A 50,282-nucleotide genomic window follows, 5' to 3' on the forward strand; every position below is an offset into this window, starting at 1 on the left:
CCGCTCCCCCCCTCTCCTCCTCCCCCTCCACCCCCCCGACGCCGCTGCCCGGCCCGCGCCGCCCCCCCCCCGCGGCCTGGTGCGCGGGGCCCCCCCCCCCCCCACGTCCGGCTCGGGCGCGGCCTCCAGCAGCCGGCCGATGCTCACCCCGAACGACTCGGCGATGCGGCACAGCGTGCCGATGCTCGGGTTGGTGCGGGCGCCCTCGATCTGCACGAGCATGCCCTTGCTCACACCCGAGCGGCTCGCGAGCTCGTCCAGCGACCAGCGGCGCCCCTGCCTGAGCAGCTTCACGTGGCGGGCGATGGCCGCCTGCGCCTCGTGCTCGGCGGTCATTATGTTTTCCTCCACGGTCAATATTGTGGTACCACTGGGGCATGTTCGCGATCGCCGACGACGTGCTGGACCTGTGCCGTTCCGTGGGCCATGAGGCTACCGTCCTCGCGGTCCTTGCCGACGGGCTGCGCAACGGGCCCGGCGACGGCTCGGTGCTGCGCGACGCCGTGGCCGCGGCCGGCGACCTGACCGCGCCGCACCCGCACCTCGAGGCCTGGCGGGACGTGTACCGCGCGTTCGGCGCGAAGCCCCAGCGCACCCCGTGCTCGGCCGAGGCGCTGCGCAAGCGGGCCGCCCGGGGCGACCTGCCGTCGGTGAACCGCCTGGTCGACGCCTACAACGCGGTGAGCATCCGGTTCGCCGTGCCGATCGGCGGCGAGGACCGCGCGGCCCTGGTGGGCACCGAGCGGCTGGTCCGCGCCTCCGGCCTGGAGCCGTTCGACACGGTGAAGGACGGCGCTGCCGTGGTCGAGTCCCCGGAGCCGGGCGAGGTCGTCTGGCGCGACGACCTCGGCGTGACCTGCCGGCGCTGGAACTGGCGCCAGGGCCGCCGCACGGCGCTCACCGACGCCACCACCAGCGCGGTGTTCCTGCTGGAGGGGCTGGACACCGACCTGGCCCCGGCGGCCTCGCTGCTGTGCGAGCTGCTGGACGCCGACTCGGTGCGGATCGAGCGGCTCGCATGAGCGGTCCGGAGCGGAGCGGAGGGGCCGCTCATCATCGGCTCGGTTTGACGGCACGCGGCCGGAGCGGAGCGGAGGCCGCATGATCGGGATCGTGCTCGCGGCACTGTCCGGACTGGTCTGGGGCGTCGGCGACTTCGCCGGCGGGAAGGCGAGCCAGCGGGCGGACGCGCTGGTGGTCGTGGTCCTGTCGAAGGCGGCGAGCCTGCCGCTGCTCCTGCTGTACCTCCTGCTCATGCCGGCCTCGGCGAGCCCTCCGGTGCTGGCCTGGGGCGCGGCCGCCGGCGTCTTCGGCGTGCTGGGGATGTTCGTGTTCTACCGCGCCCTGGCCGGCGGGGCGATGGCCGTGGTCGCGCCGGTCAGCGCGGTCACCACGGCGCTGCTGCCGGTCGTCGTCGGGCTGGTCTCGGGGGAGCGCCCGGGCGCGGTGGCCCTCTCCGGCGCCGGCTGCGCGATCGTGGCGATCGCCCTGGTCAGCCTCACCCCGTCCGCGGGCGCCCGGGTCACCCGCGGCCTGATCGGCCTGGCGCTGCTGTCCGGCCTGATGTTCGGCCTGTTCTTCACCTGCCTGGACCGGGCGGGCGGGTCGTCCGGCCTGTGGCCGATCGTCGGCGCCCAGCTGGCCGCGCTGGCCGTCGGCGGCTATCCGCTCGCGCGCCGGCTCCGTTCCCGGGGCGTTCCCGGTGTCGTGCTCCGGGGTGCCACGCTGCGCTGGCTGGTCGCGGCGGGCGCGCTGGACATGAGCGCCAACGCCCTCTACCTGCTCGCCGTCCACCGCGGGGACCTGAGCATCATCGCCCCGGTCGCGTCGCTGTACCCGGTGACGACGGTCCTGCTGGCCATGGCGGTCGACCGCGAGCGCATGCGCCCGGTGCAGCTGGCCGGCCTGGGCCTGGCCGCGACCGCGCTGGTCCTGGTCGCCTCGTGATATCCCTGGTAGTGGGTGGTGTTGCACACGCTGTGACGTCTCCGGCTGACCGGAGGCTCCACGCCGGTTAAAGTGTGCGGCGGCAACGTTCGGTTGAGCCTGGTGGAGGGCAGTTGTCCGCGCTCTATGCGATCGGCAAGATGACGGTCGCGCCGTTGACCCGCCTGTTCTGGCGACCCAGGATCAGCGGGCTCGACAACATCCCGAAGACCGGCCCGGCCATCCTGGCGAGCAACCACCAGTCGGTGATCGACTCGGTGATGATGGGCGCGATCACGCCCCGTAACGTCTACTTCCTCGCCAAGAACCAGTACTTCGAGGCCCCCGGCCTCAAGGGCACGATGATGCGCCACATCATGTACGGCCTGAACCAGATCCCGGTGGACCGCTCGGGCGGCCGGGCCAGCCTGATGGCCCTCGACGCCGCGCTGCCGGTGCTGCGTGACGGCCACGTGCTCGGCATCTTCCCGGAGGGCACCCGCTCGGTCGACGGCCGCCTGTACCGCGGCCGCCCCGGGGTGGCGAAGCTGGCGCTGGACGCCCCGGCCCCGATCATCCCGATCGGCCTGCTGGGCTTCGACAAGGTCCAGCCGGTCGGCGCGTCCCTGCCGAAGCTGGGTCCGTCGGTCGAGGTCCGCATCGGCGAGCCGCTGGACCTGAGCCAGTGGCAGGGCGGCGAGATCGACAGCCGCGGCCTGCGCGAGGTCACCCTGAAGCTGATGAACGCCATCCAGCAGCTGACCGGCCAGGAGTACGTGGGCCGCTACGCCCCGAAACGCCCCGACCAGCTCGCCGCCGCGGCGACCGCGGCCGGTTCGGCAGATTCCGCGCAGTAGGTTCGGCAGATCCACCACGGACCGGTCGGCAGATCCACCACGGCGGGGTAGGGTGGGCCCGTGCGGCGGGCCGGGGACTATCTTCCGAGGCGGGCCACCGGCCTCGTGCTGGAGGCGCTGGAGGACACCCGCGTCGTGGTGCTCAACGGGGCCCGGCAGGTCGGCAAGAGCACGCTCGCCGAAGTGGTGCTCAAGGAGCATCCCGGCGGGGTCGCGCGGTTCCTCGACAATCCCGGCACCCGCACCGCCGCGATCGAGGACCCCGTCCGGTTCGTCCAGCACGACGGGCTCATGCTCATCGACGAGGTGCAGCGGGTGCCCGACCTCTGGCTCGCCATCAAGCATCTCGTCGACCGCGACCCGCGGCCCGGGCGGCTGCTGCTCACCGGGTCGGCCCGGCTGCTCGCGCTGCGCAGCGTGCCCGACGCGCTGCCCGGGCGCACCGAGACGATCGAGCTGTGGCCGCTCTCGCAGGGGGAGATCGACGGCGCGCCCGACGGGTTCGTCGACGCGGCCTTCGCCGAAGGCGCCGACCTGCGGATCCCGCCGGTCGAGTTCTCGCGCCGGGAGTGCCTGGCCCGGGCCGCCCGCGGTGGCTACCCGGAGGCGGTGCGGCGGGAGACGCCCCGGCGACGTGCCAGGTTCTTCGAGGGCTACCTCGAGGACATCGTCACGCGCGACGTGAAGCAGGTCGCCGACATCGAGCGCGTCGGTGACCTGCGGCGGCTGGTGTCGCTGCTCGCGGCGCAGACGGCCGGCCTGCTCAACGTCAACCGCCTCGCCGCTGAGCTCGGACTGTCCGCGTCGACCGTCCGGCGGTACGTCGACATCCTGGAGACCATCTATCTGGTCCGGCTCCTGCCCGGGTGGTCGGCCAACGCCACCACCCGCACGGTCGCGGCTCCCAAGATCGTCTTCGTCGACCCGGGGCTCGCGGGGTTCCTCGCCACCGGCGCGGTCGGCGGGATGCCGGAGGGCGGCCTGGTGGAGAACTTCGTGCTCGGTGAGCTCGCCCGGCAGCTCACCTGGGCGCGCAGCTCGATCCGGCTGTACCACTACCGCGACCGCGACCAGTACGAGGTGGACGGCGTGCTGGAGGACAACGCCGGCAACGTCGTCGGGATCGAGGTCAAGGCCGCCGAGACCGTCCGGGCCGGCGACTTCCGCGGGCTCCGGCTGCTCCAGCGCCGCCTCGGCGACCGGTTCCGGGCCGGCTTCGTGCTCTACTGCGGCACCGAGTCACTGAGCTTCGGCGACGGCCTGACCTGCCTGCCCGTCCCCGCGCTGTGGAAGGCGGCACCCCCGGGGTCAGTCGCGCCGGACGATTGAGCCGCGCAGGTTCTGCGTCGCGGTCGCCGCCTGCTGGAGGTTCTTGCCGACGAAGACGGCGATCGCGATCACCCCGTGGTCGCTCCACCCGCACACCGTCGCCGAGCGGCCGTCCATGCGGGACGACGCGCAGCGCTGCTCGCCGCCGAAGGTGCCCGGGTCGACCTCCCGTACGTCCGAGATCTGGATCCGCGTGCCCAGCTTGCGCATGCTCGCGTCCAGGTCACGGGCCGGGTCCGTGATGAACCGGGTGGCGCCGAAGACGACGACGCGCTGCTGGCGGCTGGCGGCGTCCTGGTACACCACCGTGAAACCCTGCTCGTCGAGGTGATCGGAGGTGAGAGACTGCTGCAGCTCCTGCGCCTGCTTGTGGGCCGAGGCGTCGTCCACCCGGGTGAACCCGGGCACGGTGGCCTGCGTGTCGACCGACGCGGGGTACTGCACCCAGTACGGCCGGGCCCATGCGTACGAGCCGCCGCAGCAGCCCGCGCACAGCGCGAAGATGAACAGGAGCACCCAGGGCCACCTGCTGCGCCGCCGCCGGGGAGCCGGGGGAGGGCCGTAGCGCGGCGGGCCGTAGGGGCCGTAGCCGCCGCGCGGGTGGGTGGGCGTCGGCACGGGCACGTAGACCACGTGCGGCGCGGCCGGCTCCTGCCGGGTCTCCGGCTCGGCGGGTAGGTCGAGCGTGTCGTCCCACTGCCGCCGCCGGCGGGTCCCACCGGCGGGCACGGACGCGGAGCCCACCCACGTCGGGTTGCGCTGCGTCGGCGTCTCGTCCGGCGGGAGTGTCACACCCAGACGGTAACCACCATGTGCACGTGTTCGGCCAAGAGCCGAGGCCACGGCCCAAATGAAAGAAATGCCGAGTTCGGGTATCGGCGATACCGTGACTGATGTGCTGGGGCTACCGGAACACGTGACCACACTGCTGTTCGACCTCGACGGCGTCCTCACCCCCACCGCGGCCGTGCACAACAAGGCGTGGACCGCGACCTTCGACGAGTTCCTCCGCGACCGGCCCGGCCAGCGTCCGTTCGACCCGGACGCCGACTACAACGACTACGTCGACGGCAAGCCCCGCGAGGCGGGGGTGCGCGACTTCCTCGCCTCGCGCGGCATCACCCTGCCGGACGGCACGCCGGACGACCCGCCGGACGCGCAGACCGTCAACGGCCTCGGCAACCGCAAGAACGTGCTGCTCCTGAAGCTGCTGCAGGAGGGCGGCCTCGAGCCGTACCCCGGGTCGGTGCGATATCTCGAAGCGGCCATGACCCGGGGGCTGCGCCGCGCGGTTGTCAGCTCCAGCGCCAACACGCGGCAGGTGATCGCCGCGACCGGCCTGGAGCCCTACCTGGAGGCCCGGGTCGACGGCGTCACGATCCGCGAGCGCGGCCTCAAGGGCAAGCCCGCCCCCGACACCTTCCTCGCCGCCGCCGAGGAGCTCGGCGCCGACCCGGCGCACGCGGTGGTGTTCGAGGACGCCCTCGCCGGGGTAGCGGCGGGCAGGGCCGGCGGATTCGGGTACGTCGTCGGCGTCGACCGCGTCGGCGGCGGGCACGCCGACGACCTGCGCCGCGCCGGCGCCGACCGGGTCGTCTCCGACCTGTCCGACCTCCTGCCCGGGAAGGAGCGCTGATGGCCATGTTCCCGGTGGAGGCGTGGGCGCTGCGCGAGACCCGGCTCGACCTCGACCGGCTCGCCCAGACGGAGTCGCTGTTCGCCCTGTCCAACGGCCACATCGGCCTGCGGGGCAACCTCGACGAGGGCGAGCCGTTCGGGCTGCCCGGCACGTACCTCAACTCCTTCTACGAGCAGCGGCCGCTGCCCTACGCCGAGGCCGGGTACGGCTTCCCGGAGGAGGGCCAGTCGATCGTCAACGTCACCAACGGCAAGGTCTTCCGCCTGCTGGTCGACGACGAGCCGTTCGACGTGCGGTACGGCAACCTGCTGGCCCACGAGCGGGTGCTCGACCTGCGGGCCGGCACGCTGCAGCGCGACGTCGACTGGGTGTCGCCGGCCGAGCAGCGGATCAAGGTACGGACCACCCGGCTGGTGTCGCTGGAGCAGCGCTCGGTCGCCGCGTTCCTGTACGAGGTCGAGCCGGTCGACGGACCGGCCCGGGTCATCGTGCAGTCGGAGCTGGTCGCCAACGAGGACACGCCGGTGCCGAGCAAGGACCCCCGGGTCGCGGCGGCGCTCGGGCACGCCCTCGTCTCCGAGGAGCACTACGCCCACGACCTCGACGCCCAGCTGGTGCACCACACCAACGCGAGCCGGCTGCGCCTCGGCGCCGAGATGGACCACGAGATCGACGCGCCGGTGCCGGTCCGCGCGCAGACCGAGGCGACCGAGGACTGGGCGCGCACGACGTTCGCCTGCGAGCTGCAGCCCGGGCAGCGGTTGCGGATCGTGAAGTACCTCGCCTACGGCTGGTCCAGCCAGCGCTCCCGGCAGGCGATCCGCGACCAGGTGCACGGCGCGATCGCCGGCGCCAAGCTCGGCGGGTGGGACGGGCTGGTCAAGGCCCAGCGGGCGTACCTCGACGGCTTCTGGGCCCAGGCCGACGTCGAGGTCGACGGCGACGCCGAGATCCAGCAGGCCGTGCGGATCGCGCTGTTCCACCTCATGCAGGCCGGCGCGCGGGCCGAGGCCCGGCCGATCGCGGCCAAGGGCCTGACCGGGCGCGGCTACGACGGCCACGTCTTCTGGGACACCGAGAGCTTCGTGCTGCCGGTCCTGACGTACACCCATCCGCACACCGCCCGCGACGGGCTGCGGTGGCGCCACAGCACGCTCGACCTGGCCCGCGACCGGGCCCGCACGCTCGGCCTGAAGGGCGCCGCGTTCCCCTGGCGCACGATCCGGGGCCAGGAGTGCTCGGCCTACTGGCCGGCCGGCACGGCGGGCTTCCACGTCAACGCCGACATCGCCGCGGCGGTGGTCCGCTACATACAGGCGACCGGCGACGAGCGGTTCGAGGCCGAGGCCGGGCTGGAGCTGCTGGTCGAGACGGCCCGGCTGTGGCGCTCGCTCGGCCACCACGACCGGCACGGCGTGTTCCACATCGACGGCGTGACCGGCCCCGACGAGTACAGCGCGATCTCGGACGACAACATCTACACGAACCTCATGGCCCAGCACAATCTCAACCACGCCGCCGCGGCCGCCGAGCGCCACCCGGAGCTGGCCCACCACTTCGGCGTGGACGACGAGGAGATCTCGTCGTGGCGCGACGCCGCGGCGCGGGTGCACCTGCCGTACGACCGCGAGCTGGAGGTGCACCAGCAGTCGGCGGGCTTCACCGCGCACCAGGAGTGGGACTTCGCGAGCACCCCGCCGGACCACTATCCGCTGCTGCTGCACTTCCCCTATTTCGACCTGTACCGCCGGCAGGTCGTCAAGCAGGCCGACCTGATCCTGGCGATGCACTGGCGCGGCGACCGGTTCACGCCCGAGGAGAAGGCCCGCAACTTCTACTACTACGACCAGCGCACGGTCCGTGACTCCTCGCTGTCGGCCTCCACGCAGGCGGTCATGGCGGCCGAGGTCGGGCACGTCGACCTGGCCTTCGACTACCTCGGCGAGGCGGCCTTCGTCGACCTCTACGACCTGCAGCACAACGCCGGCGACGGCCTGCACATGGCCTCGCTCGCCGGCACCTGGGTGGCCCTCGTCGCCGGCCTCGGCGGCATGCGCGACTACGGCGGCGAGCTCTCGTTCATGCCGCGGCTGCCCGGCCGGCTCCACCGGCTGCGGTTCGCGATCACCTGCCACGGCACCGTGCTGCGGGTCACCGTCGGCCACCACGACGCCACGTACGAGATCAGCGACAGCGAGATGACCATCCGCCACCACGGTGAGCTGGTGACGGTCGTGCCGGGCAAGCCGGTGACGGTGCGCATCCCCGAGCCGAAGCCGCTCACTCCGCCGCCGGTGCCGCCACCCGGCCGGGCGCCGCGTCGGCGCCGGCGGCAAGGTTGAGTACGCTGGGGAGTCGTGAGCGTCACGAGCGTCTTCCCGCAACTCGAGCGACTGCTGCCGCGGATCAGCAAGCCGATCCAGTACGTCGGCGGTGAGCTCGGCGCGGTCGTCAAGGACTGGGACGCCGCGACCGTGCGGTGGGCGCTGTCGTATCCCGACGCCTATGAGGTCGGCCTGCCCAACCAGGGCGTGCAGATCCTCTACGAGGTGCTCAACGAGCAGCCTGACGTGCTCGCCGAGCGCACCTACACCGTGTGGCCCGACCTCGAGGCCCTCATGCGGGCCGAGGGCGTGCCGCAGTTCACCGTCGACGCTCACCGGCCGGTCCGGGCGTTCGACCTGTTCGGCGTGTCGTTCGCCACCGAGCTGGGGTACACCAACCTCCTCACGATGCTCGACCTCGCCGGGATCCCGCTCGACTCCCGCGACCGCGGCGACCGCGACCCGATCGTGGTGGCCGGTGGCCACGCCGCGTTCAACCCGGAGCCGATCGCCGACTTCATCGACGCCGCCGTGCTCGGCGACGGCGAGGAGGCGGTGCTGGAGATCACCGGCATCGTGCGCGAGTGGAAGTCCGAGGGCCGGCCGGGCGGCCGTGACGAGCTGCTCCTGCGGCTCGCGCGCACCGAGTCGGTGTACGTCCCGCGCTTCTACGACGTCGACTACCTGCCCGACGGCCGCATCCAGCGGGTCGTGCCGAACCGGGCCGACGTGCCGTTCCGGGTGCACAAGCGCACCACCATGGACCTCGACGCCTGGCCGTATCCCAAGCGGCCGCTCGTGCCGCTGGCCGAGACGGTGCACGAGCGCTACGCGGTGGAGATCTTCCGCGGATGCACCCGTGGCTGCCGGTTCTGCCAGGCCGGGATGATCACCCGGCCGGTGCGGGAGCGCAGCATCACGACCGTGGGGCAGATGGTCCGGCAGGGGCTGGAGTTCTCCGGCTTCCACGAGGTCGGGCTGCTGTCCCTGTCCTCGGCCGACCACTCCGAGATCGGTGACATGTGCTCGGGCCTGGCCCAGCAGTACGAGGGCACCAACGTCTCGCTGTCGCTCCCCTCGACGCGCGTGGACGCGTTCAACGTCACGCTCGCCCAGGAGCTCTCCCGCAACGGGCGGCGCACCGGCCTCACCTTCGCGCCGGAGGGCGGGTCGGAGCGGATCCGCCAGGTGATCAACAAGATGGTCACCGAGGAGGACCTGATCCGCACGGTCGTCACGGCGTACAGCAACGGCTGGCGGCAGGTGAAGCTCTACTTCATGTGCGGCCTGCCCACCGAGACCGACGACGACGTGCTCCAGATCGCCAAGCTGGCCCACGAGGTGATCCGGGCCGGCCGCTCGGCCACCGGCTCGCGCGACATCCGCTGCACCGTGTCCATCGGCGGGTTCGTGCCGAAGCCGCACACGCCGTTCCAATGGTCGGCGATGGCGGAGCCGGAGGTCATCGACCGGCGGCTCAAGCTGCTCAAGGACGCGATCAACGCCGACCGGTCGCTCGGCAAGGCGATCGGGTACCGCTACCACGACGGCGAGCCGTCGCTGGTCGAGGGCCTGCTCAGCCGCGGCGACCGCCGGGTCGGCGCGGTCATCCGCCGGGTCTGGGAAGAGGGCGGCCGCTTCGACGGCTGGTCCGAGCACTTCTCGTTCCGGCGCTGGGTGGACGCGGCCACCGCCGAGCTGCCGGCGTTCGGCGTCGACCTCGCCTGGTTCACCACGCGTGAGCGCGACCAGAACGAGGTCCTGCCCTGGGACCACCTCGACTCCGGGCTCGACAAGGACTGGCTCTGGCAGGACTGGCAGGACGCCCTCACCGGCTACGAGCAGGACGACTGCCGCTGGACGCCGTGCTTCGACTGCGGCGTCTGCCCGAGCCAGGACACCGAGATCCAGATCGGGCCCACGGGCAGGAAACTGCTGCCGCTCACTCCGGTGAGCACCGGGCTGCGGGTGCCGAATGCCTAAGCGTCAGCCCGAGAGCAACCAGGAGCCGGTCGTCCAGCGCGTCCGGCTGCGGTACGCGAAGCGCGGCCCCATGCGCTTCACGTCACACCGTGACTTCGCCCGCGCGTTCGAGCGGGCGCTGCTGCGGGCCAACGTCCCCATCGCCTACTCGCAGGGCTTCACCCCCCATCCGAAGGTCTCCTACGCCTCCGCTGCCCCGACCGGCGTGGCCAGCGAGGCGGAGTATCTCGAGATCGGCCTGCGGGCCGTCGTCGACCCGGCCGAGCTCCGGCTGGCCCTCGACGCGGCCCTCTCGCCCGGCCTCGACGTGCTGGAGGCCGTCGAGTCGCCGCTCAACGGCGGCGGCAGCCTGGCCGACCGGATCGACACGGCGGCCTGGTCGATCGAGCTGCCGGGGGTCGCCGTCCACGACGCCGAGGTCGCCGTGCGCGCGTTCCTCGACGCCGGGGAGGTGCTCGTCGAACGGCTCACCAAGCAGGGCCGCCGGACCTTCGACACGCGCGCGGCCGTGCTCCGGCTGGCCGTCGTGGAGCCGGATCCGACCCCCGCTGACCTACCTTCCGAGGTCACCGACATACCGTGTGCGATACTCGACCTTGTCGTGCGGCAGGGAACCCCGACCGTGCGACCCGACGATGTGCTGTCCGGCCTGCGCGTTGTGGCCGACCTGGAGCCGCCGGTCCCGCCTCGTGCGACCCGACTGGCTCAGGGCGTGCTGACTGAGCAGGGTGAACTCGTCGATCCGCTCGCCGCTCACGGCGAAGGGGACCGACCGGCGGCTGTCGTAGGAGCTTCGTCGCTGTAGTGGTCGACGATCCGCCAGGTGGCGGAGCGCCGGTCGCCGGCATCGAGGTTGGCAGACTTTCGGCGGATCGTCCGCGTCAGCGGAAACCTCCGCCGGCACAACATATATATGCGGTGCCGCCCGTGCGGCTGCGTGGCTGTGTTGCTACGCGCCCGGGAGCGCCAGAACTGGAGAACGTCCGCATGTTCGACAACGAGTCGGCAAGCGGCGAGGCCACCGGCGAGGAGCCGGTGGCAACTGCCGCAGCCAGCGAAGAAGAGACCGCCGCCCCGGTCCGCCGCACGCGTCGCCGGGCCACCAAGGCGACCGCGGCGGAGGCCGAGGCGCCCGCCGTGGCGGAGGCCGCAGCCGAGGAGGCTCCTGCCGAGGCTCCCGTCCGCGCCACGCGCCGCCGGCGCAAAGCCGTGGAACCGGTCGAAACGCCCGAAGAGGGCGAGTCCGGTCAGCAGGAGCTTCCCCTGGAGGAAGCGCCCGTGCCGGTGAAGGCCACCCGGACGCGGCGGCGCACCACGCGCGCCGTCGTCGAGGAGCCGGAGCCCGAGCCGGTGGCTGTCGTCGAGGAGCCCGTCGAGGAGGAGCCGGTCGAAGAGCCGGTCGCCGAGATCGCCGACCTCGTCGAGGCCGTCGAGGCCGTCGAGGAGGAGCCGCCGCCGGCCCGCCGGAGCCGCCGGGCCGCGCCCGTCCAGCTGCTGTTCATGCCCCCCGCCGAGCAGGTCGCGACGCCGGAGCCCGCCGCCGCCGCCGCGGAGCAGGAGGAGCTCGCCGCGGAGGAGGAGCCGGCCGGTCGCAGCCGCCGGCGCCGGGCCCGCCGGGTCACCGCCGAGGCTGAGCTCGCCGAGCCGGTGGAGGAGCCGGTCGAGGCCGAGGAGGCCGAGGCGGAGGCCGACGCCGACCTCGAGGACGAGGACGACGAGTTCGAGCCCGGCACCCGCCGGCGCCGCCGCCGTGGCCGCCGTGGCCGGGGCCGTGGCCGGGGCCCTGCCGGTGAGGGTGACGACGATCTCGACGCCGAAGCGGCCGAGGCCGACGAGGCGGCGGAGGCCGAGGCCGAGGCCACCGACGACGGTGAGGGTGACGAGGACGGCGAGGGCCTGACCCGCCGCCGCCGGCGGCGCCGCCGCAAGGGGGCCGCCGACGCCGACACCGGCGACGACCCGCACGTGGTCGTCAAGATCCGTGAGCCGCGCCCGGCCGCCCGCGAGCGCGACGAGGTCCAGGGCGTCTCCGGCTCGACCCGCCTGGAGGCCAAGCGCCAGCGCCGCCGCGACGGCCGCGAGCAGCGCCGCACCCGCCCGCCGATCCTGTCGGAGGCGGAGTTCCTGGCCCGCCGCGAGGCCGTCGACCGTCAGATGGTGATCCGGCAGAAGAACGACCGGACCCAGATCGCGGTGCTGGAGGACAAGGTGCTCGTCGAGCACTACGTCACCCGCGCGTCGTCGAGCTCGATGGTCGGCAACGTGTATCTCGGCCGGGTCCAGAACGTGCTGCCCAGCATGGAGGCCGCGTTCGTCGACATCGGCCGCGGCCGCAACGCCGTGCTCTACGCCGGCGAGGTCAACTGGGACGCGACCGGGCTCGAGGGCCGCACCCGCACCATCGAGCAGGCGCTGAAGTCCGGCGACTCGGTGCTCGTGCAGGTCACCAAGGACCCCATCGGCACCAAGGGTGCCCGGCTCACCAGCCACATCGCGCTGTCCGGCCGGCACCTCGTCTACGTGCCCAACGGCAACGCCTCCGGCATCAGCCGCAAGCTCTCCGACATCGAGCGCAAGCGCCTGCGCGACGTGCTGAAGAACCTCGTGCCCGACGGCGCCGGCGTCATCGTGCGCACCGCGGCCGAGGGCGCGTCCGAGGACGACCTCGCCCGCGACGTGAAGCGGCTGCAGGCGCAGTGGGAGGCGATCCAGGAGAAGTCGGGCAGCAGCAGCGCGCCCGCCCTGCTCTACGAGGAGCCCGAGCTCGTCGTCCGGGTCGTCCGCGACCTGTTCAACGAGGACTTCCGCGAGCTGGTGATCCAGGGCACCGACGCCTACGAGTCGGTCGAGCCATACCTGTCGCACGTGTCGCCCGACCTGGTCGACCGGGTCAGGCGCTACACCGGCACCAGCGACGTCTTCGCCGACCAGCGCATCGACGAGCAGCTGATCAAGGCGCTCGACCGGCGGGTCTTCCTGCCCTCCGGCGGCAGCCTGGTCATCGACCGCACCGAGGCGATGACCGTCATCGACGTCAACACCGGCAAGTACACCGGCGCCGGCGGCAACCTCGAGGAGACGGTCACCCGCAACAACCTCGAGGCGGCCGAGGAGATCGTGCACCAGCTCCGGCTGCGCGACCTGGGCGGCATCATCGTCATCGACTTCATCGACATGGTCCTGGAGTCCAACCGCGAGCTGGTCCTGCGCCGGCTGACCGAGTGCCTGGGCCGCGACCGGACCAAGCACCAGGTCACCGAGATCACCTCATTGGGCCTGGTCCAGATGACCCGCAAGCGGGTCGGTCAGGGCCTGCTGGAGGCGTTCAGCGAGACCTGCGAGGTGTGCAAGGGCCGCGGCCTGATCATCCACACCGAGCCGATCCCGGAGAAGCGCAGCGGCGGCGGTGGCGGTGGCAACGGTCACGGCCACGCGGTCGCGAAGGTGGCCTCCGCCACGGTGACCAGCGGCGTCGAGGAGGCCGACGCTCCGGCGCCGCGCAGCCGCCGGGGCCGCCGTCGCGGCGGCGCGGCCGTCGCGGAGGACGCCGTCGACACCATCGAGGCCGAGGAGGCCGAGGAGGCCGTCGACGCCGCGCACGTGGTCGAGGACGCCGCGGAGGAGGCGGAGTTCACGCCGATCGCCTCCGAGGACGACCCCGACAACGTCGACGAGGACGAGGACGAACCGGCGGGCAACGGTGCCCGGCGGCGCACTCGCCGGGGTGGCGTCCGCCGGCGGACCCGCCCCTGATTTGGGGAGTACGCCAGGGATGGCGTACTCTCACTAGAGCGCACTTTCGTGCGCAGGGTCTTTTGCGTGCCTGTAGCAAGCAGGCAACGCGTCCGACCAACCCGCCAGTAGCTACGACAGGAGTCCGCGTCCCATGTACGCGATCGTCAAGACCGGCGGCAAGCAGTACAAGGTCGCCGAGGGCGATGTGATCGAGGTCGAGAAGCTCGCGGGCGAGCCGGGTGACGCGTTGACGCTGTCCGCCGTCCTGCTTGTCGACGGTGAGGATCTCATCACCGACGCGGCCAAGCTTGCCAATGCTGCGGTGACAGCTGAGCTTGTTGCGCACACCAAGGGTCCGAAGATCCGGATCCACAAGTTCAAGAACAAGACCGGCTACCACAAGCGCCAGGGTCACCGTCAGCCGCTGACCCAGGTCAAGGTCACCGGCATCTCCACCGGGAAGTAGGGCAAGCGCGATGGCACACAAAAAGGGTGCGTCCAGCTCGCGGAACGGGCGCGACTCCGCCGCCCAGCGGCTCGGCGTGAAGCGGTTCGGCGGCCAGCTGGTCAACGCCGGCGAGATCATCATCCGCCAGCGCGGCACCAAGTTCCACCCGGGCGACCTGGTCGGCCGCGGCGGCGACGACACGCTCTTCGCGCTCGCCGCGGGGCACGTGACGTTCGGCCTCAAGCGGGGCCGCAAGACGGTCAGCATCACGCCCGCTGAGGGCTGAGTTTCTCTTCCGGGCGGCGGGCCGGGCGCACTGAGCGCCGGGCCCGCCGTTTCCGTTTGCACCTGAAGGAGCGTTCTTTCCGTGACCACGTTTGTTGACCGGGCCGTGCTGCACGTCAAGGCGGGCGACGGCGGTCACGGCTGCGTGTCCATCCACCGCGAGAAGTTCAAGCCCTTCGGCGGGCCCGACGGGGGTGACGGCGGACACGGCGGCAGCGTCAAGCTGATCGTCGACCCCGGCGTGCACACCCTGCTCGACTTCCACTTCCACCCGCACCAGAAGGCCCGCAACGGCCACGGCGGGGCCGGGAACGACCGCGACGGGGCCAACGGCGAGTCGCTGGAGCTGCGGGTGCCCGACGGCACCGTCGTGCAGAGCCTCGACGGCGAGATCATCGCCGACCTCGTCGGGGCCGGCACCGAGCTGGAGCTCGCCCGCGGCGGCCGCGGCGGGCGGGGCAACGCCTCGCTGGCCAGCACCCGCCGCAAGGCGCCGGGCTTCGCCGAGCTGGGCGAGCCGGGCGAGCAGATCGACGTCGTCCTGGAGCTCAAGAGCGTCGCGGACGTCGGGCTGGTGGGCTTCCCGTCGGCCGGCAAGTCGTCGCTCATCGCGTCCATGTCGGCGGCCCGGCCGAAGATCGCCGACTACCCGTTCACGACGCTCGTGCCCAACCTGGGCGTGGTGCAGGCCGGCGACAACACCTACACGGTCGCCGACGTGCCGGGGCTCATCCCGGGGGCGGCGACCGGCAAGGGGCTGGGGCTGGAGTTCCTCCGGCACATCGAGCGCACCGCGATCCTGGTCCACGTCGTCGACACGGCGGCGCTGGAGACCGACCGCGACCCGGTGTCGGACATCGCGGCGATCGAGGCGGAGCTGGCCGCGTACGGCGGGCTGGAGGACCGGCCGCGCATCGTCGCGCTGAACAAGGTCGACGTGCCCGACGGCCGCGACCTTGCCGACATCATCCGGCCCGAGCTCGAGCAGCAGGGCTACCCCGTGTACTACGTCAGCGCCGTGTCCCGGGAGGGCCTGCGCGAGCTGACGTTCGCCATGTCGGAGCTGGTCGAGCAGCAGCGCAAGGCGGCGCCCCCGCCGGAGCGCACCCGGATCGTCATCCGGCCGGTCGCGGTCGACGACAGCGGCTTCACGATCGGCCGGGACGGCGAGGGCGTCTTCGTGGTCAAGGGCGGCGCCCCGGAGCGGTGGGTGCGCCAGACCAACTTCGACAACGACGAGGCCGTCGGCTATCTTGCCGACCGCCTGGCCCGGCTGGGGGTCGAGGAGGCCCTGAGGAAGGCCGGCGCGAGTCCCGGCGACCCCGTTCGCATCGGCGCTCGTGAATTCGACTGGCAGCCGGAGCACTTCGCCGACGCCGAGTACGTCCCGGGCAACCGGGGCACCGACTACCGCATCGAGGAGCAGTCGAAGCGGGTCGGCGCGGCCGAGCGCAAGGCCCTGCGCAAGGCCCGCCGGGTGCCGTTCGAGCAGCAGGAAGGGCAGCCGGAGGTGCGGCTGGACGGGCGGCTGGAAGTTTCACCCGGAGATGGGCCGGACGGCGACGACTTTTAACCCTTCGTGCAACGGAAATCGCTGGTCAGGTGAAACCTCCGGGAAATCCGGGTTGCGTACCGTCGCTCCATGCTGATCGAGCAACGTCCATCGGGCGACTCGGAGGTGATCGCGCTCGTCGTCGACCAGCAGGTCGAACTACGCACGCGCGACGGTGGCCGGGACGGCCACGTGTACTCGGTCGACCCGGCCGCGCGCTATCTGGTCGCGGTCGTCGGCGGTGACGCGGTCGCCTGCGGGGCGATCCTGGCGGTCGACATCGACACCGCGGAGGTCACCCGGCTCTACGTGCGCCCGGCGTACCGTGGCCGCGGCCTCGCCCGGCGGATGCTGGCCGCGCTGGAGGACTTCGCCGCCTCCCGCGGGCACCGGGTGCTCCGCCTGGAGACGGGCGTCACCTCGCCCGACGCGATCTCGCTGTTCCTGGCCGCGGGCTATCGGCCGATCCCGCGCTTCGGTCCGTACGTCAAGCTGGAGGCGAGCCGCTGCTTCGAGAAGCGGTTCGACGACGGCAACCGCGAGGTGCGGGTGATCCGCCGCGCCGTGGCCGACGAGGAGGTCGCCGAGCTGATGGCCGCGGCCGAGAACGAGTCGGCCGGGCGGTACGGCGAGGCCGGCCGGCGCCGGTTCCCGCTCGGCCCGAACGCCCGGTTCGTGCTGGCCACCGTCGACGGCGTCCCGGCCGGCTGCGGCGCGCTCCAGCCGCTCGACGACCAGACCGCCGAGATCAAGCGCATGTACGTGCGGCCGGCCCACCGCGGTAACGGCATCGCCCGGCGCGTCCTGGCCGCCCTGGAGGACCTCGCGACGGGTTCGCACTACCGGGTGGTCCGCCTGGAGACGGGGCCACGCCAGCCCGAGGCCATCCGTTTGTACGAATCGGCCGGATACCAGCCGATTCCACCGTATGGACCGTACGTCCACAGCCCGCTCAGCCTGTGCTACGAAAAACTCGTCATCGCCCCCGAGCCCATCGCCTCTGAGCTCGCATGAGGCTATCGTCGGGCCGGTGGGCATCCTCGAACGGCTGACCCGACCGTCCCGGTCACCCCGGGAACGATTCGCCGACCAGGTGCTGGCCGAGCTCCGCCGGATCGGCGTCCACGACGCCGAGTTCCGTCCGACGCAGTTCGCGATCGTGTGCGAGTGCGGGCAGGACGTGCACAGCTGGCTCTTCCTGGCGAAGGCCTTCAGCCAGTACCAGCGAAGTCCGGGCGACAAGAAGCAGTTCGTGCGCGAGTTCGTGGCACACAGCCTGGCACCGCCGGCACAACCGGCGTCGTTCGCCGAGGCGCTGCCCCGGCTGCGCATCGCGCTGCGCCACGCCGCCCGGGGCACCCGCACGCTGCGCCGGCCCGCGCTGCCGGACCTCGACGAGGTCGTGCTCTGCGGCGACGTCCCGCTCGACGTCGACACGCCGGCCCGTTGGGGCGTCGGCGTGGAGGACATCTTCACGGCGGCGCACGACCGGACCCTCGCGCGGGCGGAGCTGCCCGCCTCGGCTGCCCTGTTCGGTCCGTCGGTACTGCACGTGCCGGACTACGACGAGGAGCAGCTGGTCTCCTGGGTCCTCCTGGACGGCTGGCTCGCGGAGCTGGACGAGCAGGTCGGGGGCCGGGCCGTCGCGTTCCTGCCGAGCACGGTGATGCTGCTGATCTGCGCCGACGAGCCGAGGCTCGTCGAACAGCTCTACGAGCTGGCCGCCGACGAGTACGCGCGCACCGCCCGGCCGCTGTCCCCGATGGCGTACACCACCGACGACGAGGGCCGCGTCGTGCCGTTCGCGCCGGCGTCCGGCCACCCGGCCTACCCGGCCGCGGCCCGGGCCCGGCGCCGCCTGGCCACCGACGTGGCCGAGCACCAGCGCCGCACGCTGGGCGACCCGCGGCTCGCCGAGTCGACCCTCGCGGCCCGGGCCGACGGCACGACGTTCACCGCGGCGGTGTGGCCGGTCGGCTCGCCGGCGCTGCTGCCCCGGGTCGACTTCGTGGGCGTGGCGGTCACCGGCGAGCGGACCTTCTACGTGCCGTGGGCGCTGCTGGTCGAGGCGGACCTGCTGGTCGAGGAGATCGACTTCCGGCCGGGCCGCTTCAGCGCGGTACCCCGGCCGTCGGCGGCGTCGCTGGGCTACCTGCGCGAGCGCGCCGTCCGGCTGTGAGGCCCAGCGCCGCCCGCAGCCGCAGGACCGTCGCGTCCGCCCGCTCGGCGGCCCGCTCGGCCCCGTCGCGCAGGACCTGCTCGACGTCGTGTTCGTCCAGTTCGCGGTACCGTCGCTGGATGGGCTCCAGGGTCGCGACGACCGCGTCGGCCACCGCGGCCTTGAGCTCGCCGTAGCCGCGGAAGTCGCGCCGGGGCTCGCCGGTGCACGCCTCCAGGATGTCGAGCAGGTTCGACACGCCCGGCTTGCGGTCCGGGTCGTGGACGACCTCGGTGCCGTCGTCGGTGACCGCTCGCATGATCTTGCGGCGCAGCGCGTCGGGCGGGTCCAGCAGGAAGAGCACGCCGGCCGTGGAGGCGTTGGTCTTGCCCATCTTGGCCGTCGGCGTCGCCAGGTCGGCCACGCGGGCGGCCACCGCGGGGTGGACGGCCTCGGGGACGGTGAAGATTGGGCCGTACCGCTCGTTGCAGCGGATCGCCAGGTCGCGGGTCAGCTCCACGTGCTGGCGCTGGTCGCGGCCCACGGGCACCTCCGCGATGTCGTGCAGCAGGATGTCGGCGGCCATGAGCACCGGATAGGTGAGCAGCGAGAGCCGTGAGCCGCTGCCGCCGCCCTTCTCCTTGAACTGGATCATCCGGTGTACCTCCCCGTAGCCCGCGACACACTCCAGCAGGTAGTGCAGCTCGGCGTGGGCGGGCAGGTCGGACTGGCGGTACAGGATCGTGCGGGCCGGGTCGACGCCGGCCGCGAGCAGCAGGCCGGCCACCTCCGTCGATCGCTCCCGCAACTCGGCGGGGTCGTGGCGGACGGTGAGCGCGTGCAGGTCGGCGATGAACGCCACGGTCGGCTCGTGCTGGCCGGCGACGACCGGGCGCACGGCGCCGACGTAGTTGCCGAGCTGGAGCCGGCCGGTGGGCTTGAAGCCGGAGATGCGCCGCTTGGACATGATGGCTTCCCTTCGGGGGAGTCAGGGGCCGCCGGGATCCACGCGGTGCACGACAAAATGACCGCCCGGACCGGGCGGCCTGTGTGCGTGGGGATTTCGTGCGTGCGAATGCGCGAGTGTGGCCGCCCCTAACGGGCGCGCCAGCTGTTCAGCGTCGTCGTACGCACGTCACCACGGTAGCACCGATGCTTCCGGAGGGTCCTGGTGAGGGTTATGTCGGCATATGTCGGAGCCGCGGCTGGCCCCCGCTCTGGCCCCTCCCAAGCCGCTGTTTCTGGTGTTGGCTGGCTGGAAGCGATGCCGATCGGCGGGGGAGGAACGACAGTGAGTGACAGGTCCTGGTTGCGGCTCGACTGTCCGGTGTGCGGGGGATGGCTCGGGCTGCCCGACGGGGTGCCGCGGGGGGCCGCCGCGCAGCGGGCGGCCCGGCGGATCGACGCGTTCGCGCACCGGCACCGCGCCTGCGGGCGGGTGACGCGATGAGGCTGCGGCAGTTCCGGCTGGTGGTGGCCGGGGACATCACGGAGGAGCGGGCCGACCGGCTGCTGTGGCGGGCGGTCGACGCCTGCGTGGAGGCGGGGCCGGACGGCGCCGGCTGGGTGGCGTTCGACCGCCCGGCGCCGACGCTCGTGGACGCGGTGGTCGCCGGCGTCCGCGACCTCGACGCCGCGGGGCTCGTGCCCGACCGCGCGACCGGCGACGACCCGCTGGTCACGGTCGAGACGGTCGCCGAGCGGGTGGGGCGGCCGGCCGAGGTGGTGCGCGGGTGGGCGCTCCCGCCGCCGGTCGGGCCGCACCCCCGGCGGCCGGTGTTCGACTGGCCCGCGGTGATGGGGTGGCTGGTGCGCCACGAGGATTACCTGGTGCCCGACGACGACGCCACGCTGGAGGCGGTCACGCTGGCCCTGCGCGTGCGCACCCTGGCGCCGCGCGTCGACCGGCTGGAGCCGATCCGGTCCCTGCTCTATCCCTGAGCCTGCACGTCGAACTCGCCGTCCTTGGCGCCGAGCACGAACGCGTCCCACTCGTCCTGGGTGAAGACCAGGACCGGGCTGTCGGGATCGGCGCCGTTGCGCAGGCCGATGAGGTCGTCGACGAAGGCGACCTCGACGCGACTGCCGTGGCTTCCGCCGGGCGCGGAACGCCACTGCGCGCGGGAGCTGTCGAACTCGCCCTTCGGGTGAGGCAGCGTCATGGCCGTAACGCTACACGCGGGAGGCCGGACCGGTGCCCCGGGCGCCGGTCCGCCGACCCCGTCCGGGTGACGTCCAGATGAACCGTACCGATCATTACGATGCGGTGATGCGCGTGGGCATCATGGGCGGGACGTTCGACCCGATCCACCACGGCCACCTGGTCGCGGCGAGCGAGGTGGCCGACCGGTTCGGGCTCGACGAGGTGGTCTTCGTGCCCACCGGGGAGCCGTGGCAGAAGGACGACCTCAGCGTCAGCCCGGCCGAGGACCGGTACCTCATGACGGTGATCGCCACCGCCTCCAACCCGCGCTTCACCGTGAGCCGCGTCGACATCGACCGCGGTGGTCCCACGTACACCGTGGACACGCTGCGGGACCTGCGGCGGGTCTACGGTACCGATGCGGAGATGTTCTTCATCACCGGCGCCGACGCGCTGGGCAAGATCCTGTCCTGGAAGGACGCCGACGACCTGTTCTCGCTGGCCCACTTCGTCGGCGTGACGCGGCCCGGCTTCGACCTCAGCGCCGAGCACCTGCCGGCCGACACGGTCAGCCTGATCCAGGTGCCGGCGATGGCGATCTCCTCGACGGACTGCCGGCGGCGGGTCGAGGCGGGTCAGCCGGTCTGGTATCTGGTGCCGGACGGTGTGGTGCAATACATCAATAAGCGGGGTTTGTACCGAAAAGTCGGCAACAACTGACGGGCGTTCTGTCGTACCTCCGTGAGAGGCTAGAAACAGCCCGGAGAGCCGGGACCGAACGACGAAGGGAGACCGGTGCCCGCCACCGAGCGTGCCCGCGAGCTGGCGCTCACCGCTGCCCAGGCGGCCGCCGACAAGAAGGCCGAAGACATCGTCATCCTCGACGTGGCCGACCAGCTGGTCATCACCGACGCGTTCCTGGTGGCCTCGGCGCCCAACGAGCGTCAGGTCCTGTCGATCGTCGACGCGATCGAGGAGCGCCTGCTGGAGCTGCCCGAGAAGGCCAAGCCCGTCCGCCGTGAGGGCGAGCGGGGCGGCCGCTGGGTCCTGCTGGACTACATCGACATCGTCGTGCACGTCCAGCACACCGAGGAGCGCGAGTTCTACGCCCTCGACCGGCTGTGGAAGGACTGCCCGGTCATCGAGTTCGTCGACCGCGACCTGCCCGCCACCGCATGACGCTGCTGATCCTGTGGCGGCACGGCCAGACCGCGTGGAACGCTGCCGGCCGTGTCCAGGGCCAGACCGACACACCGCTGTCCGACCTCGGCGCCCAGCAGGCGCGGGCGGCGGCGCCCCGGCTGGCCGCCCTCAAGCCGACCGTCCTCATCGCCAGCGACCTGCGGCGGGCCGCCGACACGCAGGCCGCCCTGGAGGCGCTGGTCGGGCTGCCGGTGCGGCACGACGCGCGGCTGCGTGAGCGCAGCTTCGGCCGCTGGGAGGGCCTGACCCACGCCGAGATGATCGCCGGGTGGCCGGAGGCGTTCGAGCGCTGGAGACGCAGCGAGCCGGTCGGCGACGCGGACGTCGAGGAGGTCGACGCCCTCGGCAAACGCACCGCGACCGCGCTGCAGGAGGCCGTCGACGAGGCCCCCGGCGACGCCGTGATCGTGGCCGCCACGCACGGCGCCGCGGCCCGCTACGCGACGTGTGCGCTGCTCGGCTGGCCGGCCGAGTTCGCCCCGACGCTCGGCGCGCTGCACAACTGTCACTCCACGCACCTGCTGTTCGACGACGTGCGGGGTTGGCAGCTGCTCGCGCACAACGTGCCGTAGCCTCGGAGGAACCCCCCGGTGCACCGTGACGTCAGAGGGACCATGAAGCTTCGGTTCGCCGTACTGCCCGTCCTCGCCGCGCTGGCGCTGGCCGGTTGCGCCTCGCCCGACGCCACGGACTCCGCCGGGGCGCCGTCGTCGTCATCTCCCGCGTCGTCTCCCGCGGCCGCCTCGCCGTCGGTGGTGCCCGCGGAGTCGCTCAGCGGCACGATCACCGTCACCGGCGAGGTCAAGGACGGCGTCGAGGCCGGGTGCGTGCTGCTCTCGACCGCCGACAAGACGTATCTGCTGCTCGGGGGCGATCGCTCGAAGTACCGCGGCGGCACCAGGCTCACCGTGACGGGGGTCCTGCAGCCGGGCATGGCCAGCACCTGCCAGCAGGGCACGCCGCTCCAGGTGGTGTCGATCAAGGAAGGCTGAGCCGCGCGCTCAGGTCGATCCGCTACGGTGCCGTCATGACCGGCCCACACCCCGCCGTCGCCGTGGTCACCGACTCGACCGCCTACCTGCCGCCCGACCTGGCCGGCAACCTGACCGTCGTCCCGCTCGCCGTGGTCGTCAACGGCGTGACCGGGCTCGACACCGTGGACATCGACGCGGCCACGGTCGCCGACGCCCTCAACGCGCGGCGCGTGGCCGTGACGACGTCCCGCCCGTCCCCCGAGGCCTTCTCCGAGGTGTACCGCGACCTGCTCGACGGCGGCGCCTCGTCGGTGCTGTCCGTGCACCTCTCCGCGCGGCTGTCGGGCACGTTCGACGCGGCGGTCCTGGCCGCGTCCGCCTTCGACGGGCGCGTCGAGGTCATCGACACCCAGTCCACCGGCATGGGCCTGGGCTTCCCGGCCGTCGCCGCCGCGTCCGCCGCGGCCGCGGGCGGGACGCTCGCCGAGGTCCGCGAGGCCGCGCTGGCCGCGGTGGGCCGCACCACGACGCTCTTCTACGTCGACACCCTCGAGTTCCTGCGCCGCGGCGGCCGCATCGGCGCGGCGGCGGCCCTGCTCGGCACGGCCCTGTCGGTGAAGCCGATCCTGCACACGACCGACCAGGGCGTGGTCGTGCGCGAGAAGGTCCGCACGGCGAGCCGGGCGCTGGCCCGGCTGGTGGACATCGCGGCCGAGTCGGCCGGACCGTCCGAGGTGGACGTGGCGGTGCATCACCTGGCCGCGCCGGACCGGGCGGACGCGCTGCTCACGACGCTGAAGGAGCGCCTGGGCGGGCAACTGCGCGCCGCGTACCTCACGGAGGTCGGCGCGGTCGTCGGCGCGCACGTGGGGCCGGGCATGGTGGCCGTGGTGGTGTACCGGACGGCGTAATCCACAAGGGCCTCGTTATCCACAGATCCGGGGTTCGGGGCGGGCGGGTGGTACGCGTGGGCGCCTACGGTGCCGGGCATGAGGCGCTCTGGCGAGACTGACGACGCTGCCGCCCGGGTGGTCGGCCTGCCCCCGGACCCGGACGACGACCTGGCGTATCCGTGGGACGCCACGTTCCGCCCTCCGCCGCACGGCGCGTATCCGGCCGCGTCGCAGGCCTTTCCCGCCACGTCGCGCGCCTCTCCGGCCGCCGACTTCGGGTTGGGCGCCTTTCCCGACGAGCGGCGTGGCGGGGATGGGCCGCGCGGCATCCCCGGTGACGCCGATGACGGCTTTCCTGTCGGGGGGCTGGGCGCTGTTTCCGCCGACGGCTTTCCGGTCGCGGCGCGCGGGGGTGGCGGGCTGGCCGCGTTCGATCCGCGGCGGCCCGGGGTGCGGGTGCTGGCCGTCATCGCCGCCGCGGTGGTCGCGGCGGCCGCGTTCTATGCCTGGCACTCCCGGCCGCGGGTGACGCCGGCGCCGGAGGTGGCCGCCTCGACCGTGGCCCCGGCCCAGCCCTCGTCCTCCCCGGCGCTGCTGGTCGTCTCCGTCACCGGCAAGGTCAACCGGCCCGGCCTGGTCCGCCTCCCGGCCGGCGCCCGGGTCGCCGACGCCATCGAGGCCGCGGGCGGCGCGCTGCCGGGCACCGACCTGACCGGCCTCAACCTGGCCCGCAAGCTCATCGACGGCGAGATGGTCGCGGTCGGCGTCCCGCAACCCCCGGGCGCCGCCGCCCCGACCGGCGCCACGGCCGGCGGCCTCGTCAACCTCAACACGGCCACGGCGGCCGAGCTCCAGACCCTGCCGGGCATCGGCGAAGTGCTGGCCCAGCGCATCATCGAGTTCCGCGAGGCCCACGGCGGCTTCCGCGCGGTCGCCGACCTGCGCAAGGTGGAGGGGATCGGCGACGCGAAGTACCAGCAGTTGAAGGACCGGGTCACCGTATGACCCACGACTTCCGCCTGGCCGGCGCCGCCCTCGGCGCCTGGTCGTCCGCCCTGGCCGCCCTGTTCCTCCCCGCATCCGCGTCCTGGTGCAGCGCGATCGCGGCCCTGCTGCTGGCCGCCGCCTGCCCGCACCTCCTCCGCCCACGCCACGCGCCCGCCGGGACGGCTCCCCGCGCCGCTCCGGACCCGGCCTCCGACCATCGCGGCGAGGCCTCCCACCAAGCTCCCGGCTCGGCCCTTCATCGCGGTTCGGCCTCCCGCCAAGCCCCGGGCTCCGCCCCCCATCGCGGCTTGGCTTCTCATTCCCATCCCGGCGCGGCCTCCCGCCACGTCCCCAACCCGCCTTCCCGCCCGTCTTCTCCCCACCAGCCTCGCAAGCCGGCGGGGCGCGCCGCTTTCCTCCGCGGCCGGCTTGAGCGGGCGCGGTGGATCATCGCGGCCGCGCTGCTCGGGGTCGCGTGCGGGGCCGCCGCGACCGCGGCCCGGGTGGGGGAGCGGGACGCGCAGCCGCTCGCCGGGCTGGTCGCGGCGCGGGCGAACGTCCACTTCGGACTGGCGATCGCCGACGATCCGCGGCTCGGGCGGGCGACCGTCGGGCGGGACGCGACCGTGGTCGTGCCGGCGCGGCTGGCCTGGGTGGCGACCGACGACGGTGCCCGGGTCGATGTCGGCGCCCGGGTGCTGGTGCTCGCCAGCGACCGGGCCTGGCTCGGGCTGCTGCCCGGGCAGTCCGTCGACGGGGTGGGGCGGCTCGGGCCGGCCGGCGGCGGGGACCTTGCCGCGGCGATCCTCTCGGCGAACGGGGCACCCGCACGGGTCGCCCGGGCGCCGTGGGTGCAGCGGGCCGCCGGGCTGCTGCGCGACGGGCTGCAGCGGGCCTGCGCGCCGTTGCCGGACGAGCCCGGCGGGCTGCTGCCGGGGCTCGTCGTCGGCGACACCAGCCGGCTCGACCCGGCGCTCGCCGACGACTTCCGGGCCACCGGGCTCACGCACCTGACCGCGGTGTCCGGGGCGAACCTCGCGATCGTCGCCGGGCTGATGCTCATGGTCGTGCGGTGGTGCCGGGCCGGGCCGCGGGTGGCGGCGGTCGTGTGCGTGCTGGCGCTGGCCGGGTTCGTGATCCTGGTGCGGCCCTCGCCGAGCGTGCTGCGGGCCGCGGCGATGGGCGGGCTGGCGCTCGTCGCGCTCGCGCTCGGGCGGCCGCGGGCGGCGCTGCCGGCGCTGGCGGCCGGCGTGCTGGTGCTCGTCGTGGCCGATCCCGCGCTGGCGGTCGACGCCGGGTTCGCGCTGTCGGTGCTCGCCACCGGCGGGCTGGTGCTCGTCGCGCCGCGCTGGGCGGCGGCGCTGACCGCGCGAGGGGTGCCGGCGGTCGCGGCGGAGGCGCTCGCGGTGCCGGCCGCCGCGCAGGCCGCCTGCGCGCCGGTCATCGCGGCCATCTCGGCGTCGGTCAGCCTGACCACGATCCCGGCGAACCTGCTGGCGGCGCCCGCCGTCGCGCCGGCCACGGTGCTGGGGGTCTGCACCGCGGTACTGTCGCCGCTCCTTCCGACCCTGGCGGCCTTCACCGCGTGGGTGGCGTCCTGGCCGGCGCGGTGGCTGGTGGCCATCGCACACCTGGGGGCCGACGTGCCGGCCGGCGTGGTGCCGTGGCCCGGCGGCGTGTTCGGCGGGGTGCTGCTGGGGGTGCTGCTCGGGGTACTGCTGCTGGCGGCGCGGCGGCCGGCGGCCCGGCGGCTCGTGGCGGTCGTCGCGGCCGCCGCGGTGCTCGGCGCGGCACCCGTGCGGCTGCTCGCCGGCGGGTGGCCGCCGCCGGGCTGGCTGGTGGTGGCGTGCGACGTCGGGCAGGGCGACGCGCTGGTCGTGGCGGCCGGGGAGGGCTCCGCGATCGTCGTCGACACCGGACCCGAGCCGGAGGCCGTCGACGGCTGCCTGCGCCGGCTCGGCGTGCGGCACGTGCCGCTGCTGGTGCTCAGCCACTTCCACGTCGACCACATCGGCGGGCTGGACGGCGCGCTGCGGGGGCGTACCGTCGACCGGCTGCTGCTGCCGCCGTTCCCGGAGCCGGCGGCGGGGCGCTCGGCCGTGCTCAAGCGGCGGCTGCCGGCGGCCGAGGCGAGCGCTGGGCTGGTGGTCACCGCGGGCGCGGCCCGGCTGGCCGTGCTCGGGCCGGTGCACGCGGTGACCGGCACCCGCTCCGACGCCAACAACAACTCGCTGGTGCTGATGGTGACGACTGCCGGGGTACGGGTGCTGCTCACCGGGGACGCGGAGACCGAGGAGCAGGCGGGCCTGGTGGAGGCGGGCGGGGCCGGTGCGTTGCGGGCCGACGTGCTCAAGGTCGCGCACCACGGCAGCGCCTATCAGGATCAGCGGTTCCTGGACGCCGTCGGGGCGCGGATCGCGCTGGTGAGCGTCGGGAAGGACAACGACTACGGGCATCCGTCGGCGGTCGTGCTGGCCCGGCTGACGCGCGGCGGCGCGCGGATCGTGCGTACCGACGAGGTCGGCGACGTCGCCGTCGTCGGCGCGGCCGGGCGGCTCGGGATCGTGACACGATGAGTGCCGTGACCGCCTCGAACCTTCCCCACCTGCGCCTGGTGATCGGCGACGAAGAGCTGCTCGTCTCGCGGGCCGTCAGCGACACGATCGACGCCGCCCGGGCCGAGGACCCGGACACCGAGGTGCGGCGGCGGGCCGGCGGTGAGCTGGTCGCCGGTGAGCTCGCCGAGATGCTGAGCCCGTCCTTGTTCGGCGGCCGGCGGGTGATCGTGATCGAGGACGGGCAGGACACGAAGAAGGACGTGATCGCGGCCCTCGTCGGGTACGCGGGGTCGCCCGAGGACGACGTCGTGCTCGTCGTCACCCATGCCGGCGGGGCCAAGGGCAAGGCGCTCGCCGACGGGTTCAAGGCCGCCGGGGCCGACGTCGTGACCGCGATGAAGATCTCCAAGCACCGCGAGCGGGTCGACTTCGTCCGCAACGAGATCCGCCGGCAGGGCGGCAAGATCGGCGAGGACGCCGCCGAAGCGCTGCTCGCGGCCGTCGGCAACGACCTGCGGGACCTGGTCGCGGCCTGTTCGCAGCTCGTCGCCGACACCGGCGGGCGGATCGACACCGCGACGGTCTCGCGGTACTACAAGGGCCGCGCCGAGGTGTCCGGCTTCACCGTCGCCGACGCCGTGATGGTGGGCGACGCGGCCGGTGCGCTGGAGGCCCTCCGGTGGGCGCTGCACGTCGGCGTCGACCCGGTGCCGATCGCCGACGCGATCGCGGACGGTGTTCGCACCGTCGCGCGGGTGGCCGCCGCCGGCAAGGGGAGCGCATATCAACTCGCCGGAAGTCTGGGAATGCCTCCGTGGAAGGTGGAACGCGCGCAGCGCCAGGCCCGTGGCTGGACGGCCGAGGCGCTCGTTGATGCCATGCGGGCGGCGGCTGAGTGCAACGCCGCCGTGAAGGGCGGATCCGACGACCGCGGCTACGCGCTCGAGCGGGCGGTGTTCGCCGTGGTCACAGCGCGCGGCGGCGGAACGGGACGATGACGACGAGCAGCGTGACGGCCGCCCGGTAGCCGCCGGCCAGGCCGACTCGGCGAACGTTGGTGGACGCCGCGCCAGCTGACCGGCGTCCGGTTGGCCGGACGCCGGTCGGCGTCGGTGCAACCCGCCGTTGAGGGCTTGCCCATGATCAAGGGAAACATCTGGTCGCTATGACAGCCAGATGTTTCCCTTGATCTTGGGCGAGCGGCCGCGGTGGCGGCGCGGCGCATGCGAAAGCGCCGCCACTCGAATGGGAGGGCGGCGCTTTTCGCGGGCAAGAAGCGTCAGGCGGAGGTCAGGGCGCTGAGCTTCTTGGTGATGGCCGACTTGCGGTTGGCGGCCTGGTTCTTGTGGATCACGCCCTTGCTGGCGGCCTTGTCCAGCTTGCGGGAAGCGTCACGAAGCAGCGCGTTGGCCGTGTCGGTGTCACCGGCGGCGGTCGCCTCGTGGAACTTGCGGATGGCCGTCTTCAGCGACGACTTGACCGACTTGTTGCGCAGGCGGCGCTTCTCGTTCTGCCGGTTGCGCTTGATCTGGGACTTGATGTTCGCCACGCGACAGCCTCGTCTGATAGCTCGTAATCGGGTTTTCTCGGCGCAAGCAACAGGGACGCGTCACCTTGCGCGATGAATCAGGCTACCAGGTCCCACCCCGGCCAGCCAAAACGGGCCCTACAGGGCGCTGCCCTTCTTGTACTGGTCCCAGGGGAGCTCCCAGTCGGTCCAGCCGTCGCCGTACTTCACCCGGGCCTCGGTGTTCTTCACGATCACCGGGTCGCCGATGTGGGTGATGCCGTACAACCACTGGGCGAGCTCCAGCGAGATGTTCACGCAGCCGTGGGAGACGTTGCGCTTGCCCTGGTCCTTGACCGACCACGGGGCGGCGTGGATGTACTGGCCGCTCCACGTGATGCGCTGCGGGAACTGGACCTTGGTGCGGTAGCCCTCGCCGGAGTCCACCGGGACGCCGTAGGTCGACGAGTCGAACCACTCCCACTCGTTCTTGACCATCACGATGAAGCTGCCGCTGTCCGACGGGCTGCTCGCCTTGCCCAGGGAGACGGGCATCGTCTTGAGCAGGACGCCGTCCTCGGTCACCGTCATCTGCTTGGTCGCGTTGTCGACCTCCATGATGAGCTTCTTGCCCACGGAGGCGTCGACGGTCAGGTCCTTCTCGCCGTACCACTTGCCGCCGAAGGACACGCCGCCCAGGGCCGCGCGCAGGGACAGCTTCGTGCCGGGCTGCCAGTACTCCTTCGGGCGGTAGTGGATCTCCTTGGCGCTGAACCAGTTCCAGGTGCCCTCCTGCGGCGGGTCGGAGGACATGAAGAGCCGCTGCTGTACCTCGGCCCGCTTGTCCTTCGGGATGTCCACGCCGAAGGACAGGATCATCATCATGCCGACGCCGACGACCTGGTTGTCGCCGACCTGGCTGGTGACCCGCGAGAGGCTGGCGGGCTTCGCCATCGTGGTGAACTTCACCTCGGTGGTGGCGCCGCCGGCCGTGACGGAGGCCGTGTACTCCGTGGAGTACTTGAGCTGCTTCGCCGGCAGCCACGACGAGGACGGCGACGAAGAGGGCGCGGCGGAGGACGACGCGGGCGCCGGGGCGCCCTCGATGGTCGCGCCCGAGGCGTCCTTCAGGGTGACCGTCGCGTCGGACTGTGCCGAGTAGACGATCTCGGTCGCCGTCGACACGTCCTTGGCGCCGTCGGCCGGGGCCGACACGACCGGCTTGGGCGCCGCGGGGGAGGCCGCCGACCCGCCGGGGCCCTTCCAGGTGCTGCCGTTGCCGCTGCACGCGGTGAGCAGCAGCGCGCTCACCACGATCAGCGGGGTCCATCGCCGTCCACGCATGCACCCAGTCTGCCCGCGGATTCCGCGAACCGCAGCTCATGGACGGTAGGTGATAAACGCTCGAAGAGGGGCAAAATCGGGCTAAAGCCGCAGCTGCGTGGCGCGGGCCAGCGTCGACTCGGGCGACTCGCCCGCGGTCAGGTCGAGGTCGTCGGTGACCCGCCCGTCGGCCAGCCGCAGCAGCCGGTCGCACCGGGCGGCGATCTGCTGCTCGTGCGTGGCCAGCAGTACCGTCATCCCCCGCTCCTCCCGCAGGTCGAGCAGCAGGTCGAGAATCTGCGCGCCGGTCGCCGAGTCGAGGTTGCCGGTCGGCTCGTCGGCGAGCAGCAGCCGCGGCGCCCCGATGAGGGCGCGCGCGATCGCCACCCGCTGCTGCTGGCCGCCGGACAGCTGGGACGGCAGCGCCCGCTCCCGGTCCGCCAGGCCGACCGCGTCGAGCAGCTCCCGCGCCCGCTGCCGCTTGTCGAAGCCGACCCGGAACGGCAGCACGGGCGCGACGACGTTGTCGAGGGCGGTCAGGGCCGGGAGGAGGTGGTACCGCTGGAAGACGAACCCGACCGTCCGCCGGTACTCGCTGAGGCGCCGCCGCCGCAGCGCCGTCACCTCGACGCCGTCCACCACGACCGTGCCGCCGTCGGCGGCCTCGATCGCGCCGACAAGGTGCAGCAGGGTCGACTTGCCCGAGCCGCTCGGCCCGGTGACGGCGGTCAGGCTGCCGGGGGCGATCTCCAGCGTGACGTCGTCGGCCGCCGCGATGCTGCCGAAGCGCTTGGTGAGCCCGGTGATGCTGACGGCGCCGGTGGTCATGTGCGGTCACTCCTCCGAGAGGGAACGGGCGGTGGGCAGCAGCAGGGCGGGCACCAGGGCGGCGCCGGTGGCGAGCAGCGCGCCGGCCGCGACGGCGCCGGCCGCGGTGAGGAGCAGGCCGGTGGTGACCGTGCCGACCAGCCAGGCGGCGCCGCCGAGCCCCAGTCCGGCGCCGAGCAGCCCGCCGAGCACGCCGATGCCGAGGCCCTCCGCGGCGACGAGCCGGCCGAGCGCACCGGTGGTCCAGCCGGTCGCGCGCAGGGTCGCCAGCTCCGCGGCCCGGTCCCGGATGTTGAGGTAGAGGACGTCGGCGACCGCGACGGCACCCAGCAGTACCGTGGCCGCCACCGCGATCGTGTCAACCGTCCGGACCTGCAGTGACACTGCGTCGCCGAGCACCGTGCCGACGATCGCGCCGTGGAACGCGAACGTGATCGCGCCGAGCAGCGTGGCCGCGCCGAGCCCGGCGGCCAGGGCCACGGCGCCCAGCAGCGTCCGCCCGGGCACCCGGGCCAGGTTGGACAGCCCGAGCGAGACCGGCCCGGACGCGCGCGCGGCGAACCGGGCGCGCACGGCACGGAAGCGCAGCCAGGCGGCGGGGAACCGGGACCGGGCCGCCCCCGTCGCCGGCCCGGCCCCGGCCAGCGCGGCGAGCAGCACCGCGATCGGCACCGCCAGCAGCGCCTGGCCCCATGACACCCGCACGTCCAGCAGCCGGCCCAGCGGCGCGGCCAGCAGCAGCGTGCCCGCCCCGGCGACGAGGCCGATGAGCGTCACCTCGCCCAGCACCGCGCCGAAGATCCGCCGGGCGGGCCAGCCGAGCGCGCTCAGCGTCGCGAGCTCGGTGCGCCGGTCCCGGACCGCGGCGGCGACGGCGTTGCCGAGGAACAGCGCGCACACGATCAGGACCAGCCCGAACAGCAGCGCGCTCTTGCGGTCGACCGCGCTGACGATGGCCGCGGCCACGCCCTTGCGGGTCCACAGCTCGCCGAGCCGCAGCGCGGGCCGCTCGTACCGGCCGGCCGCCAGGTTGACGTCCTGCGGCGCGCCCGACGAGCCGTACGTGATGTCGACGTCGAGCCCGGTCGTCGCCGCGATGCGCTCGGCGACGACCCGGACCCGCTCCCGGGAGACGGCCGTGAACTGCTCGACCCCGGCGACCCGCACCCGGATCGCGCTGATCGGCGCGTCGCGGTTCGGCGCGGTGGTCTGGGCGAGCAGTTCGGTCAGCGCCGGCAGCGTGGTGAGCAGGGCCGGCGGCGAGGCGAGGTACGCCGCCGGGTTGCCGCCCGGCTTCAGCGGCTGGCCGCCGAGCAGCGACCGGGTGGCCGGGTCGGCGCCGGCCGCCTCCGGCGCCTGGTACGTGTCCAGGCGCGTGGGGTCGAACGTGCCGACGACGGTCGTGGTGTGCAGCCGGCTCGGGCCGTCGAGCCAGCCGACCTGCCGGATCGTGCGGAACGCGGTGTCGTCGATCTGCCACGGCACCGCGAGGCCCTGCATCTCGATGCGCCACGCCTCGGGGTCGGCCTCGGTCGTCTCGGGCGTCAGCGAGCCGTCGGTCCCGCTCGCATACCGCACCCCGCCGACCTGCATGAACTGGTCGAGTGCCGGCCCGCCGCCGAGCCGCAGCTGCAGCGCGAGGGTGTCCCGGTAGGCGTCCTCGGCCGCGAACGTGCGGGTCTCGACCAGCGGCTGCTTGAGGGCGTCGAGCGCGTCGAGCGCGTCGAGCGCGTCCTGCACCGACGAGCCGGGCGGCGGGGCGGCGACCGGGACGCGGGAGATGGCGACCTGCGCCGCGTTGTCCGGGTACGCCCGGTCGGCGGCGATCACCGGCAGCCGCCCGCTGAACTGGTCCGTCGTGTAGTGCTCCGCCGGGCCGAGGTACCGCCCGGCGGTGAGCGCGTCGCCCAGCCCGACCAGCCGCTGCTCGGCCTCCGGGTCGACGGCCGCGACCAGCAGCGGGACGTGCCAGACGAGCCGGACGACCACACGGTCGATGCGGGCGCTGCCGCTGACCGGGTGGGCCGCCTCGAACGAGCCGTCGGGCGCCAGCCGCACGATCTGCAGGTCGGTGTACTGCCGGTCGGTGAGCAGGTCGGACATGACCGCGCCGGTGATCCAGGAGCAGACCGGCCGCCCGTCCTCCAGCACGCTCTCCTCGCCGCCGCACAGGTCCTTCCCGCGCAGCCGTTCGCCGCCGGTGAACGGGACCTCGCCCGGGCCGAACCCGCCGACGGGCCAGGAGACGGCGTGCTTGGTGACGTAGACGTACAGCGGGCGCCCGGTCGCGCTGCTCAGCCCCCGGTCGGCCAGGAAGGTCCGGTCGAGCCGGATCACCTGCCGGTCCAGCGAGCGGTCGACGAGGCCGGTGACGTCGACGTCGACCGCCATCGGGGCGTTGGCCCAGCCGGCGATCGCGATCGGCGCGGCCACGTCGATGCCCGGCACGGCCCGGACCTTCGCCAGGTCGGCGGCGGTCAGCCCGCCGTAGATCCCGGACAGCGCGTTGGGCTGCACCAGCGCCCGCTCGTCCTCGGTCGCGGTCCGCGCGCCGTGCGGGCGGACCAGGATCTCGTACGTCGTGCGGGCGTTGCGGTCGACCTCGCCGGTGACCTCCAGGCGGGCCGTCGCGGTCGCCCCGGTGAGCACGGTGAAGCCGGTGGTCGCGGTGAGCACGCCCAGCAGCAGCGCCACCGACCTCGCCGCACGCCCCCGGAGCTGTGCCCAGATGAACGGGATCACGCGCATACTCTGTCGCAATGCATTGCGACAATGCAAGGGGCGGGTAGGCTCCACGCATGCCGATCCATCACGCGGTGCTGTCGCTGCTGTCGGACGGGCCCAGCTACGGCTACGAGCTCAAGGGCGCCTTCGAGTCCGCGGTCGGCCCCCAGTGGGGCCCGCTGAACATCGGCCACCTCTACCAGATCCTCGACCGGCTCTCCCGCGACGGCCTGGTGCAGTCGCAGCGCCAGGCGCAGGCGGTGAAGCCGGACCGGGTGATGTACGAGATCACCGGCGAGGGCCGGGCGGAGCTGGGTCGCTGGCTGGCCGAGGCGAGCCCGCGCAGCGGCGGGTTCCGGGACGACTTCTTCCTCAAGCTGACCGCGGCCGCACGATCCGCGGATGCAGATGTGGTACTGCAGGTGCTCGGCCGCCAGCGCGCCCACCTGCTGCGGGAGCTGCGCAACCTCGACGGGCTGCGGCGCCGGGCCGAGGACCCGGTCGTCCGGCTGCTGCTGTCGGCGGCCGTCCGGCACGTCGAGGCCGACCTGGCCTTCCTCGACGACGCCGACCGGGCGCTGCTGCAGACCGAGGGCGCGCTGACCCGCCCGCAGGCCGCACGCGGGGGCGGGCTGTCCGCGACCGCCTGACGCCGGCGCCCGCCACGACTCCGCGTTCGATGCCGAAATTGTCGCGGGCATGATTCGTCCGGGGCGGGGTACGCGCCGCCGGTGAGATCCCCGAGCAACTTCGCAACACTGGCCGCCAACTGGCGCGGCGCCTCCGTTCTCGTCATCGGCGACGCCCTGCTGGACGGCTGGCTGGCCGGCAACCCGACCCGGCTGAGCCGGGAGGCCCCGGTGCCGGTGATCGCCCTCGACGCCACGCGCGAGTGCTGCGGCGGCGCCGCCAACACCGCCGCGAACTTCGCCGCCCTCGGCGCCCGCACCACGCTCGTCGGCGCGGTCGGCGACGACGACGACGGCGCGCGCCTGCGCACCTGCGTCTGGGACAGCGGCGTCGCCGACCGCCTGGTCACCGCCATCGGCCGGCGGACCGTGACGAAACGGCGCGTGGTCGCCGAGGAGCACGTCCTGGTCCGCTTCGACGACGGCGACACCGGCCCGCTGGCGCCGGCCGCCGCCGAGTCGGTCGTGCACCGCCTCGACGAGGCGCTCGCCGAGCGCCCCGATGCCGTCGTCGTCTGCGACTACGGCATCGGGACGCTCGGCGCCGCGGTGCGCGCCGTGTTCGCCGCCCGCCGGGTGGACCTGCCGCTGCTCGCCGTCGACGCGCACGACCTCGCCCCGTGGGCGCCGCTCGGCCCCGACCTGGTGACCCCGAGCTGGGCCGAGGCCTGCCGGGTGCTCGGCGAGGCGGCCCCCGTGGCGGCCCCCGAGGACCGCGTCGGCGCGATCGGCGCCGCCCGCGGCCTGCTGCTGCGGCACACCGGGGCGGCGACCGTGGCCGTGACGCTCGACGCCGAGGGCTCGGTCGTGATGACCCAGGACGGCGTCTCGGTGCAGACGTCGGCCGCCCCGGCGCGGCGCAGCCACGCGGCCGGGGCCGGCGGCGCCTACGCGGCCGGGTTCGTGCTGGCCCGGCTGGCCGGCGCCGACGTGACCGAGTCGGCGGCCGTCGCCCAGCGCTGCGCCTCGATGGCGATCCGCGGCATCGGCACGGCCGTGTGCCCCCCGTTGCTGGTGCGTCCCCCGGCGGCCGAGGCCCCGGATGGGAAAATTGGTGTACCGGACGGAGATCCCGTCCGATCCTGATAGGCATGCGTCCCGTCGAGCCGACCGCCGCGGTCCCTGTCACCTCCTGGGTCGACGACAGCGACAGCGTGATCGACGTGCTCGACATGCTGGCCCTGTCCGCCTTCGTCTCCGGGCAGCAGCCGCACGCCCGCACCAGGCGCCTGTCCAACCTGCGCCAGGACGCCACGCTGCTGCCCGAGGGCTACACCATGCTGCGCGACGCCGTCGACGACGACGATCGCAGCACGCTCGCCGCCGGCGACGGCTGGACGCTGCGCGCGACCCGCTGGCACAACAGCCGCAACGGGGTCGTGACGGTGACCGCCGTCGACGCCGACCTCGCCGACCGCGTGCTCTCGGAGGCGGTCGACGGCGCCGAGGAGCCGCCGCCGCCCGGCGACGAGTCGGTCGAGATCGGCTTCTGGCACTTCGGCCAGCACGGTCCGCGCCGCCGGCCGCGCCAGATCACGACCGAACCGTGGTCCGCGATCCGCGGCAACTACGCGGCCAAGACCGCCGAGGCCCTCGACCGGCTGGTGGCGGTGACGGCCGAGCAGGTCAGCGGCCGGCTCATCCTGCTGCACGGCCCGCCGGGCACCGGCAAGACCACGCTGCTGCGGACCATCGCCCGGCAGTGGCAGGACTGGTGCCAGGTGGACTGCGTGCTGGATCCCGAGCGGCTGTTCAGCGACCCGGCGTACCTCATGGACACCGCCCTCGGCGCCGACGCCGACGGCGACGCACCGCGCAAGTGGCGGCTGCTGCTCCTGGAGGACTGCGACGAGCTGATCCGCGGCGAGGCCAAGCAGGCGGCCGGCCAGGCGCTGTCCCGGCTGCTGAACCTCACCGACGGCCTGCTCGGGCAGGGCCGCGACGTGCTGGTCGCGATCACCACCAACGAGGACCTGTCCCGGCTGCACCCGGCGGTCGTGCGCCCCGGCCGCTGCCTGGCCCAGCTGCACGTCAGCCCGCTGCCGTTCGACGAGGCCGCGGCCTGGCTGGGGACGGCGACGGGCATCGGCCCGGACGGCGCCACGCTGGCCGAGCTGTACGAGCTGCGCGCGGGCACGTCCCGCGTCACGGTCGAGGAGGACAACCCGCCCCGCGTCGGCCTGTACCTGTAGCGGCGGGGTCAGCCGAGGGTCACGTCCACGGCGGGGCCGGTGTCGGTGCAGTGCACCACGAGGCGTACCTCACGTCCGTCAGTCTTGAAGGTGACGCGTGACTCCTTCGCCGGCCCCTGGGTGGCACCCTGCACCCGGAAACCGTCGGCCGGCCTGAGCCACTCGACCCACACCATCCCGCGGTCGCAGCTCGCGACCACGTTGCCGCCGGGGGACGTGAGCACCCGCGGGACGGGTCCGGACGCCGACGGGGACGGGGAGGCGGACGGGGAGTCCGCGGCCGGCCGGCGGGCGGTCGACTCCAGCAGCGCCGACCGCAGGTCCTCGATCTTGCCGATGCCCACCGCGCTGATCGCCGCCATGCACGCCGTCCAGGCGCCGATCGCGACGATCCACCGTCCACCCCGCATGGCGCCCGGCCTGCCCACGGGAAGGTGGCGCACACCGTCCGCCCGGGGGAGAAGCAGGGCGAATCCAGCGGGCCGGGCGCACCGGCCGAGCGGTGCGAGCAGCGCGGCGGGCGGTGGAGGTGCGGTGGCCGAACGGGGGAGTCGGGGCAGGGTGGCGCCGCCCACCGGACCGGCAGCGCAGGCCCGGTTTGGGACGGGCAGCACCTTGTTGATGACTTCCCGGCCCGCCTGTCCGTATCATGCCCCGGGAGCAACCCCCGTGCGCCACCCAGTCCGTCCGCTCGACTTCCCCCATCGAGGACCGACCGCATGAAGAGCAGCTCGTGGAGAATCCGCACGTGGTCGATCCGCGCGAAGATCATCACCCTCCTGGTGCCGCCGTTGGCGTCCCTCGTCGTGATGTGGGTCTTCGCGACCACCCTCACCGCGGGAGCCGCGTTCGAGCTGTTCGACAGCCAGACGTATTACGAGCTCACCGGGAAGCCGTCCGAGTCCGTCATCGTCGAGCTCCAGCGTGAGCGCAAGCTGTCGGTGGTGGCCATCGCCGCCGGGCGGACCGAGGGGTCGCCGGCCGTCTCCGCGCTGACCGAGCAGCGGGCCAAGACCAACCAGGCGATCGCCGACTTCCGCGCCCGGGCCGAGGACGACAACCTCCAGGACGCGCTGCCGGAGATCGCCCGCGGCCGGCTCCAGGAGGTGCTCAAGGCGCTTGACCAGGTCGAGCCCGGCCGGACCGCGGTCACGCTCGGCCAGGTCGACCGGGCCGGCGCCATGGACGCGTACGCGGCGCCGATCGACGCCTTCTACCGCTGGTACAACTCGCTGCCCGGCATCAGTGACGCCGCGCTGACCCGCAACGCCCGCACGGTCATCGCGACGAGCCGCGCGCGGGAGCTGTTCGCCCGCGAGGACGCGCTGGTCAACGGCGCGGCGGCGGCCGGGAAGTTCCTGAAGACCGAGAGCGCCGACCTGATCGCCGCGATCGGGGCGAAGCGGACCGCGTACGCCGACGCCGTGGTCGAACTGCCGGAGGACGCGCGGGCGCAGTTCTGGACGCCGATCGTGGACAGCGACCCGTACAAGCGGGTGCAGGACCTGGAGAACAAGCTCCTTGCCGAGGCCCGGGTCAACGGCCCGCTGCCGATCGACGTGACGGTCTGGCGCGACGCCTACGACAAGGTGGTCGAGCAGCTGCGCAACCTCGACCTGGAGTTCGGCTCGCAGATCTCGGCCAACGCCCAGCCGGTCGCTGTGCGCATCATGCTGCGGCTGGTCGCCGCGGCCGTCCTGGGCCTGCTCGCGGTCGCGGTGTCGATCGCGCTGTCGATCCGCATCGGCCGGTCGCTCATCCGGCGGCTCACCGGCCTGCGCCACGACGCCCAGCACCTCGCCGACGTGCGCCTGCCCGAGCTGGTCGGGCGGCTGCGGCACGGCGAGGAGGTCGACGTGGTGCTCGCCGCGCCACCCCTGGAGTACGGCTCGGACGAGATCGGCAAGGTGGGCAACGCGTTCAGCGCCGTCCAGCGCACCGCCGTCCAGTCGGCCGCGCACGAGGCCCAGCTGCGGCGCGGCCTCAACGAGGTCTTCCTCAACATCGCCCGGCGCAGCCAGACGCTGCTGCACCGGCAGCTCGCGCTGCTCGACCGCATGGAGCGGCGCACGACCGACCCGGACGAGCTCGAGGACCTGTTCCGGGTCGACCACCTGGCCACCCGCATGCGCCGGCACGCCGAGGACCTGGTCATCCTGGCCGGCGCGGCGCCCGGCCGGGGCTGGCGCAACCCGGTGCCGATGATCGACGTGATCCGCGGCGCCGTCTCCGAGGTCGAGGACTACGCGCGGGTCGGGTTCCTGGCCCTGCCGGAGGCGTCGCTGGTCGGCCGGGCCGTCGCCGACGTCATCCACCTCCTCGCCGAGGTCATCGAGAACGCCACGTCGTACTCGCCGCCGCACACCCGCGTGCAGATCAGCGGCCAGCTGGTGCCCAACGGCTACGCGATCGAGATCGAGGACCGGGGCCTCGGCATGGCGCCCGAGGCGATCGACGAGGCCAACCAGCGGCTGCTGCACCCGCCGGACTTCGACCCGGCCAACAGCGCCCGGCTGGGCCTGTTCGTGGTGGCGCTGCTCGCCGCCCGGCACGGGGTGCGGGTCACGCTGCGCCACTCGCCGTACGGCGGCGTCACCGCCGTGGTGCTCGTGCCGCCGCACCTGATCACCGGGGCCACGGCGGAGCTCACCGCGCCGACCGCGGCCGAGCAGCAGCTGGCCGTCGCCGAGGAGGTGCTCGAGCTGGACGCGGCGGACGTCGTGCGGCCGACGCTGGAGGACGTCGGCCCGGCCCCGCAGATCGACGTGATCGCCGAGCGGGTGGAGACGGCGCCGGCGCCGCCACCATCGATGGAGCTGCCGCCGCGGACCGCGGCCGCGCCGGAGCTCACCGACGACGGGCTGCCCAGGCGGCGCCGGCAGGCGAGCATCGTCCCGCAGCTGCGCGAGCGACCGGAGGACGAGCGGACGGTCGACGGCGTTCCGGCCGCCGAGTTCGCGGCCACCGGCGTCGGCGGCCGCTCGCCCGAGCAGACCCGGGACATGATGTCGTCGCTGCAGGCCGGGTTCACGCGCGGGCGTCGCGACGCCGCGCAGCTCGGCGATGAAACCACTCCGGAAAGGGACGCATAGGTGACGACGCACTCGACGAGCCGCACCGGCAAGCTCGACTGGCTCCTCGACGACCTGGTCGAGCGGGTCGAGTCGGCACAGCATGCCGTGGTGCTCTCCGCCGACGGGCTGCTCATGGGCGCGTCCAGCGACCTGGGCCGGGACGACGCCGAGCACCTCGCGGCCGTCGCGTCCGGGTTCCAGAGCCTGGCCCGCAGCGCCGGTCGGCAGTTCAACGGCGGCGGCGTCCGCCAGACCATCGTGGAGATGGACAACTCGTTCCTGTTCGTCACCGCCGCCGGCCAGGGGGCGTGTCTAGCGGTGCTGAGCGCGTCCGACTCCGACATCGGCGTCATCGCCTACGAGATGGCGATGCTCGTGACGCGGGTCGGGCAGTACCTCACCGCGCCGTCGCGGACAGGCATACCCAACGATGTCGGGTGACCACGACTGGATGGACTCCGACGCCGGCCCGGTGGTGCGCCCGTACGCGGTCACCGGGGGCCGGGCCAAGCCGGCGGTGGGGGCCTTCGACCTCGTCGCGTTCGTGGTGAGCCGGGCCGACGGAACCGGCGAAGTGGGCCTGCTGCCCGAGCAGCGGGCGATCCTCTCCCGTACCCGTGAGCCGGTTTCGGTGGCCGAGCTCGCGTCGCATCTCGATCTCGCGCTCGGCGTCGTGCGCGTGCTCCTGGGTGACCTGCTCCAGCAGGGCCTCATCGAGATGCACGAACCGGAGTACGACCAGTCCGTCGGGCCGCAGCGGCCCGACGATCGCATCCTCAAGGCGGTTGTCAATGGTCTCCGAGCGCTCTGACGGCCACATCCCCCTCGCGGTGAAGATCCTCATCGCGGGCGGGTTCGGGGTCGGCAAGACCACGCTGGTCAGCGCGGTGAGCGAGATCCGTCCCCTGCAGACGGAGGAGGTGCTCACCAACGCCGGTGTCGGCATCGACGACGTCGGCGGCGTGGAGGGCAAGAAGACCACGACGGTCGCGATGGACTTCGGCCGGATCAGCATCAGCGACGACATCGTGCTGTATCTCTTCGGTACCCCCGGGCAGGACCGCTTCTGGTTCCTGTGGGACGAGCTGGCGCTCGGCGCGCTCGGGGCCGTCGTGCTGGCCGACACCCGGCGGCTGACCGACTGCTTCCCGTCGGTCGACTACTTCGAGGGCCGCGGCACCCCGTTCCTGGTCGCGGTGAACTGCTTCGACGGCGTGCAGAAGCACAGCGCCGAGGCGATCGCGAAGGCGCTGGACCTCGACCCGGACGTGCCCGTCGTGCTGTGCGACGCCCGGGACCGCCGCTCGGTGAAGGACGTGCTCATCGCGCTAGTGGAGCACGTGATGACGCTCAAGCACGTGCCGGCCTAGCGCCGCCGCCTGCGCCCGGATCTCCGGTACCGCGGTCGTCTCCCACCAGGCGCCGCGGCGCGCCGGCCCGATCGCGAGCAGGTGCTCGATGGGCTCGCCGGCCCGGTCGATGAGCCGGCCGAGCCCGTCGACGTCGAGCCCGACGCCGGTCGGGTCGCGGCGGGCCAGCCCGTCGTCGAGCAGCGCCCGGCCGAGCGTGGAGGTCGCGGCGCCGCCCGGCCCGGTGCAGTTCACGATCGCGCCGACCGGGACGCTCTCTTGGACGCTCCCGGCCCGCAGCAGGGTGACCACGAAGCCCCGCTCGCCGCGCCGGATGGACTGGATCGCGGCGGCGCGCGTCCGCAGGGCGCCGGTCTCCCGCAGTGCCGCCACCCGGGCCGCGACCTCGGGAGCCATCCGGTGCCGGTGCACCTCCCAGTACGCGGAGACGTGGCGCAGGAAGCGCTTGCGCGCGTCGACGGAGAGCTGCCACCACAGCTCGTCGATCCGCGGGCGGATGGCGTCGACGGCGGCGCGCCAGTCGGGCTGGCTCGCCGCGTACGCCCGGATTGCCCGGACCAGGCCGGCGGCGTCGCTGCCGTGGAACTCGAACCCGCTCGTGGCGGCCGGCTGCCGGGCCAGGTGCGGCTGGGGGAGCAGCCCGCGGCGGGAGACGGCCAGCAGCGGGGCGCGCCGGCCGCGGTCGCTGAGCGTCAGGGCGACGTCGAGCGCGGTCAGCCCGGTGCCGATGAGCAGCACCGGCTCGTCGCCCGGCACCCGGTCGAGCGCGCCCGGGCTCCACGGGTTTCCCACATAGTAGGGATGCGTCCGCACGGCCGAGGTGATCGCGAGCGGGCCGGCCGGGGCGCCGTGGCCGAGGGCCAGCACGACCCGGTCGGCGGCGAGCCGGTCACCGCCGCGCAGCAGCACCTCGCCGGCCCGGGTGACCCGCACGGCGACGCCCTTCACGTGGGTGAACTCGACCCGATCGAGGCGGTCCTGCAGGTAGTCGCCGTACACCCGGCGCGGGGCGAAATCGGCCGGTCCGGCGGTTTCGTCCTGCTCACGCCACCAGTCGGCGAAGTCGCCGGGAACGTCCGCCAGGGCGCTCATCGCCGCCGCGCGCGAGTTGAGCAGATGCCCCGGGTCCGTGGTGCGGTAGGCCGCGCCGCGTCCGAGCGCGCCGCGGGCCGCGGGATCGACGATGATGAGGCGCTGCCCGGGATCCCGGCTCAGGTGGATCGCGGTCAGCGCCCCGCTACACCCGCCACCCACCACCACGGTCGTCTGCATGAGGCCTCAATTCCTATCTAGCCGGTAGACTTAATCGTACTAGCCGAGTGGCTCGACGTGTAGTCGCGTGATCCTGCGGGCATGTCGGCAGCATGTCGAAGTTGTTCCGGACCAAGTCGATCGAGCAGTCGATGCGCGACACGGACGAGCCCGGCCACCGGCTGCGCAAGAACCTGTCCGCCTTCGACCTGACGGTGTTCGGCGTCGGTGTGATCATCGGCACCGGCATCTTCGTGCTCACCGGCCAGCAGGCCGCCCGCAACGCGGGACCCGCCATCGTGCTGTCCTTCGCCCTGGCGGGTGTCGTGTGCGCACTGGCCGCGCTGTGCTACGCCGAGTTCGCCTCCACCGTCCCCGTGGCCGGCTCGGCGTACACCTTCTCCTACGCCACGCTCGGGCAGTTCATCGCGTGGATCATCGGCTGGGACCTGTGCCTGGAGCTCGCGCTCGGCGCCGCCGTCGTGTCCCGTGGCTGGTCCGCCTACCTCCAGGACCTGCTGAACCTGCCGGCCTGGCTGGCCGGCGACAAGGCCGAGCCCGACCTGGGAGCCGCCTTCATCGTCGCCGCGCTGACCCTGGTCACGGTGCTCGGCGCCAAGCTGTCCGGGCGGGTCACCGGCGTGCTGGTCGTGATCAAGGTGGCGGTCGTGCTGTTCGTCATCGGCCTGGGGCTGTTCTTCATCAAGGCGGTCAACTACGCACCGTTCATCCCGCCGGCCACCCCCGCCGGGAAGGAGTCCGGCGGCGCCGCACCCCTGCTCCAGGTCCTGGCCGGGATCACCCCGCAGCACTTCGGCTGGTTCGGGATCGTGGCCGCCGCCTCGATCGTCTTCTTCGCCTACATCGGCTTCGACGTCGTCGCGACCACCGCCGAGGAGACCCGCCGGCCGCAGCGGGACGTGCCGCTCGGCGTCATCGGCTCGCTGGTCATCTGCGCGGTGCTGTACATGGCCACCTCGTTCGTGGTGACCGGCATGGTCCCCTACCGCGACCTCGACACCGCCGCGCCGCTGGCCAGGGCGTTCAACGTGGTCGGGCAGCAGTGGGCCGCCGACCTGATCTCCCTCGGCGCCGTCTGCGGGATCACCTCGGTGATCCTGGTGCTGCTCCTGGGCCAGTCGCGGGTGTCGTTCGCGATGGCCCGCGACGGCCTGCTGCCGCCGGCCCTGGCCCGGGTGCACCCGCGGTTCGGCACGCCGTGGCTGATGTCCACGATCACCGGCGTGGTGGTCATGGTGCTGGCCGCCTTCGTGCCGCTGTCCGAGCTGTCCGAGCTGACCTCGATCGGCACACTCTTCGCGTTCGTCGTCGTGTCGCTCGGCGTGATCGTGCTCCGCCGGACCCGGCCCGACCTGCCCCGGGCGTTCCGGGTACCGCTCGTGCCGTGGCTGCCGCTGCTGAGCGTGCTGGCCAGCGTGTGGCTGATGCTCAACCTGCCGGTCGTGACCTGGGTCCGGTTCCTCGTCTGGATGGGGCTGGGGCTGATCCTGTACTTCGTGTACGGCATCCGGCGGGCCACGGTCGACGACCGGGTGGCGCCGCGTTCCTGACTGCTGGAAAGCTGACAGTATGAGCGACTTCGATCTCGACTTCGACCCGGACGACCTGGCCGACCCCTCCGCCGGCTACGGCGAGGGCGTGTCGGCGGGCTTCGGCGAGGCGGAGCACGCCGAGGTGGCCGAGGACCCGATGGCGGGCGACGTGCAGACGGCCGGCTACGACAGCGACGGCGACGGCGACGCGGACGTGCTGCTCGCCGACGCGAACGGCGACGGCCGGACGGACATCGCCATGTGGGACACCAACGACGACGGCCTGATCGACAAGGTCGCCTACGACCGCGACTACGACGGCCGGATCGACCTGATCTACCACGACGACGACTTCGACGGGGAGGTCGACCGCGTCGAGTCGAGCGGCGACGACCTCCCCGGCTACGCGTCGAACTAGCCAGGCGTCAGGGAGTCAGGGAGTACGGATGGCGCGCATCTGCTTGGCGTAGGCGCGCTTGCCCACGAGGTGCCACAGCAGCCGGGCCGGGACCGGGATCATGCTCATGAAGCGGGCCGTCTCCTCCGGGGTCGCCTCCTCCAGCAGGGCACCCATCAGGAACAGCAGCTTGTTCTTCGGGGTCTTCTCCCGGGCGTGCTCGCCCAGCTCGGCCCACTCGGCCGGGGTGATGTGCTCGGCGACCAGCGGCAGGACCGACGTCTCCTCCTCGTCGAGGTGCAGGAGCAGGTCGGCGCGGTGCTGCCGCAGGGCCGCGACCAGGGCGTCGCGCGCGGCGGCGTCCGCGGTGCGCTCCCACGACGCGAGCAGCGCCTCGATGTCGTCCAGGCCATGCGACACCACCTCGTGCTGCTGCTCCATCCGCAGCACGAGCTCGGCGTCCAGGTCGACGCGGGCCAGCAGCTTCGGCCACAGGAGAGCGTCCTCGCTGGTGTGGTGGCTGTGGAGGCCCTCGACGTACTCCCGGGCCAGGGCGGCCAGCGCCGTGGCCCGGGGCACGTCGCCGGGGGCCACGCGGCCGACCAGCTCGGGCAGCCAGCGGGACTCGCGCCGGAAGACGCGGTGGACGACGACCATCTCCTGGACCCAGGGGCGTTCGACGGTGGCGGTCATATCTGGTGACTCCTTCAGATACCGAAGTGGATGACCTACCGTCGCCGTACTGTCTTGTAGCGGTCTTGGAAGCGGCTTGGCGGGCGTTAGCATGGCCCGCGTCATGCTGATGCGCGTGCTGGGGCCCTTCGAGGTCGAGGTCGACAGAGGCGGTGCGGTCGACCTGGGCGGCCCCCGCCAGCGGGCCGTGCTCGCTCTCCTGCTGTCGGCGCGCGGCGACGTCGTCTCGGTCGACCGGATGATCGACGACCTCTGGCGCGGCGAGGCGCCGCCGCGGGCCATCGCCTCCCTCCAGGCGTACGTGTCGAACCTGCGGCGGCTGCTGGAGCCCACCCGCGAGCGCCGTGCGCCCGCCCGGCTGCTGGTCAGCGCGCCGCCGGGGTACGCGATCCGGCTGCCCGCCGACGCCGTCGACGCCTGGCGGTTCGAGCAGCTGCTCGCCGAGGCGCGGGCCGTGCACGCCGCCGAGCCGGGGCGGGCGCGGCTGCTGCTGCGCGCCGGGCTGGAGCTGTGGCGCGGCAACGCGTACGGCGAGTTCGCCGAGGAGGCCTGGGCGCAGGCCGAGGCGGCCCGGCTGGAGGAGCTGCGGCTGGTCGCCCGGGAGCTGCTCCTCGACGCCGGCCTGCGCACGGGCGGGGCCGCCGAGGTGGTGGCGGAGGCCGAGGTGCTGACCCGGCAGGCGCCCCTGCGCGAGGAGAACTGGCGGCTGCTCGCCCTGGCGCTGTGGAGCACCGGCCGCCAGGCCGACGCGCTGGCCGCACTGCGCCGCGCCCGCACGCTCCTGGCCGACGAGCTGGGCCTCGATCCCGGCCCGGCGCTGGTCGACGTGGAGCAGGCGATCCTCGCCCAGCGCACCGAGGTACTGCCACAGGTCGTCCTGTCGCAGGTCGTCGTGTCGCCGGTCGCGCCGGTCGCGGAGCCCCCACCCGAGGAGCTGTTCGTCGGGCGGGACGCGGAGCTCGCGGCGCTGCGGGCAGCCGCCGCCGAACGCCCGCGGATCGCGCTGGTCACCGGCGAGGCCGGGGTCGGCAAGAGCAGCCTGCTCGCCCGCTTCCGCCAGGAGCTCGCCGGCGACGGCTGGCTGGTCCTGACCGGCCGCTGCCCCGAGGTCGAGGGTGCCCCGCCCGCCTGGGCCTGGGTCGAGGCGCTGCGACGCCTGGAGCAGCACACACCTCCGGGGGAGCTGGCGCCGGCCTTGGCGCCGCTGCTCGACGACGCCGACGGGGTGCCGGACGCCGACGTGGCGGCGGGGCGGTTCCGGCTGCACCGGGCGGTGGTCGCCTGGCTGCGGTCGGCGGCGGCGGTACGGCCGGTGGCGATCGTGCTCGACGACCTGCACGCGGCGGACGCCGAGACGTTGCTGCTGCTGACCAGCGTCGCCGAGATGCCGGAGTTGTTCCTGGTGGCCGCCCTGCGGCCGGCCGACAACCGGGAGCGCCTCGCCGAGACGATGGCCGCGCTCGCCCGCCGCTCACCGCACCGGGTGCAGCTCGACGGCCTGGGCACGGCGGACGTCGAGCGCCTGGTGGGCGCGTTCGCCCGCACGGCGGTCGACGCCGAGACGGTGGCGGCGCTGACCGAGCGGACCGGCGGCAACCCGTTCTACCTGCGTGAGTCCGCCCAGCTGCTGGCGTCGGAGGGCGCGCTCGTGGCCACCTCCGAGGTGCCCGAGGGCGTCCGCGACGTGCTGCGCCGCCGGTTGTCGCGGCTGCCCCAACCGGCGGTCGCGGTGCTGCGCCTGGCCGCGGTCGTCGGGCGGGAGGCCGACGTCGAGACGCTGGTCGAGGCGGCCGACGCCGACGAGGGGACCGTGCTCGACGCGCTGGAGGCCGGGCTGATCGCGGGCCTGCTCACCGAGCCGGCGCCCGGGCGGGTCCGGTTCGTGCACGGCCTGGTGCGCGACACGATGTACACCGACCTGTCCCAGCTGCGCCGGGCCCGGATGCACGCCCGGGTGGCCACCAGCGCCCGCCGGCTGCGCCCCGACGACTACCCGGCCCTCGCCCACCACTACGCGCGGGCCGCGTCGACGGAGACCGCCCCGCTGGCCGTCGACTACGCGGTACGGGCGGCCGAGCTGGCCGAGCGCCGCTACGCCTACGACACCGCGATCGAGCTGCTCACCACCGCCCTTGACGCGGCCGGCAGCGACGCGGTGCGGGTCGACCTGTTCGGCCGGCTGCTGCGCGCCCAGGCCCGGGCCGGCGCGATCGGCGCCGCCCGCGAGACCCGCGCCCGCGCCGTCGACGTCGCCGTCGCCTCCGGCCGCGACGAGCTGCTGGTCGCCGCCCTGACGGCGTGGAAGGTCGCCACACCCTGGCAGATCCGGCGGTACGGCGAGATCGACGGCCGCATCGTCGACCTCCTGTCGCGCCTGCTCCGCCGGGCCGACCTCACCCCGGAGGACCGGTGCCGGCTGCTGGAGGCGCTCGTCAACGAGCTCGACGGCGAGGCCGACCCGCGCGGACCGGCGGCCGGGCAGGAGGCCCTCGAGCTGTCCCGCGGCCTGGCCGACCCGCAGCTGCGCGCGCTCGGCCTGGCCGCCCAGGCCCGCGCGTTGCGCTTCGACCGCGAGCCCGAGGTGCGCGGCGACCTCGGCCGGGAACTGCGCGACCTCGCCGAGGAGCACGGCCTGGTCTCCTACCAGTGGCTGGCCGAGCAGATCATGGGCAACTGCGCCGCCGCGACCAACCGGCCTGCGGAGATGCGCGCCTCGGTCGGGCGGCAGCGGGAGATCGCCCGCACCTACCAGCTGCGCGAGGCGTTCGCGATCAGCGTCGGTGCCCAGGGCGGCCTGGCGCACATCGCCGGCGACTTCGCGGCCGCCCAGGGGTACTACGACGAGTGCCGCGACCTCCTGCTCCGGCAGGGCTCACTGCACGCCGAGGGCTTCCACTTCCTCGCCACCTCCACGCTGCTCATCACGCAGGGCCGCTTCGCCGAGCACGTGGAGCCGACCCGGTACGTGCAGCAGACCCTGGGCCCGATCGCCGACGACGCGCTCGCCCTCGTGCTGGCCGCCGCCGGCCGGTTCGACGAGGCGCGGAGGATCCCGATCGGCCGGTACCCGATCCGCCCCGACTACTTCGAGTCGGCCTTCTACACCATCCGGGCCCTGGCCGTCGTCGCCCTCGGCCGGGCCGACCTCGCCCCCGCCGTGATCGAGGAGCTGTCACCCGTCCGCGACCAGCTCGCCGGCCACTCCAGCGCATCGATCGTGCTGCGGCCGGTCGCGCTCACCCTCGCCGAGCTGTACCGGCTGCTCGGCCGCCACGAGGAGGCGGCGGAGCACCGCACGCTGGCGGTGGAGGTGGCCCGGCGGTGGGACTCTCCGCACTGGACGGCCGAGGCGAGCGCGGCCTGACCGCTCCGGAGGTCGCGGCCGGTCCAGTCGGCAGTTAGTGGACTCCAAGTCGTTCGAAAGCGGTCCGGGTGAGGGTGAACCTCGAAACCTACCGAGGAGAACTGACACCATGTCCCGTTTGCTCGGCCGGCTCGGAGGAGCGGCCGCCGCCCACCCCTGGCGCACGATCGGCGCCTGGCTGATCGCGCTGGTGGCGTTCACCGCGCTGTCCATGTCGTTCGGCGGCACCCCGCACGACGACTACAACATCCCCGGCACGGAGTCGCAGGCCGGCACCGAGTTCCTGCGTGAGCACTTCCCGCAGATGTCCGGCGCCGACGCGCGGGTCGTCGTCCACTCCGGCAGCCGGCTCGACCCGGCGGCGCTGGAGACGCTGCGCACCCGGCTCGGCGAGATGCCCGGCGCCGGGGTCGTCTCGGCGCCGCGGCTGTCGCAGGACGGCGACACCGCGCTCATCTCCGTGCAGTACGACATCCCGGTCACCGACTTCACCGGCACCGAGGGTGTCGACGCGCTGCGCGCCGCCGCCCAGCCGCTCGAGGACGCCGGGGTGCAGGTCGAGTTCGGTGGGCAGGTCGCCGAGAACATCTCGGCCCCCAGCGGTACCGCCGAGGCCGTCGGCATCGTCGTGGCGCTGCTGATCCTGGTCTTCGCGCTCGGCTCGGTCGTGGCCGCGGGCCTGCCGCTCATCGTCGCCATAGCCGGGCTCGGCGTCGCGACCGCGGTCATCGCGCTGATGGAACGGGTCACGGACATCAGCGGTACCGCACCCACCATCGCCACCATGGTCGGGCTCGGCGTCGGCATCGACTACGCGCTGCTGCTCGTCGCCCGGCACGTGGAGGGCCTGCGGGCCGGCCTGTCGCCGCGCGAGGCGGCGGCCGCGGCCAACGCGACCGCGGGCGCGTCGGTGATCGTCGCCGGCCTGACCGTGCTCGTCTCGCTGTTCGGCCTGAAGCTCGCGACGCTGCCGGTGTACTCGTCGTTCGGGTACGCGACGTTCGCCGCCGTCGGCGCGGTCATGATCGCGGCCGTGACGCTGGTGCCGGCGCTGTGCGGGCTGTTCGGCCGCCGGGTGCTGCCGCGGCGGGTCCGGCGCGGTTCAGCCGCCGGTCCGGACCGGCCGGGCGTCACGGCCCGCTGGGCGGAGCGGGTGAGCCGGCGGCCGGTGCTCGCCGCGCTGCTGTCGTTCGTCGTGCTCGCCGGCCTCGCCGCGCCCATGCTCGGCATGCGGACCTGGCCCCAGGACGCCGGCAGCCAGCCGGTGTCGAACACCACGCGACAGGCGTACGACCTGGTGGAGGCCGAGTTCGGCCCGGGCGCCAACGGCCCGCTGCTGGTGGCCGTCGACGTCACCCGGGCCGGCAACCCCGAGGAGCTCGCCGCCCGCATCCGCACCGTGCCCGGCGTGGCGTCGGTGGCCCCGCCGGCGGTCAACGGCACCGCGGCGGTCATCGCCGTCGAGCCGACGACCGGCCCGCAGGACGAGCGGACCACGGAACTGCTCGACCGCCTGCGCGCCGACGTCCTGCCGGACGGGGCTGTTGTCACCGGCCTGGTGGCGGTGTTCGCCGACATCTCCGACCGGCTCGCGCGCCGCCTGTGGATCGTGGTCGCGTTCGTGGTCGCCCTGTCGCTGGTCCTGCTCACCGTGCTCTTCCGGGCGCCGGTCGTGGCGGTGAAGGCCGCGGTCATGAACCTGCTCTCGGTCGCGGCCGCGTACGGCGTGATGACCGCCGTCTTCCAGTCCGACGCCGGCGCCCGCGCGGTCGGCCTGCCACACTCGGTGCCGGTGTCGAGCTGGGTGCCGATCCTGCTCTTCACCGTGCTGTTCGGCCTGTCGATGGACTACGAGGTGTTCCTGCTGTCGCGGGTCCGCGAGGACTGGCTGCGCACCGGCGACGCCCACGGCAGCGTGACCCGCGGCCTGTCCGCCACGGGGCGCGTGATCAGCAGCGCGGCGGCCATCATGGTGGCGGTGTTCGTCGGGTTCGCCCTGGACCCGGACGTGACGGTGAAGATGACGGGCGTGGGCATGGCGGTGGCGGTATTCATCGACGCGACCCTGGTCCGGCTGGTCCTGGTTCCGGCGACGATGACCCTGCTGGGCCGGGCCAACTGGTGGCTGCCGCGCTGGCTGGACCGCCTGCTCCCGAAGGTCGACGTGGAGCACCACACGGCTCCGGTCCGCCCGCTGGAGCCGGTCGCCTGACACACCGCCGGCCGGGGGGCCCCCGCGGGGGGGGGGGGGCCGGGGGCCGGCGGGGGCGGGCGGCTGCGCGACGCCCTCGCGGCGTCGACGCTTCCGGGGGACGTCACGCTG

At 73.6% G+C, this 50,282-nt stretch carries 46 protein-coding genes; 35 read left to right on the forward strand and 11 right to left on the reverse strand.

The window, feature by feature from the left end; translation table 11 throughout:
* A partial coding sequence (locus ABZS66_RS29715; protein ID WP_354763328.1) for a helix-turn-helix transcriptional regulator occupies positions 1 to 336 on the reverse strand: 336 nt, incomplete at its 3' end.
* 41 nt (positions 337 to 377) lie between these two features.
* Here ABZS66_RS29715 and ABZS66_RS29720 point away from each other — a divergent pair.
* The 4 genes from ABZS66_RS29720 (at position 378) to ABZS66_RS29735 (ending at position 4,112) form a co-directional block, all read left to right on the forward strand.
* Entirely contained in the window at positions 378 to 1,022 is a 645-nt protein-coding gene (locus ABZS66_RS29720; protein WP_354763330.1) for a phenylalanine--tRNA ligase beta subunit-related protein, read from the forward strand.
* A gap of 79 nt (positions 1,023 to 1,101) precedes the next feature.
* Positions 1,102 to 1,947 carry a DMT family transporter gene (locus ABZS66_RS29725; protein WP_354763332.1) on the forward strand — a complete coding sequence of 282 codons (846 nt, stop codon included), beginning with the start codon at positions 1,102 to 1,104 and terminating at the stop codon, positions 1,945 to 1,947.
* A 113-nt stretch (positions 1,948 to 2,060) separates the two neighbouring features.
* Positions 2,061 to 2,783, forward strand: a complete 723-nt coding sequence (locus tag ABZS66_RS29730) for a lysophospholipid acyltransferase family protein (RefSeq protein WP_354763334.1) — start codon at positions 2,061 to 2,063, stop codon at positions 2,781 to 2,783.
* A gap of 60 nt (positions 2,784 to 2,843) precedes the next feature.
* Positions 2,844 to 4,112 carry an ATP-binding protein gene (locus ABZS66_RS29735; protein WP_354763335.1) on the forward strand — a complete coding sequence of 423 codons (1,269 nt, stop codon included), beginning with the start codon at positions 2,844 to 2,846 and terminating at the stop codon, positions 4,110 to 4,112.
* Here the strand turns inward: ABZS66_RS29735 and ABZS66_RS29740 are convergent.
* Positions 4,092 to 4,904 carry a hypothetical protein gene (locus ABZS66_RS29740; protein ID WP_354763337.1) on the reverse strand — a complete coding sequence of 271 codons (813 nt, stop codon included), beginning with the start codon at positions 4,902 to 4,904 and terminating at the stop codon, positions 4,092 to 4,094. The two genes, ABZS66_RS29735 and ABZS66_RS29740, sit on opposite strands and share 21 nt — an antisense overlap.
* A gap of 103 nt (positions 4,905 to 5,007) precedes the next feature.
* Here ABZS66_RS29740 and ABZS66_RS29745 point away from each other — a divergent pair, with 103 nt between their 5' ends.
* The 10 genes from ABZS66_RS29745 to ABZS66_RS29790 all read left to right on the forward strand — a co-directional run bounded on the left by ABZS66_RS29745 (position 5,008) and on the right by ABZS66_RS29790 (position 18,257).
* A complete protein-coding gene (locus tag ABZS66_RS29745; protein ID WP_354763339.1) occupies positions 5,008 to 5,748 on the forward strand; it encodes a beta-phosphoglucomutase family hydrolase in 741 nt (246 codons plus the stop codon).
* On the forward strand, positions 5,748 to 8,093 hold the full coding sequence (locus ABZS66_RS29750) for a glycosyl hydrolase family 65 protein (RefSeq protein ID WP_354763341.1): 2,346 nt from the start codon (positions 5,748 to 5,750) through the stop codon (positions 8,091 to 8,093). Before ABZS66_RS29745 ends, ABZS66_RS29750 begins: the two co-directional genes overlap by 1 nt.
* Before the next feature lie 15 nt (positions 8,094 to 8,108).
* Complete coding sequence (locus ABZS66_RS29755; protein ID WP_354763343.1) at positions 8,109 to 10,058, forward strand: TIGR03960 family B12-binding radical SAM protein; 1,950 nt, start codon at positions 8,109 to 8,111, stop codon at positions 10,056 to 10,058.
* Positions 10,051 to 10,863 (forward strand): TIGR03936 family radical SAM-associated protein, encoded by an 813-nt coding sequence (locus tag ABZS66_RS29760; RefSeq protein WP_354763345.1) that lies wholly within the window; start codon positions 10,051 to 10,053, stop codon positions 10,861 to 10,863. Before ABZS66_RS29755 ends, ABZS66_RS29760 begins: the two co-directional genes overlap by 8 nt.
* Before the next feature lie 182 nt (positions 10,864 to 11,045).
* On the forward strand, positions 11,046 to 13,811 hold the full coding sequence (locus ABZS66_RS29765) for an Rne/Rng family ribonuclease (protein WP_354763347.1): 2,766 nt from the start codon (positions 11,046 to 11,048) through the stop codon (positions 13,809 to 13,811).
* 133 nt (positions 13,812 to 13,944) lie between these two features.
* Positions 13,945 to 14,259, forward strand: a complete 315-nt coding sequence (gene rplU / locus ABZS66_RS29770; protein WP_190250623.1) for a 50S ribosomal protein L21 — start codon at positions 13,945 to 13,947, stop codon at positions 14,257 to 14,259.
* A gap of 10 nt (positions 14,260 to 14,269) precedes the next feature.
* Complete coding sequence (gene rpmA, locus ABZS66_RS29775; protein WP_190250622.1) at positions 14,270 to 14,527, forward strand: 50S ribosomal protein L27; 258 nt, start codon at positions 14,270 to 14,272, stop codon at positions 14,525 to 14,527.
* A gap of 81 nt (positions 14,528 to 14,608) precedes the next feature.
* Positions 14,609 to 16,099, forward strand: coding sequence for a GTPase ObgE (gene obgE / locus ABZS66_RS29780; protein WP_354763350.1), 1,491 nt, complete (start codon positions 14,609 to 14,611; stop codon positions 16,097 to 16,099).
* 69 nt (positions 16,100 to 16,168) lie between these two features.
* The gene (locus ABZS66_RS29785) at positions 16,169 to 17,092 is read left to right on the forward strand and encodes a GNAT family N-acetyltransferase (protein WP_354763352.1); all 924 of its coding nucleotides are present in this window, start codon (positions 16,169 to 16,171) and stop codon (positions 17,090 to 17,092) included.
* 16 nt (positions 17,093 to 17,108) lie between these two features.
* Complete coding sequence (locus ABZS66_RS29790; RefSeq protein WP_354763354.1) at positions 17,109 to 18,257, forward strand: hypothetical protein; 1,149 nt, start codon at positions 17,109 to 17,111, stop codon at positions 18,255 to 18,257.
* Here ABZS66_RS29790 and trpS read toward each other — a convergent pair.
* On the reverse strand, positions 18,190 to 19,203 hold the full coding sequence (gene trpS, locus ABZS66_RS29795; protein WP_354763356.1) for a tryptophan--tRNA ligase: 1,014 nt from the start codon (positions 19,201 to 19,203) through the stop codon (positions 18,190 to 18,192). The genes ABZS66_RS29790 and trpS overlap by 68 nt on opposite strands.
* A 324-nt stretch (positions 19,204 to 19,527) precedes the next feature.
* Between trpS and ABZS66_RS29800 the strand changes: the two genes are divergently transcribed.
* Entirely contained in the window at positions 19,528 to 19,686 is a 159-nt protein-coding gene (locus ABZS66_RS29800) for a hypothetical protein (RefSeq protein WP_354763358.1), read from the forward strand.
* A complete protein-coding gene (locus ABZS66_RS29805; RefSeq protein WP_354763360.1) occupies positions 19,683 to 20,177 on the forward strand; it encodes a hypothetical protein in 495 nt (164 codons plus the stop codon). The genes ABZS66_RS29800 and ABZS66_RS29805 overlap by 4 nt, the downstream gene beginning before the upstream one ends.
* Here the strand turns inward: ABZS66_RS29805 and ABZS66_RS29810 are convergent.
* Positions 20,168 to 20,398, reverse strand: a complete 231-nt coding sequence (locus tag ABZS66_RS29810; protein ID WP_354763362.1) for a DUF397 domain-containing protein — start codon at positions 20,396 to 20,398, stop codon at positions 20,168 to 20,170. The genes ABZS66_RS29805 and ABZS66_RS29810 overlap by 10 nt on opposite strands.
* 107 nt (positions 20,399 to 20,505) lie before the next feature.
* Here ABZS66_RS29810 and nadD point away from each other — a divergent pair, with 107 nt between their 5' ends.
* From nadD to holA, 8 genes are all read left to right on the forward strand, one after another.
* Positions 20,506 to 21,099 (forward strand): nicotinate-nucleotide adenylyltransferase, encoded by a 594-nt coding sequence (nadD, locus tag ABZS66_RS29815; RefSeq protein ID WP_354763364.1) that lies wholly within the window; start codon positions 20,506 to 20,508, stop codon positions 21,097 to 21,099.
* Between the two features lie 75 nt (positions 21,100 to 21,174).
* Entirely contained in the window at positions 21,175 to 21,558 is a 384-nt protein-coding gene (gene rsfS / locus ABZS66_RS29820) for a ribosome silencing factor (protein WP_354763366.1), read from the forward strand.
* Entirely contained in the window at positions 21,555 to 22,154 is a 600-nt protein-coding gene (locus ABZS66_RS29825) for a histidine phosphatase family protein (RefSeq protein WP_354763368.1), read from the forward strand. Before rsfS ends, ABZS66_RS29825 begins: the two co-directional genes overlap by 4 nt.
* A gap of 42 nt (positions 22,155 to 22,196) precedes the next feature.
* Positions 22,197 to 22,574 carry a hypothetical protein gene (locus ABZS66_RS29830; RefSeq protein ID WP_354763370.1) on the forward strand — a complete coding sequence of 126 codons (378 nt, stop codon included), beginning with the start codon at positions 22,197 to 22,199 and terminating at the stop codon, positions 22,572 to 22,574.
* A 35-nt stretch (positions 22,575 to 22,609) separates the two neighbouring features.
* Complete coding sequence (locus tag ABZS66_RS29835; protein WP_354763372.1) at positions 22,610 to 23,467, forward strand: DegV family protein; 858 nt, start codon at positions 22,610 to 22,612, stop codon at positions 23,465 to 23,467.
* A gap of 78 nt (positions 23,468 to 23,545) precedes the next feature.
* A complete protein-coding gene (locus ABZS66_RS29840) occupies positions 23,546 to 24,454 on the forward strand; it encodes a helix-hairpin-helix domain-containing protein (RefSeq protein WP_354763374.1) in 909 nt (302 codons plus the stop codon).
* Positions 24,451 to 27,012: a ComEC/Rec2 family competence protein gene (locus tag ABZS66_RS29845; protein WP_354763376.1), complete on the forward strand. Its 2,562-nt coding sequence runs from the start codon at positions 24,451 to 24,453 to the stop codon at positions 27,010 to 27,012. The genes ABZS66_RS29840 and ABZS66_RS29845 overlap by 4 nt, the downstream gene beginning before the upstream one ends.
* Positions 27,009 to 27,992 carry a DNA polymerase III subunit delta gene (gene holA, locus ABZS66_RS29850; RefSeq protein WP_354763378.1) on the forward strand — a complete coding sequence of 328 codons (984 nt, stop codon included), beginning with the start codon at positions 27,009 to 27,011 and terminating at the stop codon, positions 27,990 to 27,992. Before ABZS66_RS29845 ends, holA begins: the two co-directional genes overlap by 4 nt.
* 281 nt (positions 27,993 to 28,273) lie before the next feature.
* Here holA and rpsT read toward each other — a convergent pair whose 3' ends face one another.
* The 4 genes from rpsT to ABZS66_RS29870 all read right to left on the reverse strand — a co-directional run bounded on the left by rpsT (position 28,274) and on the right by ABZS66_RS29870 (position 33,394).
* Positions 28,274 to 28,543: a 30S ribosomal protein S20 gene (rpsT, locus tag ABZS66_RS29855; protein ID WP_238019248.1), complete on the reverse strand. Its 270-nt coding sequence runs from the start codon at positions 28,541 to 28,543 to the stop codon at positions 28,274 to 28,276.
* 117 nt (positions 28,544 to 28,660) lie between these two features.
* Positions 28,661 to 29,845 (reverse strand): Ig-like domain-containing protein, encoded by a 1,185-nt coding sequence (locus ABZS66_RS29860; RefSeq protein ID WP_354763380.1) that lies wholly within the window; start codon positions 29,843 to 29,845, stop codon positions 28,661 to 28,663.
* An 81-nt stretch (positions 29,846 to 29,926) separates the two neighbouring features.
* Positions 29,927 to 30,652, reverse strand: a complete 726-nt coding sequence (locus ABZS66_RS29865; protein WP_354763382.1) for an ABC transporter ATP-binding protein — start codon at positions 30,650 to 30,652, stop codon at positions 29,927 to 29,929.
* A gap of 6 nt (positions 30,653 to 30,658) precedes the next feature.
* A complete protein-coding gene (locus ABZS66_RS29870; RefSeq protein WP_354763384.1) occupies positions 30,659 to 33,394 on the reverse strand; it encodes an ABC transporter permease in 2,736 nt (911 codons plus the stop codon).
* Between the two features lie 56 nt (positions 33,395 to 33,450).
* On the opposite strand from ABZS66_RS29870, the gene ABZS66_RS29875 reads away from it, so the two are divergent.
* The 3 genes from ABZS66_RS29875 (at position 33,451) to ABZS66_RS29885 (ending at position 36,257) form a co-directional block, all read left to right on the forward strand.
* Positions 33,451 to 34,026: a helix-turn-helix transcriptional regulator gene (locus ABZS66_RS29875; RefSeq protein WP_354763386.1), complete on the forward strand. Its 576-nt coding sequence runs from the start codon at positions 33,451 to 33,453 to the stop codon at positions 34,024 to 34,026.
* Positions 34,027 to 34,107: 81 nt separating this feature from the next.
* The gene (locus ABZS66_RS29880) at positions 34,108 to 35,151 is read left to right on the forward strand and encodes a PfkB family carbohydrate kinase (protein ID WP_354763388.1); all 1,044 of its coding nucleotides are present in this window, start codon (positions 34,108 to 34,110) and stop codon (positions 35,149 to 35,151) included.
* A 5-nt stretch (positions 35,152 to 35,156) separates the two neighbouring features.
* Complete coding sequence (locus ABZS66_RS29885) at positions 35,157 to 36,257, forward strand: DUF5925 domain-containing protein (protein ID WP_354763390.1); 1,101 nt, start codon at positions 35,157 to 35,159, stop codon at positions 36,255 to 36,257.
* An 8-nt stretch (positions 36,258 to 36,265) separates the two neighbouring features.
* Here ABZS66_RS29885 and ABZS66_RS29890 read toward each other — a convergent pair whose 3' ends face one another.
* Positions 36,266 to 36,667 carry a hypothetical protein gene (locus tag ABZS66_RS29890; RefSeq protein WP_354763392.1) on the reverse strand — a complete coding sequence of 134 codons (402 nt, stop codon included), beginning with the start codon at positions 36,665 to 36,667 and terminating at the stop codon, positions 36,266 to 36,268.
* Between the two features lie 309 nt (positions 36,668 to 36,976).
* Between ABZS66_RS29890 and ABZS66_RS29895 the strand changes: the two genes are divergently transcribed.
* From ABZS66_RS29895 to ABZS66_RS29910, 4 genes are read left to right on the forward strand one after another with little or no spacing between them, the layout of a single operon-like run.
* Positions 36,977 to 39,349, forward strand: a complete 2,373-nt coding sequence (locus ABZS66_RS29895) for a nitrate- and nitrite sensing domain-containing protein (protein WP_354763394.1) — start codon at positions 36,977 to 36,979, stop codon at positions 39,347 to 39,349.
* Entirely contained in the window at positions 39,350 to 39,772 is a 423-nt protein-coding gene (locus ABZS66_RS29900) for a roadblock/LC7 domain-containing protein (protein WP_354763396.1), read from the forward strand.
* Positions 39,762 to 40,142, forward strand: coding sequence for a DUF742 domain-containing protein (locus ABZS66_RS29905; protein WP_354763398.1), 381 nt, complete (start codon positions 39,762 to 39,764; stop codon positions 40,140 to 40,142). Before ABZS66_RS29900 ends, ABZS66_RS29905 begins: the two co-directional genes overlap by 11 nt.
* Positions 40,123 to 40,701: an ATP/GTP-binding protein gene (locus ABZS66_RS29910; RefSeq protein ID WP_354763400.1), complete on the forward strand. Its 579-nt coding sequence runs from the start codon at positions 40,123 to 40,125 to the stop codon at positions 40,699 to 40,701. The genes ABZS66_RS29905 and ABZS66_RS29910 overlap by 20 nt, the downstream gene beginning before the upstream one ends.
* On the opposite strand, the gene ABZS66_RS29915 is transcribed toward ABZS66_RS29910, so the two are convergent.
* Positions 40,660 to 41,973: an FAD/NAD(P)-binding protein gene (locus ABZS66_RS29915; protein ID WP_354763402.1), complete on the reverse strand. Its 1,314-nt coding sequence runs from the start codon at positions 41,971 to 41,973 to the stop codon at positions 40,660 to 40,662. The genes ABZS66_RS29910 and ABZS66_RS29915 overlap by 42 nt on opposite strands.
* Before the next feature lie 92 nt (positions 41,974 to 42,065).
* On the opposite strand from ABZS66_RS29915, the gene ABZS66_RS29920 reads away from it, so the two are divergent.
* Both ABZS66_RS29920 and ABZS66_RS29925 read left to right on the forward strand, forming a co-directional pair.
* A complete protein-coding gene (locus ABZS66_RS29920; RefSeq protein ID WP_354763404.1) occupies positions 42,066 to 43,523 on the forward strand; it encodes an amino acid permease in 1,458 nt (485 codons plus the stop codon).
* Positions 43,524 to 43,542: 19 nt separating this feature from the next.
* Positions 43,543 to 43,923, forward strand: coding sequence for a hypothetical protein (locus tag ABZS66_RS29925; RefSeq protein ID WP_354763406.1), 381 nt, complete (start codon positions 43,543 to 43,545; stop codon positions 43,921 to 43,923).
* A 15-nt stretch (positions 43,924 to 43,938) separates the two neighbouring features.
* Here ABZS66_RS29925 and ABZS66_RS29930 read toward each other — a convergent pair whose 3' ends face one another.
* Positions 43,939 to 44,595 carry a hemerythrin domain-containing protein gene (locus tag ABZS66_RS29930; RefSeq protein ID WP_354763408.1) on the reverse strand — a complete coding sequence of 219 codons (657 nt, stop codon included), beginning with the start codon at positions 44,593 to 44,595 and terminating at the stop codon, positions 43,939 to 43,941.
* Between the two features lie 103 nt (positions 44,596 to 44,698).
* Here ABZS66_RS29930 and ABZS66_RS29935 point away from each other — a divergent pair, with 103 nt between their 5' ends.
* Positions 44,699 to 47,959: a BTAD domain-containing putative transcriptional regulator gene (locus ABZS66_RS29935; RefSeq protein WP_354763410.1), complete on the forward strand. Its 3,261-nt coding sequence runs from the start codon at positions 44,699 to 44,701 to the stop codon at positions 47,957 to 47,959.
* Positions 47,960 to 48,068: 109 nt separating this feature from the next.
* Positions 48,069 to 50,171, forward strand: a complete 2,103-nt coding sequence (locus tag ABZS66_RS29940; RefSeq protein ID WP_354763412.1) for an MMPL family transporter — start codon at positions 48,069 to 48,071, stop codon at positions 50,169 to 50,171.
* The last annotated feature ends 111 nt before the right edge of the window (positions 50,172 to 50,282 follow it).

The organism is Dactylosporangium sp. NPDC005572, from assembly GCF_040605515.1.
In the GTDB taxonomy this organism is placed as follows: domain Bacteria; phylum Actinomycetota; class Actinomycetes; order Mycobacteriales; family Micromonosporaceae; genus Dactylosporangium.

What these genes read in the sequence shown, in the direction of transcription:
- ABZS66_RS29910 (WP_354763400.1), top strand. Translation starts at nt 40,123, where the DNA reads ATGGTCTCCGAGCGCTCTGACGGCCACATCCCCCTCGCGGTGAAGATC.
- ABZS66_RS29760 (WP_354763345.1), top strand. Translation starts at nt 10,051, where the DNA reads ATGCCTAAGCGTCAGCCCGAGAGCAACCAGGAGCCGGTCGTCCAGCGC.
- ABZS66_RS29935 (WP_354763410.1), top strand. Translation starts at nt 44,699, where the DNA reads ATGCTGATGCGCGTGCTGGGGCCCTTCGAGGTCGAGGTCGACAGAGGC.
- ABZS66_RS29895 (WP_354763394.1), top strand. Translation starts at nt 36,977, where the DNA reads ATGAAGAGCAGCTCGTGGAGAATCCGCACGTGGTCGATCCGCGCGAAG.
- ABZS66_RS29750 (WP_354763341.1), top strand. Translation starts at nt 5,748, where the DNA reads ATGGCCATGTTCCCGGTGGAGGCGTGGGCGCTGCGCGAGACCCGGCTC.
- ABZS66_RS29915 (WP_354763402.1), bottom strand. Translation starts at nt 41,973, where the DNA reads ATGCAGACGACCGTGGTGGTGGGTGGCGGGTGTAGCGGGGCGCTGACC.
- ABZS66_RS29930 (WP_354763408.1), bottom strand. Translation starts at nt 44,595, where the DNA reads ATGACCGCCACCGTCGAACGCCCCTGGGTCCAGGAGATGGTCGTCGTC.
- ABZS66_RS29725 (WP_354763332.1), top strand. Translation starts at nt 1,102, where the DNA reads ATGATCGGGATCGTGCTCGCGGCACTGTCCGGACTGGTCTGGGGCGTC.
- ABZS66_RS29925 (WP_354763406.1), top strand. Translation starts at nt 43,543, where the DNA reads ATGAGCGACTTCGATCTCGACTTCGACCCGGACGACCTGGCCGACCCC.
- ABZS66_RS29920 (WP_354763404.1), top strand. Translation starts at nt 42,066, where the DNA reads ATGTCGAAGTTGTTCCGGACCAAGTCGATCGAGCAGTCGATGCGCGAC.
- trpS (WP_354763356.1), bottom strand. Translation starts at nt 19,203, where the DNA reads ATGTCCAAGCGGCGCATCTCCGGCTTCAAGCCCACCGGCCGGCTCCAG.
- holA (WP_354763378.1), top strand. Translation starts at nt 27,009, where the DNA reads ATGAGTGCCGTGACCGCCTCGAACCTTCCCCACCTGCGCCTGGTGATC.
- ABZS66_RS29875 (WP_354763386.1), top strand. Translation starts at nt 33,451, where the DNA reads ATGCCGATCCATCACGCGGTGCTGTCGCTGCTGTCGGACGGGCCCAGC.
- ABZS66_RS29720 (WP_354763330.1), top strand. Translation starts at nt 378, where the DNA reads ATGTTCGCGATCGCCGACGACGTGCTGGACCTGTGCCGTTCCGTGGGC.
- ABZS66_RS29765 (WP_354763347.1), top strand. Translation starts at nt 11,046, where the DNA reads ATGTTCGACAACGAGTCGGCAAGCGGCGAGGCCACCGGCGAGGAGCCG.
- ABZS66_RS29890 (WP_354763392.1), bottom strand. Translation starts at nt 36,667, where the DNA reads ATGCGGGGTGGACGGTGGATCGTCGCGATCGGCGCCTGGACGGCGTGC.
- ABZS66_RS29810 (WP_354763362.1), bottom strand. Translation starts at nt 20,398, where the DNA reads ATGACGCTGCCTCACCCGAAGGGCGAGTTCGACAGCTCCCGCGCGCAG.
- ABZS66_RS29885 (WP_354763390.1), top strand. Translation starts at nt 35,157, where the DNA reads ATGCGTCCCGTCGAGCCGACCGCCGCGGTCCCTGTCACCTCCTGGGTC.
- ABZS66_RS29825 (WP_354763368.1), top strand. Translation starts at nt 21,555, where the DNA reads ATGACGCTGCTGATCCTGTGGCGGCACGGCCAGACCGCGTGGAACGCT.
- ABZS66_RS29830 (WP_354763370.1), top strand. Translation starts at nt 22,197, where the DNA reads ATGAAGCTTCGGTTCGCCGTACTGCCCGTCCTCGCCGCGCTGGCGCTG.
- ABZS66_RS29805 (WP_354763360.1), top strand. Translation starts at nt 19,683, where the DNA reads ATGAGGCTGCGGCAGTTCCGGCTGGTGGTGGCCGGGGACATCACGGAG.
- ABZS66_RS29785 (WP_354763352.1), top strand. Translation starts at nt 16,169, where the DNA reads ATGCTGATCGAGCAACGTCCATCGGGCGACTCGGAGGTGATCGCGCTC.
- rpmA (WP_190250622.1), top strand. Translation starts at nt 14,270, where the DNA reads ATGGCACACAAAAAGGGTGCGTCCAGCTCGCGGAACGGGCGCGACTCC.
- rplU (WP_190250623.1), top strand. Translation starts at nt 13,945, where the DNA reads ATGTACGCGATCGTCAAGACCGGCGGCAAGCAGTACAAGGTCGCCGAG.
- ABZS66_RS29835 (WP_354763372.1), top strand. Translation starts at nt 22,610, where the DNA reads ATGACCGGCCCACACCCCGCCGTCGCCGTGGTCACCGACTCGACCGCC.
- ABZS66_RS29860 (WP_354763380.1), bottom strand. Translation starts at nt 29,845, where the DNA reads ATGCGTGGACGGCGATGGACCCCGCTGATCGTGGTGAGCGCGCTGCTG.
- nadD (WP_354763364.1), top strand. Translation starts at nt 20,506, where the DNA reads ATGCGCGTGGGCATCATGGGCGGGACGTTCGACCCGATCCACCACGGC.
- ABZS66_RS29905 (WP_354763398.1), top strand. Translation starts at nt 39,762, where the DNA reads ATGTCGGGTGACCACGACTGGATGGACTCCGACGCCGGCCCGGTGGTG.
- ABZS66_RS29865 (WP_354763382.1), bottom strand. Translation starts at nt 30,652, where the DNA reads ATGACCACCGGCGCCGTCAGCATCACCGGGCTCACCAAGCGCTTCGGC.
- ABZS66_RS29845 (WP_354763376.1), top strand. Translation starts at nt 24,451, where the DNA reads ATGACCCACGACTTCCGCCTGGCCGGCGCCGCCCTCGGCGCCTGGTCG.
- ABZS66_RS29840 (WP_354763374.1), top strand. Translation starts at nt 23,546, where the DNA reads ATGAGGCGCTCTGGCGAGACTGACGACGCTGCCGCCCGGGTGGTCGGC.
- ABZS66_RS29940 (WP_354763412.1), top strand. Translation starts at nt 48,069, where the DNA reads ATGTCCCGTTTGCTCGGCCGGCTCGGAGGAGCGGCCGCCGCCCACCCC.